The sequence below is a fragment of the Roseateles aquatilis genome (genome assembly GCF_002205645.1).
GTDB classification, from domain to species: Bacteria; Pseudomonadota; Gammaproteobacteria; order Burkholderiales; family Burkholderiaceae_C; genus Roseateles; species Roseateles aquatilis.
Map to the genome: position 1 here is coordinate 973487 of NZ_NIOF01000001.1, position 55484 is coordinate 1028970.

Sequence of the window (55484 nt, forward strand, 5' to 3'; positions counted from 1 at the left end):
GCTGGAAGCGCTTGAGCTGCTGATGCGATACGGCACGCTACGCGTACAGGGCCTCGCGTTCGGGCTTTTCCCAAACCGCAGCCAGCCGGCAGCTCTGGCAGCCGCGCAGCGCGTTGTCGCGAACGCAGTCCATCGCGGCTTCATGGTCAGCGCCGACGACGCGGCCAGCCGATTCCGCTACTACGCACTCAGCGCGGCCGGCGCCCGCTTTATCCGCGACGAAGGTGGCACCGACACCGCGGCGCCAACGACCTACCTGTTGAGGAAGCTCACCCGCGCCCACCATCGCGAATGGACCAACATCTGCTCCATTGCGGCGAGACGGCGTGGCTTGGAAAGCTATGCTGAGACCGACTATCTCGGCCAGTCCTTCCGGGCCGACCTGAACGAGCGCTTCGGACACATTCCCGACGCACTCACCTTCGCAGACCTCGGCAACCGACCCACCGTCGTATGGCATGAGATTGAGCTGTCGCGCAGGTCCATGCGCAATCTCCAGCTCAGGCCGCTCAAGCCCGACGAACAGGATAACTCCGGCATCGGCAAGTGGCGTCAGCTGCTGCACACGCTGCGCCAACGATGCGCGCTTACCCACCAAGGCATCGACCACCGGCTGATGCTGGTGGTGCATTGCGCCTCGAGCACGCTGCTCAGCATCCTGGCCAAGCACCTCGGCCTGTATGCTGAGCAGCAGCGGCTCCCCTGCCACGGCGGCCTGCATTTCACGGGCGGCGAGCCAGCCCCTGCGCAGGCGACGGCCAATTGGGCGAGCTTCGCACTGCCATTCGAATCACGGGGCGCCGGCATGCTCGAAGTGCGGCTCTACCGGCTGCCCGAGGGCGGCGTAGACCCCGGTAAGGTCTGGCACGACAGCGACAGCTTTCCGTGGCAGAACGTCGATGAGGGCTTCGAGCTCGATGAAGGCTACAACGAACAATTCATGGTGCCGTAGGCGCCGCATCATCGGACGCCTGGCCCTCAGAAAAGTCGCCCACCAAATATGGAATGAGGGGCGGGTTGTTCGGGTCACCATTGACGAGATGGCGGCTGCTTATCGGAAGGTCTATGTCGTCAGGCACGGCATTGAACTCGTTGTCGATGATGACGAACTGCGTCTCCACCAACTCGCCTACAGCGAGTTCGTAGACCAGACGAAAGAAAGCCGCAATCACCTCGGGGTTCTCGACCGAGCTGACGTTTTTGGTCGGTGTGTCAATGACAAGTATGGGCGGCAACCTGGCATCGCCGGCTCGGGCGCAGACCCGATGCAAGGCCAACGCGTAGCAGGTCTTGAACAGCGCTTTCATTCCGCCGCTACCAGCGTTGTCGAATGAAAGCACCACAAGGGCCTCATTCACCCCCAAAGGAATGCGCGGATAGAAGGTAGCCGGGTCAATCTCCACACGATAGTTTGCTCGGACATCTGGAAACTTGGCTCGCACCAGACAGTCGAGAAAAAGCTCGCCCAGAAGGTCAACATTCTTTCGGTCGTTGAAGGCTGACTTCTTCGCCGTCTCCAGCTTGGCCCGCAACTCAGCCTCGTCAATCTTCAATGCCTCTGCCTGCGCCTGCTGCTCTTGAAGCACGTCCGGTAGCTTTCGATACTTCAGCATCGCATCAAGCCGCTGCTCCAACGTGGCTACGGCACGCTCGTGCTGCAATGCTTGAGAGAGGAACGCCGAGTCATACTCTTTCAGCCTGACCTCTAGAGAGCGGTCTGCCGCATTTCGCGCCGTCGCAATCTCAACGGCGCGACGCTGAATGGCGCGCTTCTGAGCACGCATGCGGGCCAAGGTTTCCTTCAGCTCGGCCTGACGGGCGCGCAGGTCCTCGTTGACGACTGATTCGCCAAGTGCGCCGGCTGCATCTGTGATGTGCTCAGGCTGCCCGCAAACCATGCAGAGTCCAGCCTCTCGAGCCGGGAGGGTTTGGGTGCATCGAGGACACGAGGAAAAGTCCACGCCACCGAGAACCATCCGCGCGGATGCGGTTCGCTGGAAGCGAACCGACAACATCTGCAACTCATTTGCGTGGCGCTCAAGCTCTCCGATGCGGATGTCGATGTCCGAAGAGGCCTGCTCAAGCGCAATCTGTTCTTGAGCAAGACGTCGCGCATGGTCCCGCAGTTCCTCTGCAGCATGCGGCGCCGGCGCACGTTGCAGCCTCGCGACCTGTGCGGCCTCGCGCGCGCGGTCAATTTCTGCCTTGATAGATTCAATCTTCGCGTCGTAGGCGTTGATGTCGTCAAGGCCGACATCTATTAGCGCCTTCGCAAGCGCCTGAGCTCCAGACAGCAGGCCCAAGCGTTGCTCACGGACCTCTTGGAGGCGCGATTCCAGCTCGGCGACCTGTTCAGTGCGGTATCCAAGAACATATCGCAAAGCATCAACGCTTTTTGCACGGATAGGGTAGTTGTCGGAGTCCAACCGGAAGAAGACGTTGTCCATCCCCTCCTGGTCGAGATAACAAAATCGGAATAGGTCCCGGAAGCTCAAGCGCTCGAGACGCTCGTCGGGCGCGCCCTTGCGCCGACGGACGTAAGGTGGCTCCTCTTTCGCAAGATAGAAAATCAGGTCGGACAACACCACGACACCCAGGTTGGGCAGCACTTCGTTAGTCCCGGTCCGTGCGGGGATGAGCACCTGCAAGGTCTCATCCCCCTCCTGCCAAGCCGCCATCACCTGATTCGAATCCCTGTCACGATGCAACGTCACAGGGACGTCATTGACAGACATCTCCAAAGCCGCCGACACCATTTCTGCCTGCAGTGCAGGCGTCCAGGCGTAACTGCCACCAAGGCAAAAGTCGATGAGTCGCCCAATGCTGGATTTGCCGGACCCGATGGGGCCAAAAAAGTAGACGACACCAGGTAGGTCGATTCGCTCAATCGACTTGTGGAGCGAAAGATGCAATTTTTTTAGCGCAAGTCTCATATGGCGATTTCCTCTCCCCACTTCATGTCGGTCAGCTCTGGGAACGTGGCGTAGACAAAATTCTTTAAATCGGACCCGCTGCGATTGCCGAAATTCTTCGCCACGAGCTTCGCGCGCGCCGCAAGGTTCTCAAGCGGCTCTTGGTCGGCAAGTGCCGTAGCCGCGAGCTGTCCCTCCGGCGTAGGCCACAGTTGAACGGTCTTGCCTTTGACATCGACGGCGACCAGTCCCCTGGCCGCCATCAAAGCGACCCATCGGCGATACCGGTGGTCCCACTGACCGTATCGGAACCGAACCATCCTGCTTTCGATAGTCGTTCTTTCAAACTCGGCCACATCCGCCTTCGCTGGGTCCTTCCCCGCCGCTGTTAGAGCGCGCTCAAGGCAATTGGGATAGCGCAGCAGGAAGTCCAGCTTTGCCAGCTTTGTTAGACCCTCGACCGGACGGCTCTTGTCGCCCGCATGCGCGGCCATCAGCAGTAGCAGCCGAGCCATATGAAGGTTGTCGTCTCGCTCGGTTGCAGCGAGCGCGCGAGCAAGTTCAAGCGCCATCTTGGGCCTCCTCTTCCAGCGGGGTACCCCACGCGAACTTGCATTCGCCCGACAGCATGCCGGCAATGCCCATCAACGTGTCCTTCGGCTCGCGGCACACACGCTCGGGCTCCTCCTTCGCAAGGCTGTCCATCCGTTGCAGGATTTGCTTGTAAATCGCAAGCCCGCGTGTTTTCTCATCGGCATGGTCAAAGGCCATCGCCTCGACGTCCTTGCACTCGACCAACACGGTGCTGACAAGTTGGTTGGCAATAGCGTCGAAGCCATCTGGCTCCAGCAAGGCGCGCTCCATCAAACGCTGGTCTGCCGAGTCCATGCGCATGCGCAAAGGCTCAAACTGACTGCCCAGGTAGGCATTCCGCATCTTCCGGTTGAGCACATCGGCTCGACCAGCCGGGGCACCAATTTCTATGCCCGCGCCGCTACCGACAAACCGGAAGGCTGGCTGCCGAACCCGGGTTATCACCTCAGCCGCTGACTCTGGGGTAATGCATTTCCCCCGAATCGCAACGTCAGGTTTACCGTTTGTGGCGAGATACGCCACAGCGCCGTCTATCCCATCCGCACGCAGCCTACAGGCTGCTTGAACAAGCCCTATGAGCTCGTCCCTCAAACGACAGCACGAAACTGTTGTAAGAACTCCGCAGCCGGGCAGCTTCGGGACAATCGAAGCCGCGAACGTATCGTCATACCCGCGAAGGACTGGCCCTTGCGCGAATTTGAGCTTTCGCAGGACTTGAAACAGGACCACCGCATCGCCACCGGTCTTACCTACCAGCCCGGCGAAGGCCGTTTTGTACGGTTCCTCCAAGGCGGAGTGGTTCGAGGCTCGAGAGCAGCACTGGACTAGGCGGTCAGGACTGGCCGCGAGCGAGTCGTCCCTTTTCGTCGTTGCCGCCGGCACATATGGCGCAGCGTTCGAGACGAACTCGTAGCCGTCAATGGCGGCTCCATACATCTTCTCGAACACGCAGAAACGAAGGACGGATTCGACCAATGCGTCGTCACTCCACCGCCAGCGCGCGTTCTCGCGGCTGTCAGTCTTGACTTGGACAGCGACGTAGCGCCCGGTCTGCAACTCCAGCAGATAGTCATCGTGATGCTCGCACCAAAGGGCACGTATGGCGCGCGCGCTGGTCAGGCTCTGCGCCAGTAGCCACACGCCTATGGCCCATTGGTAGCGAAACCGCTCCTGAGTCTCGTCTCCTCGGTCCGCAGGCGCCGTGGCAAGTCCATCGACCTGTTCCGGCAATCCAAGTGGCAAGGGTTGGTTTTTTTTCAGTCCCATCTGCCCTCCTCCCAAAAAATTCGCCCATCAGGGCGCGACAAGCTACATCGTCAAGAGACCACCCAATCCGCCGAAAGCGACTCCGCCTGCCTCAACACGGTTTCCGTCGCTTCTTCCTGTCGGTCCGGCGGGTACTTGTAGCGGCGCAGCAGCGTCTTCACCATCACGCGCAGTTTGGCCCGCACGGTCTCGCGCTTGGCCCAGTCCACGGTGACCGACTTGCGCAGGCTCTGGGTCAACTCGACGGCTATCTTCTTCAGCGTCTCATCGCCCAAGCCGCGGACTGCGGCCTCGTTCATGGCCAGCGCGTCATAGAAGGCCATCTCGTCATGGTTGAGCCCCAGGCTCTCACCGCGTTGCGCGGCGGCCTGGAACTTCTTGGCCATCTCGATGAGTTCTTCGATGACCTGCGCCGTCTCGATGGCACGGTTGCGGTAGCGGGTCAGGCTCTGCTGCAGCAGCTCTGAGAACTTAGCGCTCTGCACCACGTTGGTCTTGAAGCGCGACTTGATTTCGCCCTTCAGCAGGCGCTCCAGCAACTCGACGGCCAGGTTGCGCTCCTTCATGTGGCGCACGTCTTCCAGGAACTCGTTGGACAGCACGCCGATGTCCGGCCGCTTCAAGCCGGCGGCCGAGAAAATGTCGATGACCTCGTCGCTGACAACCGCTCGACTGATGATTTGCCGCAGCGCGTGTTCCTTCTGCTCGTCGGTCAGCTTCTTGTCGGTGCCCGCGTGCTTGGTCAGCGCGGCCTTCACCGCTTGCAGGAAGGCCAGTTCGTCGCGATAGGCCAGTGCCTCGTCCAGAGTGCAGCACAGCGCGAACGCCTTGCTGGCGGCGAGCACCGTGTCGGCGAAGCGCTTCTTTCCATCGTCCAGCCCTAGCACATGGTTGGCCACGGCCGGCAGCAGCTGCCAGGCCCTGCTGCGGAAGTCGGTGTACTCGACGCCATGCAGCATGTCGTGCAGCACGTCCATCTGCTCCTGCAGCACGGCCAGCGCCTCATGCGCGTCGATGGTCGGCTTGCCGCGCCCGTGGGCCTGGGTGTAATCGGCCAGGGCAGCCTTCAGCTCGTTGGCGATACCGATGTAGTCCACCACCAAGCCGCCGGGCTTGTCCTTGAACACACGGTTTACCCGTGCAATAGCCTGCATCAGGTTGTGGCCGCGCATGGGCTTGTCCACGTACATCGTGTGCAGGCAAGGCGCGTCGAAGCCGGTGAGCCACATGTCGCGGACGATGACCAGCTTGAACGGGTCGGTCGGATTCTTGAAGCGCGTCTCCAGGCGCTTGCGCACGTCCTTGGGGTAGATGTGCGGCTTGAGCAGCGCCTTGTCCGAGGCCGAGCCGGTCATCACTACCTTGATGGCGCCCTGCATCGGGTCATCACTGTGCCAGTCGGGCCGCAGCGCGACGATGGCGTTGTAGAGGTGCACGCAGATGTCGCGGCTCATCGCCACGACCATCGCCTTGCCATCCATGGCCGTCAGGCGGTTCTCAAAGTGACTCACGATGTCTGCGGCCACCTTCTGGACTCGCGGCGGCGCGCCAACCAGTTGCTCCAGCGCTGCCCAGCGACGCAGCTTGGCCACCTTGGCGGCGTCGCCTTCTTCGTCCTCGGTCAGCTCATCCACCTCGCTGTCGAGCTGGGTGACATCGGCTTCCTTCAGCTCCAGGCGAGCTAACCGGCTCTCGTAGTAGATAGGCACGGTGGCGCCGTCGCGCACCGCCTGCTCGATGTCGTAGATGTGGACGTAATCGCCGAACACGGCGCGCGTGTCGCGGTCGCTCAGCGAAACCGGCGTGCCGGTGAAGGCAACAAAGGTGGCGCCAGGCAGCGCGTCGCGCAGGTGCTGGGCGTAGCCATAGCGCACGGCGCTGGTGGCCTGGTAGTCGGCACGCGGCTCCGCCGCCTGCAGCGCCTGGCCGTCGTTGGCCACCGGCTCGGCCGACTTGCCCTTGCCGTTGACCAGCCGCGCCTCGAAACCGTACTGCGTGCGGTGCGCCTCGTCACAGATGACGACGATGTTGCGACGGTCGGAGAGCACAGGGAACGTGTCCTCGTCCTCGCCTGGCGTGAACTTCTGGATGGTCGTGAAGATGATGCCGCCCGAGGGGCGGTTGGCGAGCAGCCGGCGTAGCTCGGGCCGGGTGTCGGCCTGGGCCGGCGTCTCGCGGAGCATCTCGCTGGCAGCGGCGAACACGCCGAATAGCTGGTTGTCCAGGTCGTTGCGGTCGGTCATCACCAGCAGCGTCGGGTTGCCCATGTCCGGGTGCGCCATCAACGCTCCGGCCAGGCATGTCATTTCGATGCTCTTGCCGGCGCCCTGCGTATGCCAGACGACGCCGCCCTTGCGCGTGCCGCCCGGCGCCGAGGCCACCAACACGCTCTGAACCACCGCCCGCACCGCGTGGAACTGGTGATAGCCGGCCACCTTCTTGACCAGCCGGCCGTCATCCTCGAACAGCACGAAGTGGCGCAGGTACTCCAGCAGCAACTCGCGCTGACACAGACCCAACACCAGAGTCTCCAACTCGCGCATCGCGCCGAGCGGGTCGGTGGCCACGCCGTCGATGGTGCGCCAGGCCATGAAGCGCTCGCGGTCACTGGTCAACGAGCCCATGCGCGCCTGGATGCCGTCGCTGATGACTTGAAGCACGTTGGCGTGGAACAGGTCGGGGATGTCTTGCTGGTAGGTCTGGAGCTGGTTCCACGCAGCCCAGATGTCGGCGTCTTCGTCGCCCGGGTTCTTCAGCTCGAACAGCACCAGCGGCAGGCCGTTGACGAACAGCAGCACATCGGGCCGGCGGGTCTGCTTCGGCCCCTGCACGCTGAACTGGTTGACGGCCAGCCAATCGTTGGCCGCCACGTCGGCGAAGTCCAGCAACCGCACCCTGTCGCCGCGTGTCTCGCCGTCCTTCTGGAACTCTACTGGAACGCCATCCACCAGCCAGCGATGGACTTGGCGGTTGGCGCTGACCAGACCCGGGACGCTTGGATTGAGCACGCGGCGCAGCGCGTCGTCTCGGGTGCCAAGCGGGATGTGCGGGTTCAGCCGCGCGATGGCCTCGCGCAGCCGGCCGGCCAGCACCACCTCGCGGTGGCTGGCGCGGTCGGTGCCTGGGGTCTTGGCATCCGGCGGGGAGATGTCGGGACCGTGGGCGGCGGACCAACCCAGGCCAGCTAGCCATTCGAGCGCGGCTTGTTCTACGTGGTCTTCCGTTATCGCGCTCATCGTGCCCCCTACCACCCCCAACGACCGTTCAGCTTGGCAGCCCAAGCTTCGAATGCCGCGATTGCCTGCTGCACTTCCAAAACCGTGTCTCCAAATAAACGCGAAGTCACGTATGGGGACTGAGCACCATGCAACTCAAGGCTGCCCTTGATTCGTTGAACCACTCTTTCACGGTTGGAGGTTCTATAGCCATAGCAACCCGGCGGATGGAACTCTTTGTTGAACACCGGTGGGCAGAGCTTGTGGTTCGCTATTGCAAGAACAACTTCAACCCAATCGAATCGAAGCTCGAAGTCTTTCCGCGAGTCAAATTCGGCGCCGAATCGGTCCCATAGAAGGTCGGCCAACCAGTCGTTCAACGGCGCATGCCGCTTCTCCTTCCCTTCGAGCAACTGTCCCCATCGCTGGGGGTCGTCGCTCAGCAAGCAAAAGGGCGGTGCAACATCTACGGCGAGAACGGGCTGCCGGCTCGGCGCTTCAAGCTCGTTGTTCAGAAGAGTGGCAACAACATCACAGCGTCCATCGAATGACGCACCCAGCAGGGCTGAGTAGGTCATGAGCGTGACCGGATACCCCTGATAGGCAAGCCACAACGTCAGGCCCTGAGACGCCTTCATGCTGAACAGGCGCCGCTGGGCAGCCGCCAGAAAGGCGACGGCCTGAGGCGTCCCCCATCGTCCAATTTCGAACGAGAGGGCTGAGAGCGTGTGACAAATGCCTTCGTATTGCCGGACTCGCGCCGTAACCGAGGCGGTGTTCACGTCCACAGAATTTTCAGCAAGGCGTGCTGATGTCAACTCTTTGCCAACCTGTCGACTCTCGTCAGCAATCAGGTCGGCCAGCCGGATGCGAGACGAATCCGGCTCGGCGAGATATCGCTTGCAGGCCGCGACAGCTGCCTTGACAGAAATAGGATGAGGTTGCGAAAACTGCTCGATTGCTCTGACCTTTTGCTCCAAGCCGTCAAAGAAGGTATCAGCGTCAGCAATGGAAATGTGCTGCCCTCCGCGTCGAGCCAACAACGCGGCAGCGCGTTCGCCCGGTTCTCCGCGCGCCGCGAAGAAGGTGGAGTAGCGGCGGCTCGGCGCTCGCTCAATTGCAGCGCGCAGTGCGTCGTCCCAGTCAGCCGACCAGCCGCAAACAATCAATCCGAACTCGTCGAATACACGGTCTAGGAGGCGGTCCAGCCTGCCGTCATACGTCGCGAGCTCTTCCGGCGTATTCAGGATGCGGGTGTCGAGATAGTCACCATGCAGTTTCACAACGCAGGCCTTGATGTGTGCAAGCGGCACTGCCCCCTCAATCTGGTCAGGTGTGCTGATTACGGTGGGCGCCACACCGACATCCTCCAGCGCTCGCTCCATCAAGCGGTCGAAATTGGTGGTCAAGACAACGCGAATTTGTCCACTCGCCATCAGATTTGCGATGGCGCGGTGGGCCTTGGTCGGCGCCTTGGCACCTTCCTTCCGCTCTTCGTCAGACGGCTCGAAATACGTGCGAAGAAGCTGCTGTCGTTCACTCGGCGTTTTGGCCAATGCGTCCAGCAGTTGCGAATACCCCGGCTGAACTCCGTATGTCGCCTCGTACCAAGCAGCAGGGTCGGGCTCGCAGTCAGCGCCCTGAGCGCCCGCCAGCTTGCGGACCAAGTCAAGAACCACTTCCCAGCCTGTCGGAATCCGCGCCGCTCGCGAAACGCCGGAACCTAAAAGTAGCGCGTACACGCCAGGGCTCGACTGGAGGGCAAACGCTAGCGAAACCTCGGGCGTCATGCGGGCACCTCCTCGGCACGGACTTCCGCATTCGGCACAGTCAGCGTTCCCGCGATGAGACGAGGAAGCACAGCGTCGCGAACTTCTTCCAAGGTCTTTGTGTGCGCATCGTTCAACGTGATTCGCCTTTCCAAAGGGCCCACCAGTTCCTCGAAGCGCTTCAGCACTTCGGGAACAGGACTCAGGAGCGGCAATGCTTCCAAGATGCCAGTGTTCAGGTTCGGCATGGTTGCGCCGACGGCATGACGCTGCAGCCACTCGATGGACAGCGGGTATGCCAATGCCTGAGACAGGAAGGCCGGCGATTGAGATTGCGGCCCCGGACGGACCAACAAGCAGCCCGTGCCACATAGCCAGCCTACTTCCCGCTCCGACACCGTCGCATGCCTGCCCACATCGCCACGTCTGCTAAACACGATGTCGCCGATTTCGAGCTTGTGCTTTGAGAGGCGGTCGGCATTGGACTGGGAAACGCGCGCGATACGGTCCTCCGAAACGCGGCGCCCTTTCATATCCTGTGGCATGACTACGGGGATGCCCGCATCGAGGTAATCGCTCGCGTGCAGTTGGCTGCCGAATGGACCTGTTTGTATCCAGCCGCCGGCCGCCTTGCACAGTGCACCGAGGCTCGACGCCGCCCACCCCTTCGGAATCAACCCCAGCGCCGATGCCTCGAACTCGGCAGGGAACAGCGCCGCCGTGGCGGCGTCCATGCCTTCGGGCTCGCGGCCCTCGGCCTTGGTGCGCACCGGGTCGAAGTCGATGAACCAGCTCTTGAAGAGGGCTTGGGCGATGGACTCGAGACTGGTGTTGGTTTGGCGCAAGAGGTCGATGCGACGGTCAAGTTCCCGTAGTACTTCGACGGTCTCGTCTTGATACGAACGCTCAGGCAGCAATAGCTCGAATCCGCCAAGTTGTTTCGCGTTGGCGCCAGGCTGAGCCGAGCCGCCGCGAACGGCCATGACGTAGTCCCGAAATCGCTGCGTTCGAAGCTGATACCCGACAAAAAATGGGTTTGCCTTTTTCGGGTCAACTCGAAATCTAATCAAGTAGGACGCAAAGACAGCAGGGCCGTCGAGTGCCCAGACCTGAGCATTCTCACCAGTCGAGTTTCCCGTGCGAGCGACAACGATGTCCCCAATCTGAAGCGCATACTTCTTCGCAGACTCCGCAGACGCGGTGCAGTATGGAACATTAGACCAGTCGAATCGACCTCCCTGAATGTCGGTAATGCGCAGGAATCGTGGCCCGACGGGTGCAGTCGTTGCGCTCTCTGTGTAGCCGTATGCGACATCGGAACAGACCCCGGCGAGCGCGAGAGCCGAGAGTTCTCCGTTAGACGGCATAGCCCAGGCCCCCTAACTTTTCCCGAATCGCTACATCCAGCTCCGCCCCTTTCGCCATTTGCTCGGCAAGCCGCGCGGTCAGCCGCTCCATCTTCTCGTTGAAGGCCTCGTCGTCATCGTCCGCTTGCTCGGCGCCGACATAGCGCCCCGGCGTCAGCACATGGCCATGTTCGGCAATCTCGGCCAGCTTCACGGCGCGGCAGAAGCCGGGCACATCGGCATAGGGTTCATCGGTGCCGTCCTCGCCGTCGGCGCGCCACCGGTGCACCGTGGCGGCGATGCGCGCCACGTCCTCGTCGTCGAACACACGGTTGACGCGTGTGTCCATGCGGCCGAGCTTGCGGGCGTCGATGAACAACACCTCGCCGCGCCGGTCACGGGCGGGGGATTTTGAGTCCCCTGCGGTTGCGCGACCGCTCTTGTCCTTGGCAAGGAACCACAGGCAGGCAGGAATCTGCGTGTTGAAGAACAGCTGCGGAGGCAGCGCCACCATCACATCCACTACGTCGGCCTCGACCATGGCTTTGCGGATATCACCTTCACCGCTCTGGTTGGAGGACATGCAGCCGTTGGCCAGCACGACGCCGGCTTGGCCGCGCGGGCTGAGGTGATGAAGGATGTGCTGCAGCCAGGCGTAGTTGGCATTGCTGGCCGGCGGCGTGCCATAGGCCCAACGCCGGTCCTCCAGCAGGCGCTCGCCGCCCCAGTCGCTGATGTTGAAGGGCGGGTTGGCCAGCACGTAGTCGGCGCGCAGGTCGGGGTGTTGGTCGCGGTGGAACGTGTCGGCCGGTTCCTTGCCTAAGTCGGCCGCAAAACCGCGAATGGCCAGGTTCATTGCTACCAAGCGCCACGTGGTGGGGTTGGCCTCTTGGCCGTAGATGCTGAGGTCATCGGCCTTGCCGCCGTGCGCCTCGATGAACTTCTCGCTCTGTACGAACATGCCGCCGGAGCCGCATGCCGGGTCGTAGACACGGCCCTGGTGCGGCGCCAGCACTTCCACCAGCACCTTCACCACTGAGGCCGGCGTGTAGAACTGGCCGCCCTTCTTGCCCTCGGCGCTGGCGAACTGGCCGAGGAAGTATTCGTAGACCTCGCCGAGCAGGTCTTTCGCGTGGTGGCCTTCGCCAAAGCCGATGGTGGACACCAGGTCCACAAGCTCGCCCAGGCGGCCGGGTTCGAGCTGGGTGCGGCCGAAGCGCTTGTCGAGGATGCCCTTCAGGCGCGGATTGTCAGCTTCGATGGCTTCCAGCGCAGCGTCGATGCGCACGCCGATGTCGGCCTGCTTGGCCTGGGCGCGGATTGCCTCCCAGCGAGCGGAGGCCGGCACCCAGAAGACGTTGGCCATGGTGTAGTAGTCACGCTCTTCCAGCGCCTCGGCGTGGTCCGCCGCGTCAGGCAGGTAGAGGTCGCTGGCTTTGTCCTTGAACGCCGCCAGAAGCTGGCTACGGCGTTCGTCGAAGGCGTCGGAGATGTATTTGAGGAAGATGAGGCCGAGGACGATGTGCTTGTACTCGGCCGCGTCCATGCTGGACCGCAGCTTGTCAGCGGCGGCCCAGAGCGTTTTTTTGAGGTCCTGATTCATTCCGTCGTCTTGCTTGTTCTTTGCTATGGACGCGGCTCCCTGTTCAAGCCTGCTAGGTCGATTTGCGTGACCTGACTGGCTTGCTGGTTGGAGCCGGCGTCGCGCCGATGCCATGCGCTTTGCAGTAGTCCAGCACCATGACCTCGACCATGGTGGCCAGGCTGCGCCGCTCCTGCTCAGCCGCGGCGACCAAGGCGGCCTTCACGTCCGGCGGGACGCGAATGCTGACGACTTCGGTTTTCGTGACGGGCAAGAGACGGCTCCTGTGCGCAAAACGCTAGCGCTTTGCAGGAGTATGGACGAAGCTTGCCTGCAGGACTCGCGGGCCTTCCCTGACTGCTGTCATCGCCCAGCTGAAGCGGCGACGGCCTGATGGTTCGCGGCCGCGCGACTTCCACAACGTGCGCTGAAGGCGGTTCAGGCTGACTGAGGACCAGCTTTCGCTTCCTCGCCCGACCGGCGTCACCAGTTTTGCCGTGCAGCAACCGAGACGCGCGCCGCGACGAATGGATTGACCAGCATCGGACCAGGATGCAGGCGGTCGTAAGCGCCCTCAAGGACCTCGAGCCGCCAGAGGATTTCTGGCAGGGACGCCCCACGCTGATGAAGATTCAGAACCAGCCGAAGCACGTCCGGCCACGTTGCCTCTGTCAAGCCGGCCACGCCGGTCACCGCGACGAGCAAGTCCCCGTCGTTGACCTGGCCGCCAAGTCGCATGTAGCGCTTGGCGGCGTACGCTCTCAACAGCTTGGCAGCCGGCGAGAGGCGAGGCTCGATGCTGGCGGAAAGGATAGCGGGCGCATCAGCTTCGGCGGCGACGGGGATGGGTTGGAGGTCGAATGTCATCTCAAGTAAACAGTTGGAACTAGAAGGAAGGTGACGCGCATCACTGACCCGCACTGTGCCCATCGACGTTTGACCGCGCGACCGCTATTTGGTTGGGTTTGTGGTCGCGTTCACACCTCGCCCTGACAATCGTTCGAAACATGTGCGTGGGCTCACACTTTTGAAAATTCGGGTGTGAATGCGTTCACATCGTTGGCCGCCCGGCCCCTCCTCTCCGCACCTCTCCACCCCTGCCAGCCCGCCACGGTCCCGACATCCCGAGACATGCGCTCCCCCGATGCCGATGAGCCCCGTCTCGCTGGCCGCGCTTGATGGAATTTCTGTTCTTTGGCTTCGCACCAGGAGTTCCTCGAAACCGGCAGACGCCGCGGCGCGCCCCGAACACCCCGGCATTGCCACCACCCAGATGTCGGGACGGACTTCGACATAGGCCGCTCAGCCCTTCAGGTAGCCGGCGACGGTGCTGCGCCCAACGCTGAGTGCGCACGCGATGGCGGACTGGCTCAGGCCCTGTACCCTGAGCTCGCGCGCCTGGTGGCGCTTGTCCGCCGACTGCTGAAGGTAGGCCACGCGCTCGATGGCTCCGGCCGCGCGGCGGGCTGCGCGATGCCGCTCCGTGTTGCGGCGCCGGGTTTCGTCGGCGGGCAGGATGGTGGCGAGCTGCCGCGCCTCTTCGTCGGTGATGCCCAGCCGGTCGACCAGGGTCGCGTTCTTGAACCAGTAGCACGGGTCCCGGGATTTGCCCTCGTACTCGACCATCTCTCCGCGAGCCGACGCCTCGGCGCGCGCAATGACGGCGCTGACGCAGGAGCGCACCTCTGCCGCTTGCCAGTCCGGCGCGAAGACGCTGGCGGCCAGGGTATGGACTTCCTCTCGCAGATTTCGCACCAGCCGGGACTGGGCCAGGAAGCAGGCAGCCAGGAAAACAAAGGTGTTTCGCTGCCCGGCGGGCAGGCCATTGCCATGACCGCGCAAGCTGGCCAGGGTGCGGAGGTCTTCCAGGCGGTCCCAGGCCAGTTGGGACGGGATGAGAGGGCGAGCCGATGCCTTGGCCAGCCCTCCGGCCGCTAGGCCGCCGGGCAGGACGACGAGCTTGCTGCGAACGGCCTCGCGGGCCTTCTGTTCACGGGCATCCTGCGCGCGCTGGGCATGGCGTGCAGCTCGCAATTCCGCGAGCTCGCGTCTGTCAAAGGGCAACAAGTGCTCAGCCAGAATGTCGAAGTCATAGCCAACCACGCCGGACGCCAACCGCTTACCACCCTGGGTGGGCGTCGTCGCACGGTGCAGCACGCGAATAAGCTCGCCCGAGCGGGAACTGTGAGAGCCCTCCAGGCGCAGCAGCTGCGTCGCGCCGAGCGCCGCATCGTCCGCGCCAAAGTCCTTGAGCGCCGCGTTCAGCGCACGCTGGACCGCCGACCATCGCATCACGCCCGCTCTCGGCATGGCATCGGTCAGCAGCCATTTGGCCTGCAGGCCGCGCCCTGAGTAGACGACGACCGATGGCTCGGGCAGTTGGCGCTGCGAGCAGGCATAGAGCAGCTCTTCGAGTTGAGCCTCAGGTGCCAGGCCCTGCAAGCGCTCGACCTTGTAGGTGTCGAGGTCGGAGAAGGTCATTGGCATGCGCGCGAGGCTCACCAGCCGCCGATTGGGTTGGTGGAAAACGCCGACCGAGATGTAGCGGTCGGCCTGACCCAGATGGGCAGGCAAGGCGTCGGCCAACTGCGCCAGTTGGACCACGGTCTGGTTTCGCCCCGCCACGCGCTCGCGGCTGAACAGGCTCACGAAGCCGCGCTGGGACGGGTCGTGATAGAGGAGGGGCTCGGGTTCATCGAACCAAAGCGCGCGTTGGGCAAGGGCGGCCATCGGGGTCTCCGCAGTGCGGATAAATGCCGGTGCCTACACGTCGCATCGGTTCATCCGCGCCGCCCCTGTCTCTCCAGCCGACCAAAGCACGGAGACGGGGGCGTCTGTTTTAGGACCACACCGCGTGGCCCGTACTCGGCGTGTAGCGACGGGCGCTTTATTCCTGGCTGGCAACGGTGACCGGATTTCAGGCCGGCAGATTTCCTGGCTACACGGGATACCAGGACACCCGGAGTACCCATGGAATTTCTTTCGACGTTTGACGCACTGATGAAGTTGCGCCGAGGACGTGCGTTCTCGGCCAAGGACGTAGGAGAGCTGACTTCGTTGCTCGAGCAGCCGCTCGACATCCCAGCCCTGTTCGTCAGGGCACCCCACTGGCTGGTAGAGAGCCTCAACAGCGCGACGGACAGGAGTAAGCAGCAACTTGTCTTCCTCGAGGCCGATGACCGGAGCAACCCGCTCTTGGTCATCGTGATGCAGACCGGCTCAGCGCAGCTGAGGCTGGTGCTTCACCTCAATGACGCGCAGGTGCAGCACGTACTGCATCACGCGCTGGCCTGCGGTCTGCTCACGACGCTGGTATGCACTGAGCACGCGCCACTCTTTACGGGCGTGACCACGGCCGTGGAGGGGGAGGCTCAGGTGAAGCTCGCGGGCCTTCTTGACTCCGTCAAAGGAGTGACCGGCGACTTGAGCCGAGCGTTGCGGCTCGCTGCGGAGGTCACAAAGCCAGGCGACCTGCCGTCCGTGTTCAACGATACGGCCGTAATGGACGTTGTCACCGCACTGGTCGCAGGCGACGTCGACGAACTCTCTGACGACGCGGTGGCCGGGCTGACCCCGGGCATGCAGCCAACAGGAAATCGAGCGCATTGAATTGACTGAGCGGGGATGGGCAGCCATCCCCGCTTCTTCTGGCCGCGCGGGCCCAGCCACGAAAGGCAATATCGTGGCGTTGACCTCCGACGCAACCCTACTTAGATTGCAGCGGATGAGCTTTCCAGACGACGCAGACATCCTCGCCCGAAGTGAAGCCCTTGAGCGGCAGAGCTGCTCTCTGCTGGGCCGCGCGCTACAGGCGACATCCGGCGACGCGGTGTCCGTCAACGCCGCCTACCAAGCGGGCTACATCGCCCTGATGTCGGCGTTGTCCGTATCGGAGGTGGGCTCGTACAGCGACCACCCGAACAAGACTGCTGCAGCTCTGGGAGCGCAGCGCTTGCGGCTCAGCCCCGAAGACCAGTTGCTGGCACGGGATGGCGCTTCAACGTACTACTCGCCGGCTACGCGCTCGACAAGTGAGCTGAAGCAGCATGTCGGATGGGCGCGCCGCGCGCGTGCTGCGGCGGATTGGGCGCCGTGAGCCGGTATCACCGTTGAAGCGTCGGCCCGAACCGCTCGAAAGATTGCACACAACCGTTCTCAAACTTCGTGAGAAGTTTTGAGAACTTCGTCACCCGGACCGCCCAGCCGGCAGTTCAGCGAAGCCCCTGACCGACCTTCTTCGCGATGTCTTTCCGTATGAAGTACACCTTGCGAAAGTTGTGAATCTTGCGTGGCGCCGGCACGACGCCCTCGGCAATCATCCTGTAAAGGGTCCTGCGGCTGATTTTCAGCTCCTGGCACGCCTCTTTCACGGTCATCAAATCCATTTCTTGCTCCTGGTTGGTTGCAAGACGGATAGGCACGGTTGTTTAGACGCCCGCAAGAACATGCGTTTGGTGAGCGTTTGGTCTGGAAGGGGTGCCAATTGGCACGCTCTGACACACTGTTTCCCAATGCCATCGTCAGGCCAGCCAGCTCGAGTGCGGTATAAAAGCAAAAGTCCTTGTGTGATAAGTGACTATCACGCAAGGACTTTTCAGAAACCCGCAGTGTCTTGACTCAGGACCCAGGGGCTGGATGGATGGTGCCGGCTATCGGATTCGAACTGATGACCTACCGCTTACAAGGCGGTTGCTCTACCAACTGAGCTAAGCCGGCACACGGAAAACTGGTGCGCCGCAATGATTGCGGCGCGGCTGCATTCTAGACGCAGCGACGGCACGTCTGGAGCGAAAACCGTCGCGCACCCCCTCGCCTGGACGGGGCGGCGCGCCGGCTCGCGCCTGGCGTCACCTCACTTGATGCGCTTCAACGCCGGACGGCCGCCCGACGGGCTGGTGCCCGGATCGTCGTCGTCCGGAGACGTCGACGCGCCGGATGCGGCCGCGGGATCGGCCTTGGGCGGTTGCTCGTCGCTGGCCGCGTCCGACGACGCCAGCCGCAGACCGCGCGACGCGCCCGGCGCCGGGCGCTGAGCCGCGGCCGAGTCGTCCGGCGTGGGCGGCGGGAAGGCCATGCCCTGGCCGTTCTCGCGCGCATAGATCGCCACCACGTGATCGACCGGCACGATGATCTCGCGCGCCACGCCGCCGAACCGAGCCTTGAACTGGATCAGTTCATTGCCCAGGTCCAGGTTACTCGTGGCGTCGAAACCGACGTTGAGCACGATCTCGTTGTTGCTCACGTACTCCATCGGCACCTGTACCGTGCGGTCCACATGCACCGCGACATAGGGCGTGAAGCCGTTGTCGGTGCACCACTCGTGCAGGGCGCGGATCAGATACGGCCGCGTCGAGCTGGCGGCGATGGCGCCGCCGTCCTTGCTGTCATCCATAGCGACGCAGTGTATTACTTGCGCATCACCTTCTCGGACGGCGTCAGCGCCTCGATGTAGGCCGGACGCGAGAAGATCCGCTCGGCGTACTTCAGCAGCGGCACGGCGTTCTTCGACATGTCGATGCCGTAATAGTCCAGGCGCCACAGCAGCGGCGCGATCGCGACGTCGAGCATCGAGAAATCGTCGCCCAGCATGTACTTGTTCTTCAAGAAGATGGGCGCCAGCTGCGTCAGGCGGTCGCGGATCTGCGAGCGGGCCTTCTCCAGTTGCTTCTCCGTCGGCTTGACGGCCTGGCCGCGGTTCTCCAGCACGTTGACGTGGGCGAACAGCTCCTTCTCGAAGTTGAACAGGAACAGGCGCACGCGGGCACGGGCGACCGGGTCTCCGGGCATCAGCTGCGGATGCGGGAAGCGCTCGTCGATGTACTCGTTGATGATGTGCGACTCGTACAGGATGAGGTCACGTTCCACCAGGATGGGGACCTCGTTGTACGGGTTCATCAGCGCGATGTCTTCGGGCTTGGCGAACAAGTCGACATCGCGGATCTCGAAGTCCATGCCCTTCTCGAACAGCACAAATCGGCAACGGTGCGAATAGGGGCAAGTGGTTCCGGAATAAAGCACCATCATGGCAGTGGACTCCTGATCGAAGCCTCGCGGCTTCCTCGTTATCTGACAAGCCAGCCAACGCCGGCGCAGTCAAGGACCAAACAAATGACAACGCAGTGGGGGCCTCCTCGGCGCCCCACTGCGCATGGGTCCGGCCAGGGCCGGACCTTCGGATTTACTTGACGTCCTTCCAGTAGGAAGCGTTCAAGCGCCAGGCGAACACAGTGAACCCCAGCAGGAACAGCACCACGATGATGCCGAGCCGGAATCGCAGACCTTGCGCCGGCTCGCCCATCCATTGAAGGTAGGCGACCAGGTCGGCGACGGTCTCGTCATACTGCTGCGGTGTCATCGTTCCGGGCGTGACCTGTTCGAAGCCCTTGAAGACATGCGCGACCTTGGCGGGGTCGTGCGGGTCTTTTTCTTCCTCGAACCTGGCGGTGCGGACGCCCTGGAGCTCCCACAGCACATGCGGCATGGCCACGCTGGGGAAGGCGAGATTATTCCATCCCGTGGCCTTCGTTTCGTCGCGGTAGTATTTTCGCAGGTAGGTATAGAGGTAATCCGCCCCCGTTCCCTTGCTGCCGTCGGCCCTGGATCGCGCGATCACGGTCAGGTCCGGCGGCAGCGCGCCGAACCAGTCCTTGGCCTGTTTCGGGTCCAGCGAGACCTTCATCGTCTCGCCCACCTTCTCTCCGGCGAACAGCAGATTGCCCTTGATCTGGTCGTCGGTCAGGCCGATGTCCTTCAGCCGGTTGTAGCGCATGAAACTGGCGCTGTGGCAGTTCAGGCAGTAGTTGACGAAGATCTTGGCGCCGTGCTGCAGCGCGGCCAGATCGTTCATCTTCTCGACGGGGAAGCGATCCCACTCGATGCCGCCCTCGGACGCGGACGCCGTCGACATCAGACCCGTGCCCAGGCACATGGACGTCAGCAGCGTGGCGATGATTTTCTTCATTCGTTCGACTCCGTGACGTTGGCGGTTCAATGCGGATGGAAGGTGACGCGGTCGGGTACGGGCTTGAAGGTGCCCATGCGGCTCCACCACGGCATCAGCAGGAAGAAGCCGAAGTAGAACAGCGTGCCCACCTGCGACACGAGCGTGCCCGCGTCCGACGGCGGCTTGATGCCGAGGTAACCCAGCGCCAGGAACACGACGACGAAGATGCCGTACAGGTACTTGTGCCAGTTGGGGCGATAGCGAATCGACTTGACCGGGCTGTGATCCAGCCAGGGCAGGAAGAACAGGATGATCACCGCCCCGCCCATCACGACCACGCCCCAGAACTTGGCGTCGAAGGTCTTGAGCAGCGCGATGCCCACCAGCGCCAGCACCACCGTCGCGATCTTGCCCTTGGCCGAGAACGCGCCGCGCAGCACCGTCAGCACCGCCGCGGCCGCCACGACCACGCACAACACCGTGACCATCACGTCGGTGGTGGCGCGCAGCATCGAGTAGAACGGCGTGAAGTACCAGACCGGCGCGATGTGCGGCGGTGTCTTCAGCGGGTCGGCGGGGATGAAGTTGTTGTACTCCAGGAAGTAGCCGCCCAGCTCCGGCGCGAAGAAGATGATCGCGGTGAAGGCCATCAGGAACAGGCCGACGCCGAACAGGTCGTGCACCGTGTAATACGGATGGAACGGGATGCCGTCGAGCGGCCGGCCCTGCGCGTCCTTCTTCGCCTTGATCTCGACGCCGTCCGGATTGTTCGAGCCCACCTCGTGCAGCGCGATGATGTGCGCCACCACCAGACCCAGCAGCACCAGCGGCACCGCGATCACGTGGAAGCTGAAGAAGCGGTTCAGCGTCGCGTCGCCGACGACGTAGTCGCCGCGGATCAGCAGCGCCAGGTCCGGTCCGACGAAGGGCACGGCGGCGAACAGGTTCACGATCACCTGCGCGCCCCAGTACGACATCTGGCCCCACGGCAGCAGGTAGCCCATGAAGGCTTCCGCCATCAGGCACAGGAAGATCGCGCAGCCGAAGACCCAGACCAGCTCGCGCGGCTTGCGGTACGAGCCGTACAGCAGCCCGCGGAACATGTGCAGGTAGACCACGACGAAGAACGCCGAGGCGCCCGTCGAGTGCATGTATCGGATCAGCCAGCCCCAGGGGACGTCCCGCATGATGTACTCGACCGACGCGAACGCGAGCGCCGAGTCGGGCTTGTAATGCATCACCAGGAAGATGCCGGTGACGATCTGGATCACCAGCACCAGCAGGGCCAACGAGCCGAAGATGTACCACCAGTTGAAGTTCTTCGGAGCGTAATACTCCGACATGTGCTCCTTGTACATCTTGGACGCCGGGAACCGGTTGTCCACCCAGGTGAGGAGTTTGACGCCCATCGGAGCGCCGGCGGGTGCTTCCTTGAATTCAGCCATGTCGTCTGCCTCGCTCCGGGTTAGGCCTGCTGCTTGTCTTCACCGATCAACAGCTTGGTGTCCGACAGGTATGTGTAGGGGGGGACTTCGAGGTTGTCCGGCGCGGGCTTGTTCTTGAAGACACGGCCCGCCATGTCGAAGGTCGAGCCGTGGCAGGGGCACAGGAAGCCGCCATGCCAGTTGTCCGGCAGCGAGGCCTGCGGCCCCGGCTGGAACTTGTCGCTCGGCGAGCAACCCAGGTGGGAGCAGATGCCCACGACCACCAGGTACTCCGGCTTCAGCGAGCGCCACTCGTTCTTGGCGTACCCGGGGATCGGGAAGGCCTTGCGGTCGGAGTTGGGGTCCGCCAGGTCCGCGTCGTTGGACTTGAGCGCGTCGAGCTGCTCCTTGGTCCGGCGCACGATCCAGACGGGCTTGCCCCGCCATTCGACAGTCATCTTCTGGCCGGGAGACAAGGCACCGATATCGACTTCCACGGCTGCGCCAGCGGCCTTGGCGCGCTCGGACGGCGCAAAGGTGCTGACGAACGGGACGGCGGTGGCCACGCCGCCTACTGCTCCCGCGCAGCTGGTCGCGATCAGCCAGGTGCGCTTGCCTTGATCCACTTGTTGGTCACTCATGAGGGTCCTTACAGGGAACTTCTGATCTGGGGCAACCAAAGATTCTAGGTGTGAAAGAACCGTGCCGCCCCTAGGCGCTCTACCGATGTGCAGCGTCGCACCAAGTTGACATTTCTCTTGGCGCGAACCCCGTTAGGATGCTTGGCCGGTGGCGGAGGGCCACCCGGGAAAGCGCTTGGTAGTGGGCGCCTTCGCACATCTGAAGCACAAGGAGCAAGCGATGGGTTTTCTGACCGAATTCCGTGAGTTCGCCGTCAAGGGCAACGTGATGGACCTCGCCGTCGGGGTGATCATCGGCGGCGCGTTCGGCAAGATCGTCGACTCGGTGGTCAAGGACTTGATCATGCCGATCGTGGGCAAGGTGGTCGGCGGTCTGGACTTCAGCAACTACTTCGTGATGCTCTCGGACCCGCCGGCCAACTACGCCGGTCCGATGACCTACGAGGCCCTGAGCAAGGCGGGCGTGCCGCTGTTCGCTTACGGCAGCTTCCTGACGGTGCTGCTGAACTTCATCATCCTGGCGCTGATCATCTTCGTGATGATCAAGCAGGTGAACCGCCTCAAGCGCGAGGCCCCGGCCGCCGCGCCGGCCGAGCCGCCCCCGACTCCCGAGGACATCCAGCTGCTGCGCGAGATCCGAGACTCGCTCAGGCGTGACAAAGCGTAAAGGCGCCGTCAATCGTCAGCTTTTGCTCGAATGACGGGCGGGGCCCGCCCAAATGGGGGGTGGGTTCCGCCGATACTTGCGATGTGGTGTGGTCGCCACATGTGTGCCTGATGCCTCGATGAACCGTCTCAACCCCCACGTCGACGTGGCGCTGCAACGCGTGCGCACGGCGGTGGAACAAGCCGCCGAGCGCGGCGCCGAAGGTCTCGGTCTCGCCGCACTGTCCGCCGGACAGGCCAAGCGGCGGGATGCGCTGCTGTCCGCGCAATTCATCTTCCGCAAGCATCAGGCGCTGTTCTCGCAGCGCTTCGACCAGTCCATGCGCCAGCAGGCGCTGGAGGTGCCCGGCGCCCCGGCCTCGGCCACGGCGTCGCCCTCGTCTTCCCCCACGTCCGCCCGTCCGTCGACCAAGGCCGCGCAGTGGGACCAGCTCTCGCTGATGGACGACGAGCAGGTGAACGCGCTGGTCGCCACCGACCGCATCGGCCTGGCGCTCGGCCACCAGAGCGAATGGGAGCTGCGCGAGGTCAACGCCTACATGGGCGACATCCCCGGCATCGCCGACGACCGCCACCCGCTGCGGCCGCAAGCCATCGCGCAGGCCTTGCTGGAAGGCGTCAACGCCGTCAGCGACGATCCCGAGACGCGTCAGATCCTGATCGACGAACTCACCCGCGCGCTCGCGCTCGAGATGCGCGCCTGTTATGCCGACATCGCCGGCCTGTTCCGCAGCCGCGGTCTGCGCCCGCAAGACCTGCGCGTGCGGGGCGCGGATGGCTCGCGGGGTCAGTCCTTGCGCGGCGGCTCCAGCACGTCCGGCGTGCCGCTGCACGACAGCCGGTACGCGACACTGCCCGGCGCGTTGCATGGCCCGGGCGGCTCGCAGCACGGCCCCGGCGGCTACGGCGGCAGCCGCGCGGGCGGCCTGCACAGCGTGGCGGGCGGATTCCAGGGCAGCGGCCAGGGCGGCTATGGCGGCGGCGCCGTCGATCCGCAGTTGATGGACTTGCTGCGCCGGCTGGCGCAAAGCCCGTCCGGCGGCTTCGGCGGCCCGACCACCGGTGGTGGCGCGCTCGCCACGAACAGCCAGTGGCAGGGCTGGGACGGCGATCCCGGCGTCGGTTATGTCGACGGCCCGATCGTGCTGCCGCCCAACCTGATCCACCTGCACCGCGACGAACTGCGCCAGGCCGCCAGCGGCTCGCTCGATCACATGGTGATCGACGTCGTCGCGGGGCTGTTCGACCAGATCCTGTCCGACGCCAAGCTGCCGCCGCTGATGGCGCAGCAGATCGCCCGGCTGCAGTTGCCGGTGCTGCGCGCAGCGCTGGGCGACCGCTCCTTCTTCTCGTCGCGGCGCCATCCGGTGCGGCGGCTGGTCAACCGCATCGCCTCGCTGGCGGCGGCCTACGACGATTTCACCGACGACCCCGGCAAGTCCTTCCTCGCGCTGGTGCGCGAACTGGTGCAGGACGTCGTCAGCGGCGATTTCGACCGCATGGACCTGTACGAGTCCAAGCTGGGCCAGCTCGAGCACTTCATCGGCGAGCAGACCGCGCAGACGCTCAAGGCGCAAGGCGACACCGCCGCGCTGCTGGAGCGCAAGGAGACCGAGCTGCGGCTGCAGCAGCGCTACATGCAGCAGCTGCAGCAGGCGATGGCCAACGTGGAGATGCGCGAGTTCCTGCGCGAGTTCCTCACCCGCACCTGGAGCGAGGTGCTGGTCCACGCGTCGCGCCATCCGGACCTGGACGCGGCGCTGGTCGACCGCCTGCGCAACATGGGCCGCGACTTGGTGCTGTCGGTCCAGCCCAAGACGACGCCGCAGCAGCGCCAGGCCTTCCTGGCCTCGCTGCCGGTGCTGATGCGCACGCTCAACGAAGGCCTGGACCTGGTCCGGTGGCCGGAGCCGGAGCGCAAGAAGTTCTTCGCCGAGCTGCTGCCCGCGCACGCCGAATCGCTGAAGGGCCAGGCGCTCAGCCCGCTCGAATACAACCTGCTGGCCAAGCAGCTGGAGTCGGTCTTCGGCATGGCGCCCCCGCGCGAGCAGGACCTGCCCGCGCCGAACGCCGCCACGCTGGACCTGGACCTGTCCGAGCGCCTGTCCGCCGACGAGGCCAAGCGCCTGGGCCTGGTCGAGGACGCGCACGTCGACTGGGACGGCCAGATCGACATCGATCTCGGCGCCGACGAGCAGCGCCCGCTGCAGGCGGTGGACATCAGCATCGACGGCCTGCCCGCCGCCGAGGAAGCGCCCGCGCCGGCCACCGGCGAGCTGCTGATCGACCATGTGCAACTGGGCACCGCCTACCAGATGCACCGCGACGGCGAATGGACCAAGGTGCGATTGGCCCACATCAGCGGCAGCCGCAGCTTCTTCATCTTCACCCACGGCCAGCGCCACCAGCAGACGCTGACGATGACCGCGCGCATGCTGCGCAAGCTCTGCGAGGCCGGGCGCCTGCGCGCGTACGAGCATGCCGATCTGCTGGAGCGGGCCACCGCCCGCGCGCGCCAGCAGCTCGCCGCCCTGGGCGCGAAGGCCTGAAAGGACTTCGGCCACCCGAGGGTGGCCGAAACATCGTCGAACCGGGGCGCACGCCCCTCCCGACCGGAATCAGAGCTTGCGCGGCTCGCGGAAGTCGACCGGCATGTTGTCGGCGGTTTTCATCCGCATCAGCACGACGTACTCGCCCTCGACCGGCTTCCCGTTCACTTCCTGCGGCCGGAAGCGCCATCCTTCCATTGACGCGCGACCATAGCGGCGCAGGGACTCGGGCATGCCGGCCGGCATCTCGACGGACATCTGCACGCAGGTGCCATCGGTGCCGACGCGGCAAATCATCTTGAGCTCCCCTTCCCAGCCCGCCCTGTTGGCATCCTTGGGATAGGACGCGTAGTACTGCCTGGTCTGGATGGGCAGGACCTCCATCGAGGTGATGCCGACCGTCCCCTTCTCCTTGTCCACCTTCAGCCCCAGGCGCACGCCGCTGCGGAAGGTGGCGTTCTGGCCGTTCTCCTGGTGCGGCGGGATCTTGGCCTGCTTCAACCGCGCGCTCATCTGCGCCCAGAAGGCGGCCGGCTGCGAGGCCTCGTCGATGGGCGTGACCTCCTTGGCCTGGCCGTTCTCGTCGAACAGCACGTCGAACCAGACGCTCATCGGCTCGTGCACCTGCTGCGCGGAGGCGACGGGCACCCAACCGAACTGGAGCGCGCCGGCCAGCGCCAGCAACGCGAGGCGGCCGGACCGCGCAATCTTCGAGACAGACATGATTCCCCCTATGGGCGTTGGCTTTTGACCGGTGCCGATACCTGCCGGCGCCGTGTCGTGGCGAGAATTATCTGCGTGTCTCGCCGCGCTTGCCACCCTGGCCCGCCCCCCCATGACGAGGGACATGCTCCCGCCGGGGCACGCTGCGCGCCAAGCGTCACGTCGGGGCCGACGCCGCGCGTCCTCCGCAGCCGTTCAGGCCGACATCGCCCGCGCCATGCGGATCGCCGCAGCCATGCTGGCGGGGTCGGCCCGGCCGGTGCCGGCGATGTCGAAGGCGGTGCCGTGATCCGGGCTGGTACGCACCAGCGGCAGCCCCAACGTCACGTTGACGCCCTGCTCCACGCCGAGGTACTTCACCGGGATCAGACCCTGGTCATGCGTCATCGCGACGACGACATCGAACTCGCCCGGATGCGCCGGCGGCGCGTGGCGCGCGCGCATGAACACGGTGTCCGGCGCGAACGGGCCGTGCGCGTCGATGCCCAGCGTGCGGGCCTGCGCGATGGCCGGCGCGATGTGCTGGATCTCCTCGTCGCCGAACAGGCCGCCCTCCCCGGCATGCGGATTCAGGCCGGCGATGGCGATGCGCGGCGCGGCGATGCCGGCGCGCTTCAAAGCGGCGTCGGCGATGCGCAAGGTCTGCAGCACGCGGCCGGCGGTGATCTGGTCGACCGCCTGGCGCAGCGACACATGGATGGTCACCAGCACGACGCGCAGTTCGTCATTGGCCAGCATCATGCGCACCGGCGGCAGTTGCCCCTGCGCGTCGGCGCACAGCGCCTGCAGCAGCTCGGTATGGCCGGGATGGTCGACGCCGCCGGCATGCAGCGCCTCCTTGTGGATGGGCGCGGTCACCAGCGCGCGGGAGCGCCCGGCCTGCTGCTCATGGACCGCCGCGACGATGCAACGCGCCGCCGCCGCGCCGGCCCCGGCGCTGACCCGGCCGAGCGGCTGGGCGAGCAGCCCCGCGGGCAATCCCGGCGGCTGCCACACGGGCAGGCAGTCCGGCGGCGCGATGTCGTCCGACCGCGCCAGCAGCGCCACCGGCAGGTCCAGGCCCATGAAGCGCAACGCGCGCCGGTAGACGCCGACATCGCCGACCAGCCGCAGATCGGTGCCACGATCCTTCGCCCAGGCGGCCACGGCGATCTCCGGACCGATGCCGCAGGCGTCGCCCATCGTCAGCAGGATCGGGGAGGAAGGCATGGGGTTCTCGGCGTTCGTGGAGCCGGCGGGATGGCGCGGGCTCATGCGGGATTGGGGATGTCGATGAAGCCGTACCGCAGGCCGAGCTGCTCCGCCACGGTCTGGCCCAACGCCTGCACGCCGTAGCGCTCGGTCGCGTGATGGCCGGCGGCGATGAACGCGACGCCGGTCTCGGCGGCGTAATGCGCCTGCGGTTCGGAGATCTCGCCGGTGATGAAAACGTCGGCCCCCGCGGCGATGGCGGCCTCGAAGTAGCCCTGCGCGCCACCGGTGCACCATGCGACGCGCTTCAGCGGCCGACCGTCGCCGGCCGCCCGCACGGTCGCGCGACCGAGCCTCGTCTCCACATGCGCCGCCAGTCCGTCCAGCGACACCAGCCCCGCGGGCAGCGTGCCGATGCTCCCCAGGTCCTGTTCGCCGAAACGACCGTCGGCCGCCCAGCCCAGGTGCCGCGCCAACTGCGCGTTGTTGCCCAGCTCCGCATGCGCGTCCAGCGGCAGGTGATAGGCGAACAGGTTGATCTCGTGCGCTAGCAACCGCGACAGGCGCTGCTTCATCCAGCCGACGACGCGACCATCCTGGCCGCGCCAGAACAGGCCATGGTGAACCAGAATCGCGTCGGCGCCGGCCTCGATCGCCGCGTCGATCAGCGCCAGGCTGGCGGTGACCCCGCAGACCAGGTGGCGGATCGTGTCGCGGCCCTCGACCTGCAGACCGTTCGGCCCATAATCCTTGAAGCGCGTGGGCTCCAGCGTGGCGGCGAGCAGCCGCTCCAGCTCCGTGCGATGTGCCATGACAGGATCTCGTTTGCGTCAAACCTGGCTGATTTTCTCCCAGGCCACCACCGTGGCGCTGGCTGCTTATTTCGTCGTCGCGACGATGAAGCCGGAATGGCTGCATCACGCGCCCACCGTGCTGGCAACACTGCCCGCCGCCGTCGGCGCGCCGCCGCGGGCCGCCGTGCAGTTCAGCTTCGCCGCCGCGGCGCAGGCGGCCTCGCCGGCGGTGGTCGCGGTGCTGGCCAACAAGCCGGCGCCCACCCAGCGCGAGATCGAAGCCGACCCCTGGCTGCGCTTCCATTTCGGCAAGCGGCTGCCTCAGCAGCAGCAACGCCCGCAAACCGGCCTGGGCTCGGGCGTGATCGTCTCGCCCGAAGGTTACGTGCTGACCAACAACCATGTCGTGTCCGGCGCCACCGAGATCCGCGTGCAACTCGCCGACGGCCGCGACACCGAGGCCAAGCTGGTCGGCACCGATCCCGAGACCGACCTCGCGGTGCTGCGCATCACGCTGCCGGCGCCACTGCCGGTCATCCACCCCGGCAAGGCCGGCGAGCTGCAGGTCGGCGACGTGGTGCTGGCGATCGGCAATCCGTTCAACGTCGGCCAGACGGTGACCTCGGGCATCGTCAGCGCGCTGGGGCGCACGCAGCTCGGCCTGAGCACCTTCGAGAACTTCATCCAGACCGACGCCGCCATCAACCCCGGCAACTCCGGTGGCGCGCTGGTGGACGTGCAGGGCCGGCTGGTCGGCATCAACACCGCGATCTACTCGCGCACCGGCGGCGGCAGCCTGGGCATCGGCTTCGCGATCCCGGTGGACTCGGCCTACCAGGTGCTGGAAGCGCTGGTGAAGGACGGCAAGGTCTCGCGCGGCTGGCTGGGCGTGATCACCGGGGACGTCAATTCCGACGTCGTCGACACGCTCAAGCTCAGCGTCGATCACGGCGTGCTGGTGAAGGAAGTCTTCAAGGCGAGCCCGGCCGCGAAGGCGGGGCTGGAGGCCGGCGACGTCGTCACCGACGTCGGTGGTCACCCGGTGCGCTCGCCGCGGGAACTGGTCAACGTCGTCGCCGCGCTGAAGCCGGAGAGCAGGACCGTCATCGCCGTGCAACGCGGCAAGGAATCCCTCAGGCTGCCGCTGCAGGTCGGCCTGCGCCAGCCGCAGCCGGCGGAGGACGCGGTCCCGGAGTGACGCCGGGGCCCGCGTGCCCTCGCCCATGAAAAACGCCGCCCGAGGGCGGCGATTTTCATGGCGGCGGCGTCATCGGCGCGGCGCCGTCAGGGCGTGGTGCCGCCACGCTTCTCCGCCTCGGCCTGCGCCTCGGCATCCGGCGACCGCGTGTAGCGGGCGAAGGCATTGGCGGCCCAGAGACCCACCTCGTACAGCAGGCACATCGGAATCGCGAGCGCGAGCTGCGAGACGATGTCCGGCGGCGTGATCACCGCCGCGATGACGAAGGCCAGCACGATGAAGTAGCCGCGAAACTGCTTAAGCTGCGTCACCGTCACCAGGCCCATCCGCGCCAGCACCACCACCACCACCGGCACCTCGAAGGCGGCGCCGAAGGCGATGAACATGTTCATCACGAAGCCCAGGTAGGCCTCGATGTCTGGCGCGGCGGTGATGCTCTTCGGCGCGAAGCTCTGGATGAAGGTGAAGACCTTGCCGAACACGAAGAAGTAGCAGAACGCCACGCCCGAGAAGAACAGCAAGGTGCTGGAGACCACCAGCGGCATCACCAGCCGCTTCTCGTGCGAGTACAGGCCCGGCGCCACGAACGCCCAGACCTGGTACAGCACCACCGGCAGCGCCAGCAGGAAGGCGGCCAGCAGCGTGATCTTGAGCGGGACGAGGAACGGCGACAGCACGTTCGTCGCGATCATCGAGGACCCCTGCGGCAGGTGCGACACCAGCGGCACCGCCAGCAGGTCGAACAGGCCGCCGGGACCGGGCCAGAAGCACAGCAGCCCGAACGCCACGCCGACGGCCAGCATCGCCCGGATCAACCGGTCGCGCAGCTCCATCAGGTGGGACACGAAGGGCTGTTCGGTGCCGGCCAGTTCGTCTTCTTTGGGGCTGCTCATTAGGCTCGGCCTGGGGGACGGAAGCGGGCCACGCGGGCCGCGCCGGATTGGGCATGGCGACGCACGCCCTGCCGCTGCTTGTACCAGACCGGCGTCGCGCCGCGCTTGACGCGCCAGTTCTTCTTCGGGTGCGCGTAGACGGGCACCGGGCCGGACGCGCCGCCGATCGTGCCGTCCGGCGCCGTGCCGTCGATGGACAGGTCGGACCAGGTCGACTGCAGGGACTGGCTCGCCGAGTCCATCTCCTGCCTGACGCTCGAATGCACGTCGCTGACGGCGGTCTCGAACTGGCCCTTCATCTTCTGGAGTTCTTCCAGCTCGATGGACCGGTTCACCTCCGCCTTCACGTCGGACACGTAGCGCTGCGCCTTGCCCAGCAGATGGCCCACCGTCCGCGCGACGCGCGGCAGGCGCTCAGGGCCGAGCACGACCAGCGCGACCGCGCCGATCAGGGCCAGCTTGTCGAAGCCGAAATCGACCATGCCCGTCGCGCTCAGCGATGGGTCTTGGCGTCGACGTCAACCGTGTTCGGGTCGGCGGCCTTGTTGGTGTTCGCGACCTGCTGCGGCGGCGCGTCGGTCGAGCCGTCCTTCATGCCGTCCTTGAAGCCCTTCACCGCGGCGCCGAGGTCGCCGCCCACGTTGCGCAGCTTCTTGGTGCCGAAGACGGCGATCACGACGACCAGCACGATCAGCCAATGCCAGATGCTCAAACTACCCATGACGTTCTCCTGAGAGGAATCCGAAATTCTACGGTCCGCAGATGACAGGCATCGTGGCGATCTACGCCATCCCTTGCCCGCAGTAGCGGCTTACCGGCCAGACGCCGCCCGATGGGCGAACGACGCCAGCCACGTGGGGCCGATCCTCAGCCCTTCAACCAGGGGCGCGGCCCCCCGATCGCATGCATGTGAAGGTGGAAGACTTCCTGGCCGCCGTCCGCCCCCGTGTTGACCAGCGTGCGGAAGCCGTTGGTGACGCCCAGCTCCTTCATCAGCCGCGGCGCCAGCACCGTCATCTTGCCCATCAGCGCGGCATGTTCCGGGCCCAGGTCCACCATGCTGGCGATGTGCAGCTTGGGGATCAGCAGGATGTGCACCGGCGCCCACGGGTGGATGTCATGGAAGGCCAGCACGTCGTCGTCCTCGTAGACCTTGCGGGACGGAATCTGGCCCTGGACGATCTTGCAGAAGAGGCAGTTGGGGTCGTGGCTCATGGTGACGCGAGGCGGAGGACGTTCAGGATCGGAAAAGACGCGCGCGGACGTTCGTCATACCGGCATCGGCCGGCGGTCGTTCATCGCCAGCCAGCCGCGCACGATGCGGTACAGGAACCAGATCGAGATCGCGCACCAGGCGATCCAGCCCGGCAGCACGAACAGGAACCACAGCGGGATCGTGACGATGTACAGGATGCCGCACCACAGCACGCTGCGCAGCCGCCACGAGAAATGGCTGGCCTGCCAGGTGCCGGCGGCGTCGTCGCGCTTCACCAGGTCGACGATGACCGCCACGATCAGCAACACGATGCTGGCCTGCACGCCGGGCAGCAAGGCGCCGATGGCGACGATGGCGTGCAGCACGTAGCTGATCACGCCGATCGTGCGCAGGCTGGCCTCGCGCTCCGGGTCCAGCAGCACGGTCGGCCGGCTGTCGACGCTCGGATCGACGCGGGGATCGGCGGAATCGGTCATGCACCCTCCTTCGTGCCCCTGCGGGCGAATTCCTCGAGGCCGGACAGCCCCTCGCGGCGGGCCAGCTCGGCCAGCACGCGCTCGGGACGGACATCGAGCGCGGCCAGCGCCACGATCGAGTGGAACCACAGATCGGCGACCTCGTAGACCAGCTTCTGCGGGTCGCCGTCCTTGGCGGCGATGACGACCTCGGTGGCCTCCTCGCCGACCTTCTTGAGAATCTGGTCCAGGCCCTTGGCGAACAGCTTGGCGACGTAACTCTTGTCCGGATCGCCCTCGGCGCGACGCCGTGCCACGATCTCCCCCAGATGGGCCAGCACGTCGTCACCGGACGGCGCGACGGAGGCCGTGGCCGAAGCCGGCGGCATGGCGGAGGAATCGGACGATGGCACGGTCTGGCGCTCGCTCATGGTGTCTGGACGCGGATCTTCAGGGCTTGTAGATGCTGGCCGGGTCCTTCAGGACCGGCTCGACGCTCGTCCACTGCCCGTCCTGCAGCTTCTGGAAGAAGCAGCTGTGGCGGCCGGTGTGGCAGGCGATGCCGGGCTCGTGGCCGTGCTGGGTGATGGTCAGCAGCACGACGTCGTTGTCGCAGTCCAGGCGGATGCCGTGGACCTGCTGCACGTGGCCGGACTCCTCGCCCTTGTGCCAGAGCTTCTGGCGCGAGCGGCTCCAGTACACGGCCTCGCCCAGCGCCGCGGTGCGGGCCAGCGCGTCGCGATTCATCCACGCGAACATGAGGATGTCGCCGGAGCCTTGCTCCTGGGCGATGACGGGCACCAGCCCGTCGCGGTCCCACTTGATCTGATCCAGCCAGTCCATCGCGGCAGTGTAGTCCCCGGCCACGCCTTGAACGGCCCTCGAACCTTCAGACGACATGGGTGGCTCCGACGTGGAAGCGCTCGGCCGCGAACCATTGCAGCACCGGGATCGTGCCCGGCAGCACCGGCGCCACCTGCACCGGCAGGCTCTGCCAGCTCATGGCCTGGTGCTCGCGCATCTCGAACTCGCCCTGCCAGTCGTAGACCTTGCAGAAGTTCAAGCGCACCTTGGCGTGCGGGTACTCCATCAGCTCGATCTTCCACGGGTGCGCGGCGGCGATGGTGATGCCCAGTTCCTCGTGCAGCTCGCGGCGCAGGGCCTGCTCGACGGTTTCGCCGGTCTCGAGCTTGCCGCCGGGGAACTCCCAGTAGCCGGCGTAGACCTTGCCCTCGGGGCGGGACGTCATCAGGAACTCCGTCTCGCGGCCGTGGGCGTCGCGCCGCACCAGCACGCCGACGGCCACCTCGACGGGCACGCGGTCGGTCGCCGCGACGGGGCTGTGGGGGCTGGCGGTTTGGTTCACGCGTTCAGACATGGTCCAGTCCTTCCGGCGCGGCGTCGTCCGCCGGGCGCGGTGCCGGGGCCACGCTGTCGTCGGCCCCGCCACGGCCCGCCAGGTCGCGGGCGAATTGATAGGCCACGCGGCCCGATCGCGAGCCGCGCTCCAGCGCCCAGACCAGCGCCGGCTGGCGCGCGGCCTCGATGCGCGCGGCGTCCAGGCCGAAATGCGACAGCCACTGCGCCACGATCGCCAGGTACTCCTGCTGGCTGAAGCCGTAGAAGCTGATCCACAGGCCGAAGCGCTCGGACAACGAGATCTTCTCCTCGACCGCCTCGCCGGGATGCACCTCGACGTTGCCGTCGCGCTCCGCGTGCTTGTAGCCGAGGTTGTCCTTCATCTGCTCGGGCAGCAGGTGGCGCCGGTTGCTGGTCGCGTAGATCAGCAGGTTGTCGGTGGCGGCGGCGACGGAGCCGTCCAGCATCGACTTCAGCGCCTTGTAGCCGGCCTCGCCCTCGTCGAAGCTGAGGTCGTCGCAGAAGATGACGAAACGCTCGGGCCGATCGGCGATCAGGTCGGCCAGGTCCGGCAGGTCGACCAGGTCGGCCTTGTCGACCTCGATCAGGCGCAGGCCCTGGTCGGCGAACTCGTTCAGGCAGGCCTTGATCAGCGAGCTCTTGCCGGTGCCGCGGGCACCGGTCAGCAGCACGTTGTTGGCGGGCTGGCCCTGGACGAACTGGCGGGTGTTGCGCAGCAGGCGTTCCTTCTGCGGCTCGACCTCCTTGAGGTCGCCCAGCCGGATCGCCGACAGATGCCGGACCGGCTCCAGCCGCGCGCTCGCGCCGCGCTTGCGGTAGCGGAACGCGACGGCCGCGCCCCAGTCGGGCGGCGTCAGGGGCTGGGGCAGCACGGCCTCCAGGCGATTCAGCAGGGCGTCGGCACGCCGCAGCAGGGCATCGAGGGGGGTGAGGACGTCGGACATGGCGCCGAGTTTAGAGGCCGGGCCAGGTGAAATCGGGCGCCAGGCGGCGCGCGCGTTCACGTCCGATCAAGCGAGCATTCGCAGCGCCGCATCCAGTTGCTCGGTCGGCAGGCGCTTGAAGCCCGAGCGCGCATAACGCTGCAGCCGGCCGATGATGAAGCTCACCAGCACCGAGGACTGCGCCTGCGCCTCCACCGTCGGCGTGCTGGAGCCGGAGGCCTCCGCCGCCGAGCGCAGGGCCTGGCGCAGCGACGACTCGACCTTGTCGAAGAACTGGTTCATGCGCGCCACCAGCCGTTCGTTCTCGTACACCAGCGCGTCGCCGACCATCACGCGGGTCATGCCGGGATTGCGCTCGCCGAATTGCAGCAGCACGGTGACGATGCGCTGCGCCTGCGCCAGGCCCGAGGGCTCACGCTCGGCGATCTGGTTGAGCAGCGAAAAGATGCTGGTCTCGATGAACTCGATCAGCCCCTCGAACATCTGCGCCTTGCTGGCGAAGTGGCGATAGAGCGCCGCTTCGCTGACCTCCAGGCGCGCCGCCAGGGCGGCCGTGGTGACGCGGTCGGCGCCGGGCTGCTCCAGCATGCTGGCCAGGGTCTGCAGGATCTGCACCCGGCGCTCCCCCGGCTTGAGGCGTTTGCGCGGCAACTCGGCGGACTTGGTCGCTGCGGAGTCCGCGTCAGGGGGGCTGGTTTGCATGGGGGAGGCCGGAGTGTGCGGCGATTCTGGCACAGCCGACCATCGCTCCTTCGAAGCGTGCCGGACGGCGTACGCCGGCCCGGGAAGCGTCAGTCGCGCAGCCAGCCCAGGCGCCGTGCCTCGTAGATCGCCTCGACCTTGGAGCGCACCTGCAGCTTGCGGTAGGTGCGCTTCACGTAGGTCATGATCGTGTGCGGCGACACGTTCATGAACTGCGCGATCTCGTCGAAGGTGAAGCCCTTGGCGGCCAGGTGCAGGACGCGGGACTCCTGCTCGGACAGCGCCACGACCTGCTCGTCGACCAGCGGCATCGGCGCCGATTCCCCGAAGCCGCGCGGCGCATGGCCGTTCTGCGGCGCCAGCCGCAACAGCAACCGCCGCGCGATCACCGGGCTGATCGGGCTGCCGCCCGCGCGCAGCGAGCGCAGCTGGCCCGGCAGGTCCAGCGCGAGCGAGTCCTTCAGCAGATAACCGGTCGCGCCGGCCTCGATGCTGGAGAGCACGTGCTGCTCGTCACCGAAGACCGAGATGACCATCACCTCGCACTCGGGCGCGACGTGGGCCGCGTGGCGGATCAACTCGATGCCGCTGCCGCCGGGCAGGTCGAGGTCGACCAGCAGCACGTCGGGACGCGTCTGATCGAACATCTTCCGGCCTTGCGGCAGGTCGGTGGCCATGCCGACAAGCCGGATGTCGGGCGCCTTTTCGAGGGCGTGGGCAAAGGCTTCGCGGAACCGGAGCTGGTCCTCGACGATCAAGACGCTGAATAGTGACATGCAATCCCTCACGGCTTTGGAGCCGTTCCGGCGCATTCTGGGTTGTCACGGGTTTGAGCGGCAATCCCCAGCTTGCAGTGGTATGACCTTGGACAGGTCGTTCGGCCGAAGGCCGCACCAGCAAATCGCGATCCCGCGACGGCCCGCACCCCCTCATCGAGGGGGGATGGGGTGTGGTTCAAAGGCGAAGATCGCGTAGCCGGCTGACGCGCCGGTCGACATACGCGGGGCGGCGCCGCGTCCGGGTGGGCATCCAGCCTCGCATCCAGACCGTGCGCATGCCAAGCGCATGGGCGGTCTTCAGATTGGGCGCGCTGTCCTCGACCAGCGTGCAGCGTGACGGCGCCAGGCGCAGTTGCGCGCAGACATGCGCGTACATCCGCGCGTCGGGCTTGGGTCGGTAGTGGCCGAACATGCGCATGTGCTCGACGCTGAGCACGCGCTCGAAGCAAGGCGCGATGCCCAGCGCCTCGAGGACACGTTGGGCATAGCGCTGCGGCGCGTTGGTCAGCAGCACCTTGCGGCCCGGCAGGCGCCGCAGCCACGCCAGGTCGGGCCGCGCGGCGCGCAGCAGCGCCTCCAGCCCGGGCAGCGCATGCGCCTCGGCGAGGAAGTGCGCGGCGTCGATGTCGTGATGGCGGATCAGCCCCATCAGCGTCGCGCCGTAGGCCCGCCAGTAGCGGTCGCGCAGGGCCTTGGCCGCGTCGATGTCCAGGCCCAGGTGGCGGACCATGTAGTCGTTCATCGCCGAGCCGATGGCGGCGAAGGAGCCGCCGCTGGCGTGATGCAGCGTGTCGTCCAGGTCGAAGAGCCAGACGCCGTCGCCGCGGCGGCGCGCGCCCGCCAGCGGCGCGCCACGCCCGCGACGACGGTCGCGGCGGGTGTGGGGCGGCAGGCGGGCCAACGCGACCGGGCCGCTCAGTGCGAGCGGATCATCGTGCCGTAAGCCTGCTCCGACAGGATCTCCAGCAGCATGGCATGCGGCACGCGGCCGTCGATGATGTGGACCGCCTTGACACCGCTGCGCGCCGCGTCGAGCGCCGAGGCGATCTTGGGCAGCATGCCGCCCGACAGCGTGCCATCGGCGAAGAGCTCGTCGATCTCGCGCGCCGACAGGTCGGTCAGCAGGTTGCCCTGCTTGTCCAGCACGCCCGGGGTGTTGGTGAGCAGCACCAGCTTCTCGGCCTTCAGCACCTCGGCCAGCTTGCCTGCGACGACGTCGGCGTTGATGTTGTAGCTCTCGTTGCTCTCGCCGAAGCCGATCGGGCTGATGACGGGGATGAACTGGTCGTCCTGCAGCGCCTTCACGACGCTGGGGTCGATGGCGACGATGTCGCCGACCGAACCGACGTCGTGCTCCTTGGCCGGGTCGTCCTTGTCGATCAGCTTGAGCTTCTTGGCGCGGATCATGCCGCCGTCGCGGCCGGTCAACCCGACCGCCTTGCCGCCGGCGACGTTGATCAGGCCGACGATGTCCTGCTGCACCTCGCCGGCCAGCACCCATTCGACGACGCTCATCGTCTCCTCGTCGGTGACGCGCATGCCCTGGATGAAGTGGCCCTTCTTGCCGAGCTTGTTGAGCGCGTCCTCGATCTGCGGACCGCCGCCGTGCACGACGACGGGGTTCAGGCCGACCAGCTTCAGCAGCACCACGTCCTCGGCGAAGTCCTGCTGCAGCGCGGGGTCGGTCATCGCGTTGCCACCGTATTTGATGACGATGGTCTTGCCGTGGTACTTGCGGATGTAGGGCAGCGCCTGGGACAGCAGCTCGGCCTTGTCGCGCGGCGGGATGTGGCTCAGGTCGGCGTCGTGGACGGGCGGGGTGTTGCTCATGGTGCAGTCCGGAAGGGGCTGAGGGGGTGGGACGGAACAGGCGGCATTCTAGGACCGGCAAAATCGAAACCATGCAAGTGCAGCAATACCTCAAGCTCTCGGCCGCCGTGGCCGTGCTGACCATCGCCCTGAAGACGGCCGCCTGGTGGTGGACCGGCTCGGTGAGCCTGGCCTCGGACGCGCTCGAATCGGGGGTGAACCTGGTGGGCGCGCTCTTCGGGCTGGCCATGGTGACGATCGCCCGCCGGCCGCCCGACGAGGACCATCCCTTCGGCCACCACAAGGCCGAGTACTTCTCCAGCGCCTTCGAGGGCGCGCTGATCCTGATCGCCGCGCTGGGCATCGGCTGGGCCGCGGTCGAGCGGCTGCGCGCGCCGCAGCCGCTCGAACAGCTCGGCCTGGGCATGGCGCTGTCGCTGGTCAGTACGGCCATCAACGGCGGGCTGGCGTGGGTGATGCTCAGGGCCTCGCGCGAGCACCGCTCGATCGCGCTGGAGGCCGACGCGCGCCACCTCTTCACCGACGTGTGGACGTCGGTGGGCGTCGTCGTCGGCCTGATCGGCGTGATGCTGACGGGCTGGACCTGGCTGGACCCGTTGCTGGCGATCCTGGTGGCGCTGAACATCCTGCGCGAGGCGGTGCACCTGATGTGGCGCTCCACCGGCGGCCTGATGGACCAGGCGCTGGATCCCGAGGACCAGCGCGCGATCGCCGCCGTGCTGGCCGGCTTCGAATCGCCGGACCTGCGCTTCGACCACGTCGCCACGCGCGTGGCCGGTCAGCAGCGCCATGTCGACCTGCACCTGCACGTGCCCGCGCGCTGGACGCTCGGTCACGCCGCCGCGCTGCGCGGCGAGGTGGAGCAGGCGCTGATGCGCGCCCTGCCCGGCCTGCGCGCCAGCATCCAGTTGCTGCCGATGAACGTCGAGACGCGCTTCGCCGAGATGGCGGAAGGGACCGGAAGCGGTGGCCCGCCGTCATCGGCGCCGGGCGCGGCCTCGGTGTCCGCGTCCCCGGCGGGCCTGCCGCCCACGGTCCCCGCCGACGGCGGGGCTCGCCCATGATCGCGTTGCTCCAGCGCGTACGGCGCGCCCGGGTCGACGTCGGCGACCGCTGCACCGGCGAGATCGGCCCCGGCCTGCTGCTGCTGGTCTGCGCCGAGCCGCAAGACGACGAGTCCGTCGCCGAGAAGTTGCTGACCAAGATCCTCAAGCTGCGCATCTTCGGCGACGAGGCCGGCAAGATGAACCGCAGCCTGCAGGACGTGGGGGGCGGACTGCTGATCGTCTCGCAGTTCACCCTCGCGGCCGACACCGCGGGCGGCAACCGGCCCAGCTTCACCGGCGCCGCACCGGCGGAACTGGGGCGCCGCCTCTACGACCACGTCGTCAGGTTTGCACGAGAACACCATCCGGTCGTGCACACTGGGGAATTCGGCGCCGACATGCAGGTCAGCCTGGTCAACGACGGCCCGGTGACGATCCCGATGCGGATGTGACCGGCGCCCCTCCCTGCAAGACCGCAAGCACGCACCCCCGAGAAAAAGGAGCCAACGATGATCAGCTACGTGACCCTGGGCAGCAACGACCGCCGCGCGGCGAAGGAGTTCTACGACGCGACGCTCGCGCCGCTGGGCCTGAAGCCCGGCTATGCCGACGACGAGATGGTCGGCTACGGCCCCGAGGGCGGCCAGACGCAGCTCTGGGTGGTGCAGCCGTTCAACGGCCTGGACGCGAGCGCGGGCAACGGCGCGATGCTGGCGCTGGCGGCTTCCACGCGTGCGCAGGTGGACGCGGTGTACGCCGCGGCGCTGGCCAACGGCGGCCGCGACGAAGGCCGCCCGGGCCCGCGCGAGAACTACGGGCCGAACTTCTACGCCGCCTACTTCCGCGATCCTGAAGGCAACAAGCTGGCGGTGGTGTGCCGCGCGCCCGCCTGAGCACGACCATGCCGGCGCGGTGACGGATCGGGCGCGCCCGACCTGTCGACCGCGCCACTCAGCGCGCTTGATTCACACCAGGAGCGCGCCATGTCTTTTCCGATCCCCACCCTTCACATGCCGATAGGCATTGCGCCGTCGCCTGGCGGCATTGGCACCTGGGAAAGCGCAAGGCCGCCCGACCGCCACGCCGCGCTGCTGGTCGCGACCCAACCGATGCTCGACCGATGTGCCGCGATGGAGTCCGCCACGGGCCTCATGCTGATCGACGACATCGAGCAATGCCATCGGCTGTTTCAGGAGGCCTTGACCGGTTGCGATTTCGACGGCCGATGCCAGACCGAGCGACGCGCGGACACCTTGAAGGCCGCCGCCACCCTCGCCAGGTACACACCCACGCGGGACGCCGCGCAACTCGACGCGCTACAGACATGGCGCGCCGAGATGGGTTCGCTGCTCAAGCTGACCATCGAGGAAGGCCGGACCAAGCGCCAGGCGGCCGACGTCCTGGGGGTGATCTTGCTGGAAGCGCCCCCCGCCAACCTGATCGAAGCCTTCCGGGAGGCGGATCACCTGCAGCTGGTCCTGGGAACACCCCCTCATCGAGGGCCCGGATTCGCGCTGCGGCAGCAGGCCCTGGCCGAGCTGGAAGCGATCCGTCCCGAACATGCCGACGACGCGAACGCGCTGCCCGCCGTGCAAGCGGCGATTGCCGCCGCCAGGCGCCTGCATGACGAGGCGGACAGGGTGGAGCGGGAGCCCTGCGCGTCCTCGCGCCCGCCTTCTCCCGCGCAGCGCGCGCGGTTCGACGCCGCCGGCACCAACAACGCCTGAGCGGCCGCGCGAGCTTCGGCCGCTGCAAAGCAAAGACCCGCCGGCGGCGGGTCTGGGCGGTCACCGGCAAGTCCCCGGGTTGGCACCGGGGATCCGTCGGCGATCAGTCGACGCTCAATCGGCGTACTGGCCGGCCGCCTTGATGACCGGCGTCCACTTGTTGATCTCGGACTCGACGAACTTCTTGTGTTCGGCCGGGTTCACGCGGTTGTCGGTCACGATGACGGCGCCCAGCGCTTCCTCGCGCTTGTGGAACTCGGCGTCCTTCAGCGCGGCCTTCAGGGCGGCGTTGATCTTCTCCAGCACCGGCTTGGGCGTGCCCTTGGGAGCGTACATGCCGTGCCAGATCGTGACGTTGAAGCCCTTCATGCCGGACTCGTCCAGCGTCGGCAGCTTGGCCAGCGATCCGCCCAGGCGCTTGGGCGTGGTCACCGCGAAGGCCTTGACCTTGCCGCCGTCGATCTGCGTCGTGGTGTTGGTGGTCTGGTCGCACATGATGTCGACCTGGCCGCCGATCAGGTCGGTCATGGCCGGGCCGGTGCCCTTGTAGGGGACGGTCGTCATGTCGATCTTGAGCGTGCTCATGTAGAGCAGGCCGCACAGGTGCGAGGCCGATCCCAGGCCGGCGTTGGCCAGGTTGATCTTGCCCTTGTTGGCGTCCAGCCACTTCACCATGTCGGCGTAGTTGTTGGCCGGCAGGCTGGGACGCGAGATCAGCGTCATCGGCACTTCGTTGATCAGGCCCAGGTACTCGAAGTCGTCCAGCGTCTTGTACTGCAGGTTGCGGTACAGCGCGGGCGCGGTCGACATGCCGATGTGGTGCAGCAGCAGCGTGTAGCCGTCCGGCGCGGCCTTGGAGACCTTGGTCGCGCCCAGCGTGCCGCCGGCGCCGCCGACGTTCTCGATGATGATGGTGGCGTTCAGCGGCTTGCGCAGCGCCTCGGCCAGGTCACGGGCGACCTTGTCGGTCGGGCCGCCGGCCGCGAAGGGGACGACGATGGTCACCGGCTTGTCGGGATATTCGGCCCAGGCGGCACCGACGCTGAAAGCCGCGACGCAGGCAAGCAAGGTCTTCTTCATGGCTGTCTCTTCCTCGGAGGAGGTTGTGGTTGATGGCGCGGATGCTAGGCCCACCGCCGCATGTGCGGCTAGCGGAAACTACGTAAGCACGCCGTCGGTTCAATCGAACCTCCTTGAATCCTCGATGACTTTTCCGTCGTTGGGCAGGCTCCCGGCCGCGACGAACGCCACCTCCCCGCGCAGTTTCGTGACGTCGCGCAGGGCCAGGGCCAGGCGCTCGGCCAGCCCCTCGGGCACCGGGCCGTCCAGCTCCACGCGCAGCGTCATCCGGTCCTGCGCCATCTCGCCCTCGACGACCAGCCGGCCCCGCCGCGCCTGCGGGCAGCGCCGCAGCACCTCCGCCACCTGGCCGGCATGGACGAACATCCCCCGCACCTTGGCGCTCTGGTCGGCGCGGCCCATCCAGCCGCGCAGGCGAATGTTGGTGCGGCCGGTCGGGCAGGCGCCGGGCAGCACCGCCGAGAGGTCGCCGGTGCCGAAGCGGATCAGCGGGTAATCCGGGTTGAGCGTGGTGACGACCACCTCCCCCACCTCGCCGTCGGGCACCGGATCGCCGGTGCCGGGGCGGACGATCTCGACGATCACGCCCTCGTCCACGACCAGCCCCTGTCGCGCCGAGGTCTCGTAGGCGATCAGGCCGAGGTCCGCCGTGGCGTAGCACTGGAAGCCGACGACGCCCCGCTCGCCGCACCAGTCGCGCAGCGCCGCGGGGAAGGCCTCGCCGCTGAGCAGCGCCTTGCGGACCGACAGCGGCTGGCCCTGCTCGGCCGCCTTGTCGAGCAGGATCTTGAGGAAGCTGGGCGTGCCGACGTAGGCCTGGGGCCGGAGCTCCGCCATCGCCTGCAACTGCAGCTCGGTGTTGCCGACGCCGCCCGCGAAGACGGTGCAGCCCAGCGCCTCGGCGCCGCCTTCCATCATGGCGCCGGCGGGGGTCAGGTGATAGCTGAAGGAGTTGTGGACCAGGTCCCCCGCGCGCAGCCCCGCCGCATGCAACGCGCGGCCGATGCGCCAGTAGTCGCGGCCCAGGCCCTCCGGCTCGTAGATCGTGCCCGGCGACTGGAACACGCGCCGCGCGCCCGCCTCCCGCCGCAGGCCGCGCCAGCCGATCGCCGAGAAGCCGCCGAACGGCTCCGACGGCCGCGCCGCGCGGATCGCCTGCTGGCGCGCCAGCAGCTCCGACTTGCGGATCACCGGCAGCCGCGCCAGCGCCGCGCGCGTGCATACCTGCGCGGGATCGACCTCGGCCAGCAGCTCGCCGAACGCGTCGGTGTTGCCGCGCGCATGGGCGATCTGCAGCGGCAGCGCCGCCATCAGCGCGGCCTCGCGCGCCGCCGGGTCGCGCGTCTCCGCGGCGTCGTAGGGCGCGGCGCTCATCACTCGTCCGCCCATTGCGCCAGGCGGCGCTTGAGCTCGTCCTGCAGCTTGCGCACGTCGACGGCGGCGCGGCAGGGCCTCAAGTCCCAATCGGGACTGCGGGCGGGTTTCCTGGCCAGCTTCGCGTCGATGCGGTCCTCGACGACGCTCAGTTGCAGCACCTCCTGGCCCTCGAAGCTCCAGGTGTTGCCGCGCTCGGTCAGGCCGCGTTGATCGCGCAGCGCGCGGCGGAGTTGCACCAGCGCCTCCTCGGCCTTGAACGGCGGCGGCGCAAAGAAGTCGTTGTCCATGAACTGCTCTCTCGTTGCTCGATTCAGTCCCGTCGGCGAGGCTGGCGCCGACGATTCGCGGCCGGCCGGGCGATCGCGGCATCCAGCCCGCCGGCGGTCGGTCCCGCCATCCGGTCGGCCGTCAGGTCGACTGGGGGGCCGGCAGGCCCCACCTCGATCACGCCAGCCAGCGCTTGCGGCGCTTGTAGCTCTTGACGTCGCGGAAGCTCTTGCGGTCGGTGCCGCCCATGCCGAGGTAGAACTCGCGCACATCCTCGTTGTCCCGCAGCGCCTGGGCCTCGCCGTCCATGACGACGCGGCCGTTCTCCAGGATGTAGCCGTAATCGGCGTAACGCAACGCCATGTTGGTGTTCTGCTCGGCCAGCAGGAAGGTGGTGCCCTCCTTGCGGTTGAGGTCGCGCACGATCTCGAAGACCTCCTCGACGATCTGCGGCGCCAGCCCCATCGACGGCTCGTCCAGCAGCACCATCTTCGGGTTGGCCATCAACGCGCGGCCGATGGCGCACATCTGCTGCTCGCCGCCCGAGGTGTACGCCGCCTGCGAGGTCCGCCGCGTCTTGAGCCGCGGGAAGTAGGCGTAGACCTTCTCCAGCGTCCGGGCGATGGCGGCCTTGCCGTCGGTGCGGGTGTAGGCGCCGGTGAGCAGGTTCTCCTCGATCGACAGATGCGCGAAGCAGTGCCGCCCTTCCATCACCTGCACCACGCCGCGGTGCACCAGCTCGGCCGGCGAGAGCCGCTCGATGCGCTCGCCGCGCAGCTCGATGCGGCCCTTGGTGACCTCGCCGCGCTCGCCCGCCAGCAGGTTGGAGACGGCGCGCAGCGTGGTCGTCTTGCCGGCGCCGTTGCCGCCCAGCAGCGCCACCACCGCCCCTTCGGGCACGCGCAGCGACACGCCCTTGAGCACCAGGATCACGTGGTGATAGATGACCTCGATGCCGTTGACGTCGAGCAACGCCGGCAAGGCGTCCCGCGGCGTCGCGGGCTGCGAGGAGGTGGGGTGGGGGGCTGTCGACATGGCGGCGTCCGGGCTCAGCTGCAGCTGCGCACTTTGAGGTTCTTGTCCTTGGCGTACTTGGCGGCGTACTCCTTGACCATCGGATCGATGTGGGTCTTGTCCGACTGGTACCAGTCGGAGGCAATGTTCCACTTCGCGCCGTCCCACTGGACGATGCGCGCCCAGTCGTTGCCCATGTGGTTGGCGCAACTGGTCTGCACCGGCCGCATGATCTCGCCGAAACCCAGCGCCTTGAGCCGGTCGGCCGTCAGGTTCAGGTTCTCGAAGCCCCAGCGGACCTGCTCCGGCGTCATGACCTTGCCCTTGCCGAACTTCTCCTGCGCGGTGCGGATCGCCTCGACCTGCAGCATCGAGATCATCATGCCCCGCGTGTGCGCCAGCGTGCCCACGCCGGTGGCCGGGCCGGTGCCCTGCCCCTTGTCGTAGACCAGCTTGCGCAGGTCGTCGTGGACCTTGTCCCTGGCGGCGCTGTTGTGCAGCGTGATCGCGTTGTAGCCCTTGGCGCCCATGCCGATGTCCTTGACGTCGTGGTCCGAGCCGGCCCACCAGATCGCGTAGATCTTCTCGCGCGGATAGCCGCTGGCCTGCGCCTCGCGGATGCCGGCCGGCGTCATCACGCCGGCGGACCAGAACAGCACGTAGTCGGGCCGCTGCTGGCGGATCTGCAGCCAGGTCGACTTCTGCTCCACCCCCGGCGGCGTGACCGGATACAGCAACACCTCGAAGCCCTCGGCCGCGGCGCGTTTCTGGATCAGCGGGATGGGCTCCTTGCCATAGGGGCTGTCGTGATAGACCAGCGCGATCTTCTTGCCCTTGAGGCTGCCCTTCTCCTTCTTGGCGATGTCCTGCAGCATCACGTCGGCGGCGGTCCAGTAGGTGCCCAGCAGCGGGAAATTCCACTCGAAGACCGTGCCGTCGGCGGACTGCGACAGGCCGTACCCCGGCGTCTCGACCACGACCTTGTCGACGAAGGCCTTGTCGGTCACGGCGAAGGTGATGCCGGTGGACTGCGTGTCGAAGCCCGACGCGCCGCTGCCCTTGCCCTTCAGCCGCTCGTAGCACTCGACGCCCTTGGCGGCGTCGTAGGCGGTCTCGCATTCCTCGAAGGCCAGCTTGACGCCGTTCACGCCGCCGTCGCGTGCGTTGACCAGCTTCAGGTAGTCCTGCTTGCCGTCCGCCCAGGGCATGCCCAGCGGCGCGAACTGGCCGGTGCGGTAGACCAGCAGCGGGATGAACTGCTCCGTGGCGGGCTGCGCCCGCACGGCCAGGGGCAGCGCGGCGGTCGCCAGCGCGGCCGCGGCCAGCGCGCCGCGCGCGAGGGTCTTCAAGCTCATGGTGTCGTCTCCTGGTGGTGCACTCTGCGGTGCGGTTTGAAATCTCGTGGACTCAATGCGCGCTCAATGAGGGAACGGCCACAGGCGCAGCTTTTGGCGGGCCGTCGACCAGAGCCGCGCCAGGCCGTGCGGCTCGACGATGAGGAAGAACACGATCAGCGCGCCGAAGATCATGTGCTCCAGGTGCGAGGCCGTGGCCGTCGACAGCGGCAGCCCCAACCAGTGCGGCACGTAGTTCAGCAGCAGCGGCAGCAACACGATGAAGGCCGCGCCGAAGAAGCTGCCGGCGATCGAGCCCAGCCCGCCGATGATGATCATGAACAGCAGCTGGAAGGACTTGTCGATGCCGAAGGCCGCCGGCTCCCACGCGCCCAGGTGCACGAAGCCCCACAGCGCGCCGGCCACGCCGACGATGAAGCTGCTGACAGCGAAGGCCGTGAGCTTGGCATGCACCGGCCGGATGCCGATGACGGCGGCCGCCACGTCCATGTCGCGCATCGCCATCCATTCACGGCCGATGGCGCCGCGCACCAGGTTCTTGGTCAGGAGGCCGAAGATCACCACCAGGCTCAGGCACAGCAGGTAACGCTGGGCGGGGGTCTCCAGGCTGACGCCGAAGAGCTGCAGCGGCCCGACGCTGACCGACCCCGACGACGAGTCGTTGGTGACCCAGCGCACGCGGTTGGTGAACCAGTCGATGAAGAACTGCGCCGCCAGCGTCGCCACCGCCAGGTACAGGCCGCGGATGCGCAGGCTGGGCAGGCCGAACAGCACGCCGCAGACGGTGGCGGCCAGCCCGCCGCCCAGCAGCACCAGCGGCAGCGGCAAGCCCTCGACACGCACCTGCAGGTTGAACGCCGCGTAGGCGCCCACCGCCATGAAGGCCCCGGTGCCCAGCGAAATCTGGCCGCAGTAGCCCACCAGCACGTTCAGGCCCAGCGCCGCCAGCGACAGCACCAGGAACGGGATCAGCACGGCGCGCAGCGCGTAGTCGCCCGCCAACGCCGGCACGGCGACGAAAGCCAGCAGCGCCAGCACCAGCATCGCGACGCGATCCTGGGCCACCGGGAACAGCCCCAGGTCGGCGCGGTAGCTGGTCTTGAACTGACCGTTTTCACGATAGAGCACGGAGCGTCTCCTTGAGAGGGGTCACGGTCGGATGCGCGAGCGGGCGGTCGGTCATGTCAGACCCGATCGATGATCTTGTCGCCGAACAGGCCCTGCGGCCGGGCCAGCAGGAAGCCCAGCGCGAGCACGTAGGCGAACCAGTTCTCGATGCCGCCGCCGACCGACGGGCCGAGGTAGATCTCCGACAGCTTCTCGCCGACGCCGATGATCAGCCCGCCGACGATCGCGCCCGGCACCGAGGTCAGGCCGCCCAGGATGACGACGGGGAAGGCCTTGAGCGCCACCAGCGAGATCGAGAACTGCACGCCCAGCTTGCTGCCCCAGATGATCCCGGCCACCAGCGCCACGATGCCGCCCACCGACCAGACCACGACCCAGATGCGCGCCAGCGGAATGCCGATCGACTGCGCCGCCTGGTGGTCGTCGGCCACGGCGCGCAGCGCGCGGCCGGTGCGGGTCTTCTGGAAGAACAGCGTCAGCACCGCCACCAGCGCGGCGGCGATGACGGCCGAGTACAGGTCTTCCTTGTTGAGCAGCAGACCGCCCGGGAAGGTGCCCTCCAGCACGAACATCGGATCCTTGGGCAGCCCCACGTCGATCTTGTAGGTGGCGCTGCCGAAGAGCAGTTGGCCGGCGCCGTCCAGGAAGTAGCTGAAGCCCAGCGTGGCCATCAGCAGCGTGATGGCCGGCTGGTTGACCAGCCCGCGCAGTGCCAGCCGCTCCACCAGCCAGGCCACCGCCACCATGCAGGCGGCGCTGGCGATCAGCGCCAGCGTGTTGGCCAGCAGCAGGCTCTCGAAGCCGAACCAGACCGGGAACCATTCGGAGAAACGCGCCATCGCCAGCGCCGCGAAAAGCACCATCGCGCCCTGTGCGAAATTGAAGACGCCCGAGGCCTTGAAGATGAGCACGAAGCCCAGCGCGACCAGCGCGTACAGCATGCCCGCCATCAGGCCGCCGAACACCGTTTCCAGAAAGAATCCCATGATCGGTCCGCCAATGCGTCAGAGGGAGGGGGAAGGCGCCGCGCCGGACTCGTCCGCGCCCAGGTAGGCACGGATCACTTCCGGGTTGGCGCGCACCTGCGCCGGCGTGCCGTCGCCGATCTTGCGGCCGTAGTCCAGCACGACGACACGGTCGCTGATGTCCATGACCACGCCCATGTCGTGCTCGATCAGGACGATGGTGGTGCCGAACTCGTCGTTGACGTCGAGGATGAAGCGGCACATGTCCTGCTTCTCCTCCACGTTCATGCCGGCCATCGGCTCGTCGAGCAGCAGCAACCGGGGCTCCATGGCCAGCGCGCGGCCCAGGTCGACGCGCTTCTGCAGGCCGTAGGACAGGCCGCCGACGGGAGTCTTGCGATAGGCCTGGATCTCCAGGAAGTCGATGATGCGCTCGACCTTCTCGCGCTGCGCCAGTTCCTCGCGCAGCGCCGGCCCGACGCGCAGCGCCTGCCACAGCAGATTGCGGCGCATGTGCAGGCTGCGGCCGGTCATGATGTTGTCCAGCACGCTCATGCCCTTGAACAGCGCCAGGTTCTGGAAGGTGCGGGCCACGCCCATCTCGGCCATGCGGCGTTGCCGGATGCGCGGGCTCAGGCGCCCCACGTCCTCGCCGCGCAACCGGATGCGGCCCTGCTGCGGCTGGTAGACGCCGTTGATGCAGTTCAGCATCGAGCTCTTGCCCGCGCCGTTGGGGCCGATGATGGCGCGGATCTCGTGCTCGCGGACATCGAAGCTGATGTCGCTCAGCGCCTTCACGCCGCCGAAGGACAACGAGATGTTGCCCACCTCCAGCAGCACGTCGCCGATGCGTCGCCGCGCGGCGCCGTCGCCGGCCGCGGTCTCCGGTCCGGGGGTCGGGGCGGGATCGTGGGTGGCGCGGTGGAAGGCGGCGCCGTCCGTGGCATCGGGCATGGGCGGGGCGGCGGGCATGGGCAATGTGGGCAGGGCGGCGCCGCTGGCGATGGCGGTCATCAGGCGGCCCTCCGGGCGGGCGGGAAGGTGCGGGCGTCCTCGATGCGCAGCTCGGCGGACACCTTGCCGGCTCGGCCGTCCTCGAAGCGGACCGCCGTCTCGATGAACTGCGTCGCGCGCCCCTCGTAGAGCGCGTCGATCAGCACCTGGTACTTCTCGGCGATCGCGCCGCGGCGGACCTTGCGAGTGCGGGTCAGCTCGCCGTCGTCGGCGTCGAGCTCCTTGTGCAGCACCAGGAAGCGCGTGATCTGGCTGCCGGCCAGGCGCTCGTCCCGCGCCAGGTCGGCGTTGACCTTCTCGACGCAATCGCGGATCAGCGCGACGACCTCCGGCTTGCCGGCCAGGTCGGTATAGCCGGCGTAGGCGAGGTTGCGCCGCTCGGCCCAGTCGCCGACCGCCTCGACATCGATGTTGACGAAGGCGCAGACGTGATCGCGCCCGTCGCCGAAGGCCACCGCCTCCTTGATGAAGGCGAAGAATTTCAGTTTGTTCTCGACATACTTGGGCGCGAACATCGCGCCGTCATGCGCGCCGCCGCGCAGCCGCCCGACGTCCTTGGCGCGGTCGATGATCTTCAGATGCCCGCCGGCATCGAGGAAACCGGCGTCGCCGGTGCGGTACCAGCCGTCCTCGCCCAGCACCTCGGCGGTCGCCTCGGGATTCTTGTAATAGCCCTGCAGCAGTCCCGGCGAGCGCACCAGGATCTCGCCGTTGTCGGCCAGGCGGATCTCGACGCCATCGATGGGCACGCCGACGGTGTCGGCCCTGGCCTCGTGGTCCGGCTGCAGGCAGACGAAGACCGCCGTCTCGGTCGAGCCGTAGAGCTGCTTCAGGTTGATGCCGATCGAGCGATAGAAGCTGAACAGGTCCGGCCCGATCGCCTCCCCCGCCGTGTAGGCCACGCGCACCCGCGAGAGCCCCAGCGTGTTGCGCAAGGGGCCGTAGACCAGCAGGTCGCCGAGGCGGTACAGCAGCCGGTCCGCCGCGCCCACCGGCCGACCATCCATCAGCGTCGGCCCGACGCGATGCGCCAGTGCCATGCAGCGCGCGAACAGCCAGCGCTTGAGCCTGCCGGCGTCCTCCATGCGGATCATCACCTGCGTCAGCAGGCCCTCGAAGACACGCGGCGGGGCGAAGTAATAGGTCGGCCCGATCTCCTTGAGGTCGATGCTGACGGTGCTGGCGGACTCCGGGCAGTTCACGACATAGCCGCAGGCCAGCCACTGCGCGTAGCTGAAGATGTTCTGGCCGATCCACGCGCACGGCAGGTAGGCGAGCACCTCCTCGTCGGCCGTGAGCTTGTCGAATCGCGCGCCGGCCTGTGCGCGGTCGATCAGCGACGCATGCGTGTGGACCACGCCCTTCGGATGGCCGGTGGTGCCGGAGGTGAAGAACATCGCGGCGACGTCGGCGGCGCGGCCGGCCTCGACCTCGGTCTCGAACAGGCCGGGGTGCCGCGCCGCGTGCGCGCGGCCCTCGTCGCGGAGCTCGTCGATCGAGGCCAGCCCCTCGGCCGTGTAATGGCGCAGGCCGCGCGGATCGTCGAACCAGATGCGGCTGAGCGCCGGGCATCGCGGGCGGATCTCGAGCAGCTTGTCGACCTGCTCCTGGTCCTCGACGATGGCGAAGGCGACCTCGGCGTTCTGCAGCGGAAAGACGAATTCGGCGGCGACGGCGTCCTGGTACAGCGGCACCGGAATGCCCCCGAGCGACTGCGCGGCGAGCATCGCGGCGTAGAGCCGGGGCCGGTTCTCGCCGATGACGACGAGGTGCTGGCCGCGCGTCAGTCCGGCGGCGGCCAGGCCGTGCGCCATCTCGCGCACCAGCGCCGCCAGCGCGGCCCAGTCCAGCGTCTGCCAGATGCCGAGTTCCTTCTCGCGCAGCGCCGGGGCGCGCGGCCGCTGGCCGGCATGCGCCAGCAGCAGTCGGGGGAAAGTCTGTTCCACCGTCGTCTCCTTGTGCATCTCGCCCGGCGCTCTGACGGCGTCGTGGTGGTGCGGTTGGGCTCATCCTAGGACGGCCTTTGACGTCATGTTGTCGTTGCGCCGACATTCCTAGGGACAGCACGGGGGCGCGTTTTCCCCAGGGGGTCTCGTCAGGTTGATGTCAAGCGCGGGGGCGATGAATGGGGGATGGACGCCCGCACCGACGCCCCCCTTCGCTCGCCCCTCGCTCCTCCCCCGCCGACGCAGCCCCTGCGGCTGCGCGCGCGCGCCGCGACGGCGCAGGAGATGGCGGCCATCCCCTGGCTCAAGACGCTGGAGGCCGAGCAGCGCGAGCGCATCGCCTCCAGCATCCAGGCGGTGGACGTGGAGGTGGGCGAGCGCATCTGCCGGATCGGACGCGAGGCCAACTTCTGGTTCGGCGTGATCGACGGTCTGCTGAAGATGAGCAACGACGACGCGGCGGAGCGGCCGGTGACCTTCACCGGCGTGCCGCCGGGCGGCTGGTTCGGCGAAGGCACGCTGCTCAAGCGCGAGGTCTACCGCTACAACATCCAGGCGCTGCGGCGCAGCGTGGTGGCGGGGCTGCCGCTGGAGAGTTTCCATGAGCTGCTGGAGAGCAGCCTCGCGTTCAACCGCTACGTGCTGAACCAGCTCAACGAGCGGCTCGGCCAGTTCATCGCCGCGCGCGAGATCGACCGCCAGAGCGATCCCGACCTGCGCGTGGCGCGCAACCTGGCGGCGCTCTTCCATCCGCAGCTGTATCCCGGCGTCAACGGCCTGCTGCGGATCACGCAGCAGGAGCTGGGACACCTGGTCGGCCTGTCCCGCCAGCGCGTCAACGAGGCGCTGCGCCATCTGCAGGAGCGGCGCCTGATCGCCGTCGAGTACGGCGGGCTCAGGGTGCTGGACCTGGCGGGGCTGCGGGTGTATCCGCAATGAGCGCGGGAACGATCGCGATCACGACCTCGACCGCGGCGAAGGCCGCGGCCACGATGGCGCCGGCGCTCAGGCCCCGAACGGCGTCGCTTCCGGCTGCTGCGGCGGGCATGCGGCGTACTGCGCCGCGTTGATCTCGTAGAGCAGGCTGGCGGCCTCGCCGGGATGGTCGGCGACCGAGCCGGTCAGCCGCAGGCCGACGCGCTCCAGCGTCTTGCGTGCCGCCGTGTTGCCCGGCGCCAGCAACGCCTGCACCGCGTTCGCGCGCAGCGCGCCGAAAGCCAGCGCCAGCGCCGTCAGCGACACCTCGGCCGCATAACCGCGGCCCCAGAAGTCGGACAGAAAGTGGAACTCCAGCAGCAGCGCCGGTGCACCGCCGATCCGGCCGCGGCTCAGCCCGCCGAATCCGATCGCGCCCAGCGACGGCTGATCGCGCAGCGCCACCGCCCAGGGCCCCAGCCCGTCGCGGGCCCACTGCGCGCGCCACAACTCCAGCCGCTCGGACACGGCCGGACCGCCCGAACCGAATCGGCGATTCGCGGGGTCCGACAGCAGGTCGCGGAAGGTCCGGGCATCTGCCGCCTCGGGTGGGCGGAGCGTCAGCCGTCGCGTCTCGGTGAGCCGCGCGACCGCCGGGAGGAGGGAGGCGTGAACAGGCATAGGGTTAACCCGCACATTATGCGCCTTCGCCCGATTTCAAGGCCCATCGCAGCCAGCCACGTCGAACCGAACACCGGACTTGCATCACGCGTCAGCGAACGGCACACCGCCCGCTCCGCTGCCGGCCGCGGTTCCCGACCCGAGCGCCAAGTCCCCGTGATGACCGTTTCCTGGATTGCCAACAGGTTTTATGAGCGCAGCTCTCTCGCTTTCCCTTCAATTCACGTACCCTTCACCTCTCCCATACGAACAGCAAACGTCGTTACCGATAACGTTTCCCCCGTGACCGCGACCTCTTTTTCCTCCTCTTCCCCCCCGCGCACCGAGCCCGCGTCGTCTCCCGTCCTGTCGGACATCGTCGCGCTGCCCGTCGACAGCTGGGCCGGTCCGCTGCCCGACGCGGTGCAGGACAAGGCCACCGCCTGTCTGGAGGGCGGCCATGTGCTGTTCATGCCGGCATTGCCGTTCATGCTGACGGGCCAGGAGCGGGAACTGTTGCGCCCCGACCTGGGCGGCGGCGGCAAGAACATCAGCTACGACCCGCGCAACCAGCGCCTGCGCGGCTGCGAGGCGGACGAAGCCACGCTCGCGCTGCTGCAGGACGTGATGGCGCGATATGCGCAGCACTCGCTGGAACTGCTGCACCGCCTGCTGCCGCATTACCGCGACGGCCTGCGCCAGGCCCGCACCAGCTACCGAACCGCCGAGATCGCGGGCCGCCAGACCTCCTGGCGCAAGGACGACACCCGGCTGCACGTCGACAGCTTCCCGTCCTCGCCGACCGGCGGCGAGCGCATCCTGCGCGTGTTCAGCAACGTCAATCCGTCCGGCGCCGGCCGCCTGTGGCGCGTCGGCCAGCCGTTCGACGCGGTGGCCGAGCGCTTCCTGGCCCGCGTCGGCCGCCCGTTCGCCGGCAAGCACCGCCTGATGCAGGCGCTGCACATCACCAAGAGCTTGCGCAGCGATTACGACCATTACATGCTCGGCCTGCACGACGGCATGAAGGCCGACCTGCCCTACCAGGCGTCGATGACCGACGGCCTGTTCGAGTTCCCGGCCGGCAGCACCTGGATCGTCTACACGGACCAGGTGTCCCACGCCGCGCTCAAGGGTCAATACGTGTTCGAGCAGACCTTCCACCTGCCGGTCGAGTCGATGGCCCGCCCGGCCGAATCCCCGCTGCGCACGCTGGAGCGGCTGGTCGCCCGGCCGCTGGTGGGGTGATCTCCTCCCGCAGCGCCCGGAAGTAGTCCGAGAACTCCGGCGTCGCCCAGTACACGCGCCGCCCCTTGTGGTGTAGCACCTCGCCGGGCTCGACCATCGCCAGCCGTTCCGGCTTGAAGGCCGATCCGGCGAAGGTGACGGCGACCTGATCCCGCCGACGCCGTCGAACCCAAGGCAGCGCTGACTTGACGCGCTGCCAGGCGGGCCAGGCGGAGACGTATTCCTGCGCGAACTTCACCGCCAGGCCCGTCGAGAAGACGCGCAAGCGGCCACGGGCGGCGCGGCTGATGAAGCGGTCGTCGGTACGCAGGTGGCCGGGCACGCGACCCCGCGCATCTTCCAGCGACGCCTCGTTGAAGCGCTCGAAGATGTGGGTGAACTCGCCGGGACGAAACGCCATCACCGACGAATTGCCAAAGTAGTACGCCCCCGGCCAGAGCGGGAACGGCAGCCGCCAGGTGGGGGTCATGTGATTGCGCAGCATCAGCAACCCGCCGTGCCGCGTCAACTCGTCCGTGAGTCGCGCGATGTCGCCGCGCACGATCGTGTCCAGGTCCAGATAGATGGTCGGCAGGTCGGGATCCAGCAGGTTGGGCGCGAAGATGCTCAGCTTGAGGAAACACCCCCAGCCCACGCTCGGCAGCAACCGGGCGAACGCGGGGAACGGGCGGCCGTCCACCCCGGGGTCGTAGGCCGCCGCGGGACGGTCACTGATGCACACGAACCGCACCGGTCGCGAGCACCGTGCCCGCACCGCCCGGCACAGGCCGTTGACCACCTCGGGACCGTATCGCGTGCCCCAACTCACGCACACCACCTGGATGTCCATGCCTGCGTCTCCTGTCGATTGCGGAAGCGAGCATTCGACAGATGCGATCGCATGGCGCCAATCCGCCTTGCAGGTAGAAATCGAGGATGCGATGACGGATCCCGGGGGCGTCCGACTGGAATCAGTCAGCGAACGACAGCCCCGCGACAGGTCCCCCTTCCTCTGCTGGCATACCATCTCCGGCTTGGCGCGGGCCCTGTTCGCCCGCGCTGGCCACGGGGCCCCGGCGCCCCGTTTCGACGGACCGACGCGGCGCCCTGCGCCGCGGGAAACGAGAGCATCGCGATGAAAGTGCTGGTGATCGAGGACAACCCGGACATCGTCGCCAACCTGTTCGCCTATCTCGAGCCGATGGGCTACGAACTGGACGTGGCGCGCAACGGCCTGGGCGGACTGGCGCAAGCCGCCGCCGGCTCCTACGACGCGATCGTGCTGGACCTGACGCTGCCCGGCCTGGACGGGCTGGACGTGGCCCGCCGCCTGCGCAAGGACTTCCGCCGCCCGACGCCGATCCTGATGCTGACCGCGCGCGACACCATCGCCGACAAGGTCACCGGCTTCGAGAGCGGCGCCGACGACTACCTGGTCAAGCCCTTCTCGCTGGTCGAGCTGGAGATCCGGCTGCAGGCGCTGGTGCGCCGCTCCCACGGCCTGCAGCTCAGCACCGCGGTGAGCTATGCGGACGTGAACTTCGATCCCGACACGCTCGAGGCCACCCGCGCCGGCAAGCCGCTGCAGCTGACGCCGACCGGCTACAAGCTGCTCTCCGCGCTGCTGCGCGAGGCGCCCAAGCTGGTCCGCCGCGAGGACCTGGAGCGCGAGGTCTGGGGCAACGACCCGCCCGACAGCGACGCGCTGCGCACCCACATCCACGCGCTGCGCGCGGTGCTGGACAAACCCTTCCCCGTCCCCCTGCTGAAGACGCATCCGGGCATCGGCTACCGGCTCGTGTTGCCCGATGCCTGACACGCGGGGGGAGGCGCGCGCGGCGCGCCGCGCGCGATCGACCGCCGCGCCGACCACGCTGCGCACCCGCGTCGCCGCCGCCTTCCTGCTGCTGACGCTGCTGGTGTGCGGCGCCTTCGCGGTGGCCGCGGTGCGCATCGCCTCCAGCATCGAGGACCGCCTGATCGACCAGCGCCTGAGCCGTACCGCAGACTCCCTGGTCGAGCGCGCGCGCCAGGGCCTGCCCCCCGACCTGCCGCCCAGCGTCACGCTCTACCGCGGCAGCGACATCCCGGCGCCACTGCGCGGCCAGCCGCCCGGCAAGTACACGCTCCCGCAGGACGGGATCTCGGTCAACGTGCTGATCCGCGACGACCTCGGCCCGCTCTTCGTGCTGACCGACAGCGACGCCGACTTCGCCAAGATCCAGGCCGGCGTCTACAGCCTGCTGGGCCTGGCCTTCGTCGCCTGCCTGGGACTGGCGCTGTTCCTGGCGCAATTGACGGCCAGCCACATCGTCGCGCCCGTCACCGCGCTGGCGCAGGCGGTCGAGACCGGCGCCACGCCCAGCGACTACCCGCTGCTGGACTCGACCGACGAACTGGGCGTGCTGTCGCGTGCGTTCGCCGCCAAGACGGAGGCGCAGCAGCGTTACCTGGACCGCGAGCGCTGGTTCACCGGCGACGTCAGCCATGAGCTGCGCACGCCGCTGGCGGTGGTGCTCGGCGCCGCCGAAGTGCTGAAGGCGCGCCTGGCCGGCCGTGACGACCTGGTCGAACTGGCCGAGCGCATCCGCCGCACCGCCGCCGACACCAGCGAGCGCGTCGTCGCGATGCTGCTGCTGTCGCGCGACCCGCAGAGCATCGGCGCGCCGCCGACCGCGCTGCTGCCGCTGCTGCGCCAGGAGATGGACCGCTGCCGGCCGCTGCTCAAGGGCAAGGACGTCGAGATGACGCTGC

Annotated in this window: 56 protein-coding genes, 1 tRNA gene and 2 pseudogenes (2 of these 59 running past the window's edge); 14 read left to right on the forward strand and 45 right to left on the reverse strand. The window is 67.0% G+C overall.

Annotated features, from left to right (window positions below; translation table 11 throughout):
• On the forward strand, window positions 1–952 hold the 3' portion of the coding sequence (locus tag CDN99_RS04115; RefSeq protein ID WP_141100624.1) for a hypothetical protein. The gene continues 254 nt to the left of window position 1, outside the view; the window shows 952 of its 1206 coding nt (coding positions 255–1206); its start codon lies beyond the left edge, outside the window; the stop codon is at window positions 950–952.
• Here the strand turns inward: CDN99_RS04115 and CDN99_RS04120 are convergent.
• The 10 genes from CDN99_RS04120 to CDN99_RS04165 form a co-directional block, all read right to left on the reverse strand.
• Window positions 939–2933 carry a hypothetical protein gene (locus CDN99_RS04120; protein WP_088382795.1) on the reverse strand — a complete coding sequence of 665 codons (1995 nt, stop codon included), beginning with the start codon at window positions 2931–2933 and terminating at the stop codon, window positions 939–941. The genes CDN99_RS04115 and CDN99_RS04120 overlap by 14 nt on opposite strands.
• Complete coding sequence (locus CDN99_RS04125) at window positions 2930–3484, reverse strand: hypothetical protein (RefSeq protein ID WP_088382796.1); 555 nt, start codon at window positions 3482–3484, stop codon at window positions 2930–2932. The genes CDN99_RS04120 and CDN99_RS04125 overlap by 4 nt, the downstream gene beginning before the upstream one ends.
• Complete coding sequence (locus CDN99_RS04130; protein WP_088382797.1) at window positions 3474–4772, reverse strand: dsDNA nuclease domain-containing protein; 1299 nt, start codon at window positions 4770–4772, stop codon at window positions 3474–3476. The genes CDN99_RS04125 and CDN99_RS04130 overlap by 11 nt, the downstream gene beginning before the upstream one ends.
• Before the next feature lie 50 nt (window positions 4773–4822).
• Window positions 4823–8008: a type I restriction endonuclease subunit R gene (locus CDN99_RS04135; RefSeq protein ID WP_088382798.1), complete on the reverse strand. Its 3186-nt coding sequence runs from the start codon at window positions 8006–8008 to the stop codon at window positions 4823–4825.
• Window positions 8009–8016: 8 nt separating this feature from the next.
• The gene (locus tag CDN99_RS04140; RefSeq protein WP_088382799.1) at window positions 8017–9777 is read right to left on the reverse strand and encodes an SIR2 family protein; all 1761 of its coding nucleotides are present in this window, start codon (window positions 9775–9777) and stop codon (window positions 8017–8019) included.
• Entirely contained in the window at window positions 9774–11123 is a 1350-nt protein-coding gene (locus CDN99_RS04145) for a restriction endonuclease subunit S (protein ID WP_088382800.1), read from the reverse strand. The genes CDN99_RS04140 and CDN99_RS04145 overlap by 4 nt, the downstream gene beginning before the upstream one ends.
• Window positions 11113–12705 (reverse strand): class I SAM-dependent DNA methyltransferase, encoded by a 1593-nt coding sequence (locus tag CDN99_RS04150; protein WP_088382801.1) that lies wholly within the window; start codon window positions 12703–12705, stop codon window positions 11113–11115. The genes CDN99_RS04145 and CDN99_RS04150 overlap by 11 nt, the downstream gene beginning before the upstream one ends.
• Before the next feature lie 52 nt (window positions 12706–12757).
• Window positions 12758–12958 (reverse strand): hypothetical protein, encoded by a 201-nt coding sequence (locus tag CDN99_RS04155; RefSeq protein ID WP_088382802.1) that lies wholly within the window; start codon window positions 12956–12958, stop codon window positions 12758–12760.
• Window positions 12959–13167: 209 nt separating this feature from the next.
• The gene (locus CDN99_RS04160) at window positions 13168–13551 is read right to left on the reverse strand and encodes a hypothetical protein (RefSeq protein ID WP_088382803.1); all 384 of its coding nucleotides are present in this window, start codon (window positions 13549–13551) and stop codon (window positions 13168–13170) included.
• Window positions 13552–13986: 435 nt separating this feature from the next.
• The gene (locus CDN99_RS04165; protein WP_088382804.1) at window positions 13987–15414 is read right to left on the reverse strand and encodes a replication protein; all 1428 of its coding nucleotides are present in this window, start codon (window positions 15412–15414) and stop codon (window positions 13987–13989) included.
• Window positions 15415–15654: 240 nt separating this feature from the next.
• Between CDN99_RS04165 and CDN99_RS04170 the strand changes: the two genes are divergently transcribed.
• On the forward strand, window positions 15655–16293 hold the full coding sequence (locus tag CDN99_RS04170; protein ID WP_088382805.1) for a hypothetical protein: 639 nt from the start codon (window positions 15655–15657) through the stop codon (window positions 16291–16293).
• Between the two features lie 115 nt (window positions 16294–16408).
• Window positions 16409–16780, forward strand: coding sequence for a hypothetical protein (locus tag CDN99_RS04175; RefSeq protein ID WP_141100625.1), 372 nt, complete (start codon window positions 16409–16411; stop codon window positions 16778–16780).
• Between the two features lie 115 nt (window positions 16781–16895).
• On the opposite strand, the gene CDN99_RS04180 is transcribed toward CDN99_RS04175, so the two are convergent.
• The 7 genes from CDN99_RS04180 to petA all read right to left on the reverse strand — a co-directional run bounded on the left by CDN99_RS04180 (window position 16896) and on the right by petA (window position 21692).
• A complete protein-coding gene (locus tag CDN99_RS04180) occupies window positions 16896–17069 on the reverse strand; it encodes a helix-turn-helix transcriptional regulator (RefSeq protein WP_088382807.1) in 174 nt (57 codons plus the stop codon).
• Between the two features lie 255 nt (window positions 17070–17324).
• A tRNA-Thr gene (locus CDN99_RS04185) sits at window positions 17325–17400 on the reverse strand.
• 136 nt (window positions 17401–17536) lie between these two features.
• Window positions 17537–18076: a ClpXP protease specificity-enhancing factor gene (locus CDN99_RS04190; protein ID WP_088382808.1), complete on the reverse strand. Its 540-nt coding sequence runs from the start codon at window positions 18074–18076 to the stop codon at window positions 17537–17539.
• Between the two features lie 14 nt (window positions 18077–18090).
• A complete protein-coding gene (locus CDN99_RS04195) occupies window positions 18091–18708 on the reverse strand; it encodes a glutathione S-transferase N-terminal domain-containing protein (protein WP_088382809.1) in 618 nt (205 codons plus the stop codon).
• 154 nt (window positions 18709–18862) lie between these two features.
• Entirely contained in the window at window positions 18863–19645 is a 783-nt protein-coding gene (locus CDN99_RS04200) for a cytochrome c1 (RefSeq protein ID WP_088382810.1), read from the reverse strand.
• Between the two features lie 26 nt (window positions 19646–19671).
• Window positions 19672–21072, reverse strand: a complete 1401-nt coding sequence (locus CDN99_RS04205; protein WP_088382811.1) for a cytochrome b — start codon at window positions 21070–21072, stop codon at window positions 19672–19674.
• Between the two features lie 20 nt (window positions 21073–21092).
• Window positions 21093–21692: a ubiquinol-cytochrome c reductase iron-sulfur subunit gene (petA, locus tag CDN99_RS04210; protein ID WP_088382812.1), complete on the reverse strand. Its 600-nt coding sequence runs from the start codon at window positions 21690–21692 to the stop codon at window positions 21093–21095.
• A gap of 220 nt (window positions 21693–21912) precedes the next feature.
• On the opposite strand from petA, the gene mscL reads away from it, so the two are divergent.
• Window positions 21913–22359: a large conductance mechanosensitive channel protein MscL gene (gene mscL / locus CDN99_RS04215; protein ID WP_088382813.1), complete on the forward strand. Its 447-nt coding sequence runs from the start codon at window positions 21913–21915 to the stop codon at window positions 22357–22359.
• 118 nt (window positions 22360–22477) lie between these two features.
• Entirely contained in the window at window positions 22478–24907 is a 2430-nt protein-coding gene (locus CDN99_RS04220; RefSeq protein WP_238139348.1) for a DUF1631 family protein, read from the forward strand.
• Window positions 24908–24976: 69 nt separating this feature from the next.
• Here CDN99_RS04220 and CDN99_RS04225 read toward each other — a convergent pair whose 3' ends face one another.
• The 3 genes from CDN99_RS04225 to CDN99_RS04235 all read right to left on the reverse strand — a co-directional run bounded on the left by CDN99_RS04225 (window position 24977) and on the right by CDN99_RS04235 (window position 27633).
• Window positions 24977–25630 (reverse strand): energy transducer TonB, encoded by a 654-nt coding sequence (locus CDN99_RS04225; protein WP_158218748.1) that lies wholly within the window; start codon window positions 25628–25630, stop codon window positions 24977–24979.
• A gap of 195 nt (window positions 25631–25825) precedes the next feature.
• A complete protein-coding gene (gene pdxA / locus CDN99_RS04230; RefSeq protein WP_238139349.1) occupies window positions 25826–26839 on the reverse strand; it encodes a 4-hydroxythreonine-4-phosphate dehydrogenase PdxA in 1014 nt (337 codons plus the stop codon).
• 41 nt (window positions 26840–26880) lie between these two features.
• Window positions 26881–27633, reverse strand: coding sequence for a Nif3-like dinuclear metal center hexameric protein (locus CDN99_RS04235; protein WP_088382817.1), 753 nt, complete (start codon window positions 27631–27633; stop codon window positions 26881–26883).
• 13 nt (window positions 27634–27646) lie between these two features.
• Between CDN99_RS04235 and CDN99_RS04240 the strand changes: the two genes are divergently transcribed.
• Window positions 27647–28813 carry a S1C family serine protease gene (locus tag CDN99_RS04240; RefSeq protein WP_088382819.1) on the forward strand — a complete coding sequence of 389 codons (1167 nt, stop codon included), beginning with the start codon at window positions 27647–27649 and terminating at the stop codon, window positions 28811–28813.
• An 86-nt stretch (window positions 28814–28899) separates the two neighbouring features.
• Here CDN99_RS04240 and tatC read toward each other — a convergent pair whose 3' ends face one another.
• The 14 genes and pseudogenes from tatC to argB all read right to left on the reverse strand — a co-directional run bounded on the left by tatC (window position 28900) and on the right by argB (window position 37012).
• Window positions 28900–29706, reverse strand: coding sequence for a twin-arginine translocase subunit TatC (tatC, locus tag CDN99_RS04245; RefSeq protein WP_088382821.1), 807 nt, complete (start codon window positions 29704–29706; stop codon window positions 28900–28902).
• A pseudogene (gene tatB, locus CDN99_RS29705) lies at window positions 29706–29861 on the reverse strand (Sec-independent protein translocase protein TatB); the annotation flags it as partial. The gene tatC and the pseudogene tatB (CDN99_RS29705), both read right to left, overlap by 1 nt.
• Window positions 29862–29986: 125 nt before the next feature.
• Window positions 29987–30188, reverse strand: a pseudogene (gene tatB, locus CDN99_RS29710) (Sec-independent protein translocase protein TatB); the annotation flags it as partial.
• 11 nt (window positions 30189–30199) lie between these two features.
• Entirely contained in the window at window positions 30200–30427 is a 228-nt protein-coding gene (gene tatA, locus CDN99_RS04255; RefSeq protein WP_088382825.1) for a Sec-independent protein translocase subunit TatA, read from the reverse strand.
• A 146-nt stretch (window positions 30428–30573) separates the two neighbouring features.
• Window positions 30574–30921, reverse strand: coding sequence for a histidine triad nucleotide-binding protein (locus CDN99_RS04260; protein ID WP_088382827.1), 348 nt, complete (start codon window positions 30919–30921; stop codon window positions 30574–30576).
• Between the two features lie 54 nt (window positions 30922–30975).
• Window positions 30976–31398, reverse strand: a complete 423-nt coding sequence (locus CDN99_RS04265; protein ID WP_088382829.1) for a DUF4870 family protein — start codon at window positions 31396–31398, stop codon at window positions 30976–30978.
• Window positions 31395–31766, reverse strand: coding sequence for a phosphoribosyl-ATP diphosphatase (locus CDN99_RS04270; RefSeq protein ID WP_088383402.1), 372 nt, complete (start codon window positions 31764–31766; stop codon window positions 31395–31397). The genes CDN99_RS04265 and CDN99_RS04270 overlap by 4 nt, the downstream gene beginning before the upstream one ends.
• A 61-nt stretch (window positions 31767–31827) precedes the next feature.
• Complete coding sequence (gene hisI, locus CDN99_RS04275; RefSeq protein WP_088382831.1) at window positions 31828–32220, reverse strand: phosphoribosyl-AMP cyclohydrolase; 393 nt, start codon at window positions 32218–32220, stop codon at window positions 31828–31830.
• A 46-nt stretch (window positions 32221–32266) separates the two neighbouring features.
• Window positions 32267–32755, reverse strand: coding sequence for an NUDIX domain-containing protein (locus tag CDN99_RS04280; RefSeq protein WP_088382833.1), 489 nt, complete (start codon window positions 32753–32755; stop codon window positions 32267–32269).
• The gene (locus tag CDN99_RS04285; RefSeq protein ID WP_088382835.1) at window positions 32748–33701 is read right to left on the reverse strand and encodes an ATP-binding protein; all 954 of its coding nucleotides are present in this window, start codon (window positions 33699–33701) and stop codon (window positions 32748–32750) included. Before CDN99_RS04285 ends, CDN99_RS04280 begins: the two co-directional genes overlap by 8 nt.
• Before the next feature lie 66 nt (window positions 33702–33767).
• Window positions 33768–34403, reverse strand: coding sequence for a nucleoid occlusion factor SlmA (gene slmA / locus CDN99_RS04290; protein ID WP_088382837.1), 636 nt, complete (start codon window positions 34401–34403; stop codon window positions 33768–33770).
• Between the two features lie 89 nt (window positions 34404–34492).
• Window positions 34493–35179 carry a response regulator gene (locus CDN99_RS04295; protein WP_088382839.1) on the reverse strand — a complete coding sequence of 229 codons (687 nt, stop codon included), beginning with the start codon at window positions 35177–35179 and terminating at the stop codon, window positions 34493–34495.
• 178 nt (window positions 35180–35357) lie between these two features.
• A complete protein-coding gene (locus CDN99_RS29140) occupies window positions 35358–36083 on the reverse strand; it encodes a pyrimidine 5'-nucleotidase (RefSeq protein WP_238139350.1) in 726 nt (241 codons plus the stop codon).
• Window positions 36084–36097: 14 nt separating this feature from the next.
• Entirely contained in the window at window positions 36098–37012 is a 915-nt protein-coding gene (gene argB / locus CDN99_RS29145) for an acetylglutamate kinase (protein ID WP_238139351.1), read from the reverse strand.
• A 71-nt stretch (window positions 37013–37083) separates the two neighbouring features.
• Between argB and CDN99_RS04305 the strand changes: the two genes are divergently transcribed.
• The 4 genes from CDN99_RS04305 (at window position 37084) to CDN99_RS04320 (ending at window position 39785) form a co-directional block, all read left to right on the forward strand.
• On the forward strand, window positions 37084–38076 hold the full coding sequence (locus tag CDN99_RS04305; RefSeq protein WP_088382841.1) for a cation diffusion facilitator family transporter: 993 nt from the start codon (window positions 37084–37086) through the stop codon (window positions 38074–38076).
• Window positions 38073–38510 carry a D-aminoacyl-tRNA deacylase gene (gene dtd, locus CDN99_RS04310; protein WP_088382843.1) on the forward strand — a complete coding sequence of 146 codons (438 nt, stop codon included), beginning with the start codon at window positions 38073–38075 and terminating at the stop codon, window positions 38508–38510. The genes CDN99_RS04305 and dtd overlap by 4 nt, the downstream gene beginning before the upstream one ends.
• A gap of 57 nt (window positions 38511–38567) precedes the next feature.
• Window positions 38568–38951 carry a VOC family protein gene (locus CDN99_RS04315; protein ID WP_088382845.1) on the forward strand — a complete coding sequence of 128 codons (384 nt, stop codon included), beginning with the start codon at window positions 38568–38570 and terminating at the stop codon, window positions 38949–38951.
• A 258-nt stretch (window positions 38952–39209) separates the two neighbouring features.
• Entirely contained in the window at window positions 39210–39785 is a 576-nt protein-coding gene (locus CDN99_RS04320; RefSeq protein WP_141100626.1) for a hypothetical protein, read from the forward strand.
• Window positions 39786–39899: 114 nt separating this feature from the next.
• Here the strand turns inward: CDN99_RS04320 and CDN99_RS04325 are convergent, their stop codons facing one another.
• The 9 genes from CDN99_RS04325 to CDN99_RS04365 all read right to left on the reverse strand — a co-directional run bounded on the left by CDN99_RS04325 (window position 39900) and on the right by CDN99_RS04365 (window position 49931).
• Window positions 39900–40865 (reverse strand): tripartite tricarboxylate transporter substrate-binding protein, encoded by a 966-nt coding sequence (locus CDN99_RS04325; protein ID WP_088382849.1) that lies wholly within the window; start codon window positions 40863–40865, stop codon window positions 39900–39902.
• A gap of 99 nt (window positions 40866–40964) precedes the next feature.
• Complete coding sequence (locus CDN99_RS04330) at window positions 40965–42239, reverse strand: phenylacetate--CoA ligase family protein (protein ID WP_088382851.1); 1275 nt, start codon at window positions 42237–42239, stop codon at window positions 40965–40967.
• Window positions 42239–42529, reverse strand: a complete 291-nt coding sequence (locus tag CDN99_RS04335) for a hypothetical protein (RefSeq protein WP_088382853.1) — start codon at window positions 42527–42529, stop codon at window positions 42239–42241. Before CDN99_RS04335 ends, CDN99_RS04330 begins: the two co-directional genes overlap by 1 nt.
• A 157-nt stretch (window positions 42530–42686) precedes the next feature.
• Window positions 42687–43544 carry an ABC transporter ATP-binding protein gene (locus tag CDN99_RS04340; RefSeq protein ID WP_088382855.1) on the reverse strand — a complete coding sequence of 286 codons (858 nt, stop codon included), beginning with the start codon at window positions 43542–43544 and terminating at the stop codon, window positions 42687–42689.
• A 14-nt stretch (window positions 43545–43558) separates the two neighbouring features.
• On the reverse strand, window positions 43559–44878 hold the full coding sequence (locus tag CDN99_RS04345; protein WP_088382857.1) for an ABC transporter substrate-binding protein: 1320 nt from the start codon (window positions 44876–44878) through the stop codon (window positions 43559–43561).
• A 63-nt stretch (window positions 44879–44941) separates the two neighbouring features.
• Window positions 44942–46006 (reverse strand): branched-chain amino acid ABC transporter permease, encoded by a 1065-nt coding sequence (locus CDN99_RS04350; protein ID WP_088382859.1) that lies wholly within the window; start codon window positions 46004–46006, stop codon window positions 44942–44944.
• 56 nt (window positions 46007–46062) lie between these two features.
• A complete protein-coding gene (locus CDN99_RS04355; protein WP_088382861.1) occupies window positions 46063–46992 on the reverse strand; it encodes a branched-chain amino acid ABC transporter permease in 930 nt (309 codons plus the stop codon).
• 18 nt (window positions 46993–47010) lie between these two features.
• Complete coding sequence (locus CDN99_RS04360; RefSeq protein WP_238139352.1) at window positions 47011–47985, reverse strand: ABC transporter ATP-binding protein; 975 nt, start codon at window positions 47983–47985, stop codon at window positions 47011–47013.
• Window positions 47985–49931 (reverse strand): AMP-dependent synthetase/ligase, encoded by a 1947-nt coding sequence (locus tag CDN99_RS04365; protein WP_088383408.1) that lies wholly within the window; start codon window positions 49929–49931, stop codon window positions 47985–47987. The genes CDN99_RS04360 and CDN99_RS04365 overlap by 1 nt, the downstream gene beginning before the upstream one ends.
• A gap of 285 nt (window positions 49932–50216) precedes the next feature.
• Here CDN99_RS04365 and CDN99_RS04370 point away from each other — a divergent pair, with 285 nt between their 5' ends.
• Complete coding sequence (locus CDN99_RS04370) at window positions 50217–50870, forward strand: Crp/Fnr family transcriptional regulator (protein ID WP_238139386.1); 654 nt, start codon at window positions 50217–50219, stop codon at window positions 50868–50870.
• A 66-nt stretch (window positions 50871–50936) separates the two neighbouring features.
• Here the strand turns inward: CDN99_RS04370 and CDN99_RS04375 are convergent, their stop codons facing one another.
• Window positions 50937–51527 (reverse strand): GNAT family N-acetyltransferase, encoded by a 591-nt coding sequence (locus CDN99_RS04375; protein ID WP_088382865.1) that lies wholly within the window; start codon window positions 51525–51527, stop codon window positions 50937–50939.
• Between the two features lie 282 nt (window positions 51528–51809).
• Between CDN99_RS04375 and kdoO the strand changes: the two genes are divergently transcribed.
• On the forward strand, window positions 51810–52751 hold the full coding sequence (gene kdoO / locus CDN99_RS04380; RefSeq protein WP_202820219.1) for a Kdo hydroxylase KdoO: 942 nt from the start codon (window positions 51810–51812) through the stop codon (window positions 52749–52751).
• Here the strand turns inward: kdoO and CDN99_RS28050 are convergent.
• Complete coding sequence (locus tag CDN99_RS28050) at window positions 52633–53580, reverse strand: glycosyltransferase family protein (protein ID WP_141100627.1); 948 nt, start codon at window positions 53578–53580, stop codon at window positions 52633–52635. The two genes, kdoO and CDN99_RS28050, sit on opposite strands and share 119 nt — an antisense overlap.
• A 285-nt stretch (window positions 53581–53865) precedes the next feature.
• Here CDN99_RS28050 and CDN99_RS04385 point away from each other — a divergent pair, with 285 nt between their 5' ends.
• The gene (locus tag CDN99_RS04385; protein ID WP_088382869.1) at window positions 53866–54546 is read left to right on the forward strand and encodes a response regulator transcription factor; all 681 of its coding nucleotides are present in this window, start codon (window positions 53866–53868) and stop codon (window positions 54544–54546) included.
• On the forward strand, window positions 54539–55484 hold the 5' portion of the coding sequence (locus tag CDN99_RS04390; RefSeq protein ID WP_088382871.1) for a sensor histidine kinase. The gene runs 398 nt beyond the window's last position; the window shows 946 of its 1344 coding nt (coding positions 1–946); the start codon lies at window positions 54539–54541; the stop codon falls past the right edge of the window. The genes CDN99_RS04385 and CDN99_RS04390 overlap by 8 nt, the downstream gene beginning before the upstream one ends.

Coding starts and splice junctions, on each gene's coding strand:
- CDN99_RS04235 (WP_088382817.1), bottom strand. CDS start 27,633: ATGGCACATCGCACGGAGCTGGAGCGGCTGCTCGCCGCCACGCTGGAG.
- CDN99_RS04375 (WP_088382865.1), bottom strand. CDS start 51,527: ATGCCTGTTCACGCCTCCCTCCTCCCGGCGGTCGCGCGGCTCACCGAG.
- argB (WP_238139351.1), bottom strand. CDS start 37,012: ATGAGCAACACCCCGCCCGTCCACGACGCCGACCTGAGCCACATCCCG.
- CDN99_RS04385 (WP_088382869.1), top strand. CDS start 53,866: ATGAAAGTGCTGGTGATCGAGGACAACCCGGACATCGTCGCCAACCTG.
- CDN99_RS04320 (WP_141100626.1), top strand. CDS start 39,210: ATGCTGATCGACGACATCGAGCAATGCCATCGGCTGTTTCAGGAGGCC.
- CDN99_RS04335 (WP_088382853.1), bottom strand. CDS start 42,529: ATGGACAACGACTTCTTTGCGCCGCCGCCGTTCAAGGCCGAGGAGGCG.
- CDN99_RS04140 (WP_088382799.1), bottom strand. CDS start 9,777: ATGACGCCCGAGGTTTCGCTAGCGTTTGCCCTCCAGTCGAGCCCTGGC.
- tatC (WP_088382821.1), bottom strand. CDS start 29,706: ATGAGCAGCCCCAAAGAAGACGAACTGGCCGGCACCGAACAGCCCTTC.
- CDN99_RS04260 (WP_088382827.1), bottom strand. CDS start 30,921: ATGAGCCACGACCCCAACTGCCTCTTCTGCAAGATCGTCCAGGGCCAG.
- CDN99_RS04280 (WP_088382833.1), bottom strand. CDS start 32,755: ATGTCTGAACGCGTGAACCAAACCGCCAGCCCCCACAGCCCCGTCGCG.
- CDN99_RS04160 (WP_088382803.1), bottom strand. CDS start 13,551: ATGACATTCGACCTCCAACCCATCCCCGTCGCCGCCGAAGCTGATGCG.
- tatA (WP_088382825.1), bottom strand. CDS start 30,427: ATGGGTAGTTTGAGCATCTGGCATTGGCTGATCGTGCTGGTCGTCGTG.
- CDN99_RS04130 (WP_088382797.1), bottom strand. CDS start 4,772: ATGGGACTGAAAAAAAACCAACCCTTGCCACTTGGATTGCCGGAACAG.
- CDN99_RS04220 (WP_238139348.1), top strand. CDS start 22,478: ATGAACCGTCTCAACCCCCACGTCGACGTGGCGCTGCAACGCGTGCGC.
- CDN99_RS04360 (WP_238139352.1), bottom strand. CDS start 47,985: ATGACCGCCATCGCCAGCGGCGCCGCCCTGCCCACATTGCCCATGCCC.
- CDN99_RS04200 (WP_088382810.1), bottom strand. CDS start 19,645: ATGAAGAAAATCATCGCCACGCTGCTGACGTCCATGTGCCTGGGCACG.
- CDN99_RS04165 (WP_088382804.1), bottom strand. CDS start 15,414: ATGGCCGCCCTTGCCCAACGCGCGCTTTGGTTCGATGAACCCGAGCCC.
- CDN99_RS04120 (WP_088382795.1), bottom strand. CDS start 2,933: ATGAGACTTGCGCTAAAAAAATTGCATCTTTCGCTCCACAAGTCGATT.
- CDN99_RS04285 (WP_088382835.1), bottom strand. CDS start 33,701: ATGTCCGACGTCCTCACCCCCCTCGATGCCCTGCTGCGGCGTGCCGAC.
- CDN99_RS04145 (WP_088382800.1), bottom strand. CDS start 11,123: ATGCCGTCTAACGGAGAACTCTCGGCTCTCGCGCTCGCCGGGGTCTGT.
- CDN99_RS04175 (WP_141100625.1), top strand. CDS start 16,409: ATGAGCTTTCCAGACGACGCAGACATCCTCGCCCGAAGTGAAGCCCTT.
- CDN99_RS04225 (WP_158218748.1), bottom strand. CDS start 25,630: ATGTCTGTCTCGAAGATTGCGCGGTCCGGCCGCCTCGCGTTGCTGGCG.
- CDN99_RS04340 (WP_088382855.1), bottom strand. CDS start 43,544: ATGTCGACAGCCCCCCACCCCACCTCCTCGCAGCCCGCGACGCCGCGG.
- CDN99_RS04170 (WP_088382805.1), top strand. CDS start 15,655: ATGGAATTTCTTTCGACGTTTGACGCACTGATGAAGTTGCGCCGAGGA.
- CDN99_RS04150 (WP_088382801.1), bottom strand. CDS start 12,705: ATGAATCAGGACCTCAAAAAAACGCTCTGGGCCGCCGCTGACAAGCTG.
- CDN99_RS04125 (WP_088382796.1), bottom strand. CDS start 3,484: ATGGCGCTTGAACTTGCTCGCGCGCTCGCTGCAACCGAGCGAGACGAC.
- CDN99_RS04305 (WP_088382841.1), top strand. CDS start 37,084: ATGCAAGTGCAGCAATACCTCAAGCTCTCGGCCGCCGTGGCCGTGCTG.
- pdxA (WP_238139349.1), bottom strand. CDS start 26,839: ATGCCTTCCTCCCCGATCCTGCTGACGATGGGCGACGCCTGCGGCATC.
- CDN99_RS04195 (WP_088382809.1), bottom strand. CDS start 18,708: ATGATGGTGCTTTATTCCGGAACCACTTGCCCCTATTCGCACCGTTGC.
- CDN99_RS04295 (WP_088382839.1), bottom strand. CDS start 35,179: ATGTCACTATTCAGCGTCTTGATCGTCGAGGACCAGCTCCGGTTCCGC.
- CDN99_RS04180 (WP_088382807.1), bottom strand. CDS start 17,069: ATGGATTTGATGACCGTGAAAGAGGCGTGCCAGGAGCTGAAAATCAGC.
- CDN99_RS04370 (WP_238139386.1), top strand. CDS start 50,217: ATGGCGGCCATCCCCTGGCTCAAGACGCTGGAGGCCGAGCAGCGCGAG.
- CDN99_RS04315 (WP_088382845.1), top strand. CDS start 38,568: ATGATCAGCTACGTGACCCTGGGCAGCAACGACCGCCGCGCGGCGAAG.
- hisI (WP_088382831.1), bottom strand. CDS start 32,220: ATGGACTGGCTGGATCAGATCAAGTGGGACCGCGACGGGCTGGTGCCC.
- CDN99_RS04355 (WP_088382861.1), bottom strand. CDS start 46,992: ATGGGATTCTTTCTGGAAACGGTGTTCGGCGGCCTGATGGCGGGCATG.
- CDN99_RS04270 (WP_088383402.1), bottom strand. CDS start 31,766: ATGCCGCCGGCTTCGGCCACGGCCTCCGTCGCGCCGTCCGGTGACGAC.
- dtd (WP_088382843.1), top strand. CDS start 38,073: ATGATCGCGTTGCTCCAGCGCGTACGGCGCGCCCGGGTCGACGTCGGC.
- slmA (WP_088382837.1), bottom strand. CDS start 34,403: ATGCAAACCAGCCCCCCTGACGCGGACTCCGCAGCGACCAAGTCCGCC.
- CDN99_RS04135 (WP_088382798.1), bottom strand. CDS start 8,008: ATGAGCGCGATAACGGAAGACCACGTAGAACAAGCCGCGCTCGAATGG.
- CDN99_RS28050 (WP_141100627.1), bottom strand. CDS start 53,580: ATGGACATCCAGGTGGTGTGCGTGAGTTGGGGCACGCGATACGGTCCC.
- CDN99_RS04190 (WP_088382808.1), bottom strand. CDS start 18,076: ATGGATGACAGCAAGGACGGCGGCGCCATCGCCGCCAGCTCGACGCGG.
- petA (WP_088382812.1), bottom strand. CDS start 21,692: ATGAGTGACCAACAAGTGGATCAAGGCAAGCGCACCTGGCTGATCGCG.
- CDN99_RS04205 (WP_088382811.1), bottom strand. CDS start 21,072: ATGGCTGAATTCAAGGAAGCACCCGCCGGCGCTCCGATGGGCGTCAAA.
- CDN99_RS04330 (WP_088382851.1), bottom strand. CDS start 42,239: ATGAGCGCCGCGCCCTACGACGCCGCGGAGACGCGCGACCCGGCGGCG.
- mscL (WP_088382813.1), top strand. CDS start 21,913: ATGGGTTTTCTGACCGAATTCCGTGAGTTCGCCGTCAAGGGCAACGTG.
- CDN99_RS04265 (WP_088382829.1), bottom strand. CDS start 31,398: ATGACCGATTCCGCCGATCCCCGCGTCGATCCGAGCGTCGACAGCCGG.
- CDN99_RS04325 (WP_088382849.1), bottom strand. CDS start 40,865: ATGAAGAAGACCTTGCTTGCCTGCGTCGCGGCTTTCAGCGTCGGTGCC.
- CDN99_RS04345 (WP_088382857.1), bottom strand. CDS start 44,878: ATGAGCTTGAAGACCCTCGCGCGCGGCGCGCTGGCCGCGGCCGCGCTG.